Source organism: Rhizobium oryzicola (assembly GCF_030504645.1).
Classification (GTDB): domain Bacteria; phylum Pseudomonadota; class Alphaproteobacteria; order Rhizobiales; family Rhizobiaceae; genus Neorhizobium; species Neorhizobium oryzicola.
The window spans coordinates 1122138-1179808 of the sequence record NZ_JAUKWQ010000001.1 but is presented as its reverse complement, the minus strand read 5'-3'; the positions used below and the strand labels follow the sequence as shown (position 1 = coordinate 1179808).

At 59.1% G+C, this 57671-nt stretch carries 47 protein-coding genes and 1 tRNA gene (2 of these 48 cut by a window edge); 20 read left to right on the top strand and 28 right to left on the bottom strand.

Features of this window, described 5'->3' with window-relative positions:
• Nucleotides 1-789, top strand: the 3' end of a protein-coding gene (locus Q2T52_RS05855; protein WP_302075717.1) for a lytic transglycosylase domain-containing protein. Its footprint begins 1284 nt before the window's first position; only the last 789 of its 2073 coding nucleotides appear in the window; its start codon lies beyond the left edge, outside the window; its stop codon occupies nucleotides 787-789.
• A 39-nt stretch (nucleotides 790-828) separates the two neighbouring features.
• Nucleotides 829-1707 (top strand): alpha/beta fold hydrolase, encoded by an 879-nt coding sequence (locus Q2T52_RS05850; RefSeq protein ID WP_302075716.1) that lies wholly within the window; start codon nucleotides 829-831, stop codon nucleotides 1705-1707.
• A 221-nt stretch (nucleotides 1708-1928) separates the two neighbouring features.
• Here Q2T52_RS05850 and Q2T52_RS05845 read toward each other — a convergent pair whose 3' ends face one another.
• From Q2T52_RS05845 to Q2T52_RS05830, 4 genes are all read right to left on the bottom strand, one after another.
• Nucleotides 1929-2960: a porin gene (locus tag Q2T52_RS05845; RefSeq protein ID WP_302075715.1), complete on the bottom strand. Its 1032-nt coding sequence runs from the start codon at nucleotides 2958-2960 to the stop codon at nucleotides 1929-1931.
• Between the two features lie 79 nt (nucleotides 2961-3039).
• Nucleotides 3040-4110 carry a porin gene (locus Q2T52_RS05840; RefSeq protein WP_302075714.1) on the bottom strand — a complete coding sequence of 357 codons (1071 nt, stop codon included), beginning with the start codon at nucleotides 4108-4110 and terminating at the stop codon, nucleotides 3040-3042.
• 372 nt (nucleotides 4111-4482) lie between these two features.
• Nucleotides 4483-4573 (bottom strand) — tRNA-Ser (locus tag Q2T52_RS05835).
• A 129-nt stretch (nucleotides 4574-4702) separates the two neighbouring features.
• Nucleotides 4703-5923 (bottom strand): NAD(P)/FAD-dependent oxidoreductase, encoded by a 1221-nt coding sequence (locus Q2T52_RS05830; protein WP_302075713.1) that lies wholly within the window; start codon nucleotides 5921-5923, stop codon nucleotides 4703-4705.
• A 191-nt stretch (nucleotides 5924-6114) separates the two neighbouring features.
• Here Q2T52_RS05830 and Q2T52_RS05825 point away from each other — a divergent pair, with 191 nt between their 5' ends.
• On the top strand, nucleotides 6115-6468 hold the full coding sequence (locus Q2T52_RS05825) for a hypothetical protein (RefSeq protein WP_302075712.1): 354 nt from the start codon (nucleotides 6115-6117) through the stop codon (nucleotides 6466-6468).
• Between the two features lie 114 nt (nucleotides 6469-6582).
• A complete protein-coding gene (locus Q2T52_RS05820; RefSeq protein WP_302075711.1) occupies nucleotides 6583-7692 on the top strand; it encodes a pyridoxal phosphate-dependent aminotransferase in 1110 nt (369 codons plus the stop codon).
• Nucleotides 7693-7788: 96 nt separating this feature from the next.
• Here the strand turns inward: Q2T52_RS05820 and Q2T52_RS05815 are convergent, their stop codons facing one another.
• The gene (locus Q2T52_RS05815) at nucleotides 7789-8055 is read right to left on the bottom strand and encodes an SEL1-like repeat protein (protein WP_302075710.1); all 267 of its coding nucleotides are present in this window, start codon (nucleotides 8053-8055) and stop codon (nucleotides 7789-7791) included.
• Nucleotides 8056-8533: 478 nt separating this feature from the next.
• Between Q2T52_RS05815 and Q2T52_RS05810 the strand changes: the two genes are divergently transcribed.
• Entirely contained in the window at nucleotides 8534-8875 is a 342-nt protein-coding gene (locus Q2T52_RS05810) for a DUF2147 domain-containing protein (protein WP_302075709.1), read from the top strand.
• 9 nt (nucleotides 8876-8884) lie between these two features.
• On the opposite strand, the gene Q2T52_RS05805 is transcribed toward Q2T52_RS05810, so the two are convergent.
• Nucleotides 8885-9265 carry a VOC family protein gene (locus tag Q2T52_RS05805; RefSeq protein WP_302075708.1) on the bottom strand — a complete coding sequence of 127 codons (381 nt, stop codon included), beginning with the start codon at nucleotides 9263-9265 and terminating at the stop codon, nucleotides 8885-8887.
• A 273-nt stretch (nucleotides 9266-9538) separates the two neighbouring features.
• On the opposite strand from Q2T52_RS05805, the gene Q2T52_RS05800 reads away from it, so the two are divergent.
• Complete coding sequence (locus Q2T52_RS05800) at nucleotides 9539-11035, top strand: AMP nucleosidase (RefSeq protein ID WP_302075707.1); 1497 nt, start codon at nucleotides 9539-9541, stop codon at nucleotides 11033-11035.
• 37 nt (nucleotides 11036-11072) lie between these two features.
• Here Q2T52_RS05800 and Q2T52_RS05795 read toward each other — a convergent pair whose 3' ends face one another.
• Entirely contained in the window at nucleotides 11073-12038 is a 966-nt protein-coding gene (locus tag Q2T52_RS05795; protein ID WP_302075706.1) for a lysylphosphatidylglycerol synthase domain-containing protein, read from the bottom strand.
• A 192-nt stretch (nucleotides 12039-12230) separates the two neighbouring features.
• Between Q2T52_RS05795 and Q2T52_RS05790 the strand changes: the two genes are divergently transcribed.
• From Q2T52_RS05790 to Q2T52_RS05780, 3 genes are all read left to right on the top strand, one after another.
• Nucleotides 12231-13877: a glycosyltransferase family 39 protein gene (locus Q2T52_RS05790; RefSeq protein WP_302075705.1), complete on the top strand. Its 1647-nt coding sequence runs from the start codon at nucleotides 12231-12233 to the stop codon at nucleotides 13875-13877.
• A gap of 115 nt (nucleotides 13878-13992) precedes the next feature.
• Nucleotides 13993-15012 (top strand): glycosyltransferase family 2 protein, encoded by a 1020-nt coding sequence (locus Q2T52_RS05785; protein WP_302075704.1) that lies wholly within the window; start codon nucleotides 13993-13995, stop codon nucleotides 15010-15012.
• Nucleotides 14993-16501, top strand: a complete 1509-nt coding sequence (locus tag Q2T52_RS05780) for an ArnT family glycosyltransferase (RefSeq protein ID WP_302075703.1) — start codon at nucleotides 14993-14995, stop codon at nucleotides 16499-16501. The genes Q2T52_RS05785 and Q2T52_RS05780 overlap by 20 nt, the downstream gene beginning before the upstream one ends.
• A gap of 4 nt (nucleotides 16502-16505) precedes the next feature.
• On the opposite strand, the gene Q2T52_RS05775 is transcribed toward Q2T52_RS05780, so the two are convergent.
• A complete protein-coding gene (locus Q2T52_RS05775; protein WP_302075702.1) occupies nucleotides 16506-17873 on the bottom strand; it encodes an aspartate aminotransferase family protein in 1368 nt (455 codons plus the stop codon).
• A gap of 147 nt (nucleotides 17874-18020) precedes the next feature.
• Here Q2T52_RS05775 and Q2T52_RS05770 point away from each other — a divergent pair, with 147 nt between their 5' ends.
• Nucleotides 18021-19364 (top strand): glutamine synthetase family protein, encoded by a 1344-nt coding sequence (locus tag Q2T52_RS05770; RefSeq protein ID WP_302075701.1) that lies wholly within the window; start codon nucleotides 18021-18023, stop codon nucleotides 19362-19364.
• Nucleotides 19365-19377: 13 nt separating this feature from the next.
• Here Q2T52_RS05770 and Q2T52_RS05765 read toward each other — a convergent pair whose 3' ends face one another.
• Complete coding sequence (locus Q2T52_RS05765) at nucleotides 19378-20337, bottom strand: diacylglycerol/lipid kinase family protein (RefSeq protein ID WP_302075700.1); 960 nt, start codon at nucleotides 20335-20337, stop codon at nucleotides 19378-19380.
• A 242-nt stretch (nucleotides 20338-20579) separates the two neighbouring features.
• On the opposite strand from Q2T52_RS05765, the gene Q2T52_RS05760 reads away from it, so the two are divergent.
• Together Q2T52_RS05760 and Q2T52_RS05755 are read left to right on the top strand one after the other, a co-directional pair.
• Entirely contained in the window at nucleotides 20580-21806 is a 1227-nt protein-coding gene (locus Q2T52_RS05760) for an MFS transporter (protein ID WP_302075699.1), read from the top strand.
• 325 nt (nucleotides 21807-22131) lie between these two features.
• Entirely contained in the window at nucleotides 22132-23316 is a 1185-nt protein-coding gene (locus tag Q2T52_RS05755; protein ID WP_302075698.1) for a metallophosphoesterase family protein, read from the top strand.
• A 140-nt stretch (nucleotides 23317-23456) separates the two neighbouring features.
• On the opposite strand, the gene Q2T52_RS05750 is transcribed toward Q2T52_RS05755, so the two are convergent.
• The 3 genes from Q2T52_RS05750 to Q2T52_RS05740 all read right to left on the bottom strand — a co-directional run bounded on the left by Q2T52_RS05750 (nucleotide 23457) and on the right by Q2T52_RS05740 (nucleotide 26756).
• Complete coding sequence (locus Q2T52_RS05750; RefSeq protein ID WP_302075697.1) at nucleotides 23457-24080, bottom strand: L,D-transpeptidase; 624 nt, start codon at nucleotides 24078-24080, stop codon at nucleotides 23457-23459.
• 130 nt (nucleotides 24081-24210) lie between these two features.
• Nucleotides 24211-24951, bottom strand: a complete 741-nt coding sequence (locus Q2T52_RS05745) for a pentapeptide repeat-containing protein (RefSeq protein ID WP_302075696.1) — start codon at nucleotides 24949-24951, stop codon at nucleotides 24211-24213.
• A 143-nt stretch (nucleotides 24952-25094) separates the two neighbouring features.
• The gene (locus Q2T52_RS05740) at nucleotides 25095-26756 is read right to left on the bottom strand and encodes an electron transfer flavoprotein-ubiquinone oxidoreductase (RefSeq protein WP_302075695.1); all 1662 of its coding nucleotides are present in this window, start codon (nucleotides 26754-26756) and stop codon (nucleotides 25095-25097) included.
• A 249-nt stretch (nucleotides 26757-27005) separates the two neighbouring features.
• Here Q2T52_RS05740 and Q2T52_RS05735 point away from each other — a divergent pair, with 249 nt between their 5' ends.
• The 3 genes from Q2T52_RS05735 (at nucleotide 27006) to Q2T52_RS05725 (ending at nucleotide 32427) form a co-directional block, all read left to right on the top strand.
• A complete protein-coding gene (locus tag Q2T52_RS05735; protein ID WP_302075694.1) occupies nucleotides 27006-27794 on the top strand; it encodes an SDR family oxidoreductase in 789 nt (262 codons plus the stop codon).
• A gap of 179 nt (nucleotides 27795-27973) precedes the next feature.
• Nucleotides 27974-29299, top strand: a complete 1326-nt coding sequence (locus Q2T52_RS05730) for an efflux RND transporter periplasmic adaptor subunit (protein ID WP_302075693.1) — start codon at nucleotides 27974-27976, stop codon at nucleotides 29297-29299.
• A complete protein-coding gene (locus Q2T52_RS05725) occupies nucleotides 29296-32427 on the top strand; it encodes an efflux RND transporter permease subunit (RefSeq protein WP_302075692.1) in 3132 nt (1043 codons plus the stop codon). Before Q2T52_RS05730 ends, Q2T52_RS05725 begins: the two co-directional genes overlap by 4 nt.
• A gap of 73 nt (nucleotides 32428-32500) precedes the next feature.
• On the opposite strand, the gene Q2T52_RS05720 is transcribed toward Q2T52_RS05725, so the two are convergent.
• A complete protein-coding gene (locus Q2T52_RS05720) occupies nucleotides 32501-33529 on the bottom strand; it encodes an alginate lyase family protein (RefSeq protein WP_302075691.1) in 1029 nt (342 codons plus the stop codon).
• A gap of 218 nt (nucleotides 33530-33747) precedes the next feature.
• Between Q2T52_RS05720 and Q2T52_RS05715 the strand changes: the two genes are divergently transcribed.
• The 3 genes from Q2T52_RS05715 (at nucleotide 33748) to Q2T52_RS05705 (ending at nucleotide 36289) form a co-directional block, all read left to right on the top strand.
• Nucleotides 33748-35043, top strand: a complete 1296-nt coding sequence (locus tag Q2T52_RS05715) for an Hsp70 family protein (protein ID WP_302075690.1) — start codon at nucleotides 33748-33750, stop codon at nucleotides 35041-35043.
• A 49-nt stretch (nucleotides 35044-35092) separates the two neighbouring features.
• On the top strand, nucleotides 35093-35959 hold the full coding sequence (locus tag Q2T52_RS05710) for a uracil-DNA glycosylase (protein WP_302075689.1): 867 nt from the start codon (nucleotides 35093-35095) through the stop codon (nucleotides 35957-35959).
• Between the two features lie 135 nt (nucleotides 35960-36094).
• Nucleotides 36095-36289, top strand: a complete 195-nt coding sequence (locus Q2T52_RS05705; RefSeq protein WP_302075688.1) for a hypothetical protein — start codon at nucleotides 36095-36097, stop codon at nucleotides 36287-36289.
• A 184-nt stretch (nucleotides 36290-36473) separates the two neighbouring features.
• Here the strand turns inward: Q2T52_RS05705 and Q2T52_RS05700 are convergent, their stop codons facing one another.
• Nucleotides 36474-37409, bottom strand: a complete 936-nt coding sequence (locus Q2T52_RS05700) for a DMT family transporter (protein WP_302075687.1) — start codon at nucleotides 37407-37409, stop codon at nucleotides 36474-36476.
• A gap of 291 nt (nucleotides 37410-37700) precedes the next feature.
• Between Q2T52_RS05700 and pepN the strand changes: the two genes are divergently transcribed.
• The gene (gene pepN, locus Q2T52_RS05695; RefSeq protein WP_302075686.1) at nucleotides 37701-40349 is read left to right on the top strand and encodes an aminopeptidase N; all 2649 of its coding nucleotides are present in this window, start codon (nucleotides 37701-37703) and stop codon (nucleotides 40347-40349) included.
• Nucleotides 40350-40519: 170 nt separating this feature from the next.
• Nucleotides 40520-42865 carry a PAS domain-containing sensor histidine kinase gene (locus Q2T52_RS05690; RefSeq protein ID WP_302075685.1) on the top strand — a complete coding sequence of 782 codons (2346 nt, stop codon included), beginning with the start codon at nucleotides 40520-40522 and terminating at the stop codon, nucleotides 42863-42865.
• 6 nt (nucleotides 42866-42871) lie between these two features.
• On the opposite strand, the gene Q2T52_RS05685 is transcribed toward Q2T52_RS05690, so the two are convergent.
• From Q2T52_RS05685 to Q2T52_RS05620, 14 genes are all read right to left on the bottom strand, one after another.
• On the bottom strand, nucleotides 42872-45817 hold the full coding sequence (locus Q2T52_RS05685) for a bifunctional [glutamine synthetase] adenylyltransferase/[glutamine synthetase]-adenylyl-L-tyrosine phosphorylase (protein ID WP_302075684.1): 2946 nt from the start codon (nucleotides 45815-45817) through the stop codon (nucleotides 42872-42874).
• A gap of 35 nt (nucleotides 45818-45852) precedes the next feature.
• Nucleotides 45853-47262 carry a sensor histidine kinase gene (locus tag Q2T52_RS05680; protein WP_302075683.1) on the bottom strand — a complete coding sequence of 470 codons (1410 nt, stop codon included), beginning with the start codon at nucleotides 47260-47262 and terminating at the stop codon, nucleotides 45853-45855.
• 10 nt (nucleotides 47263-47272) lie between these two features.
• Entirely contained in the window at nucleotides 47273-48031 is a 759-nt protein-coding gene (locus Q2T52_RS05675) for a response regulator transcription factor (RefSeq protein ID WP_367187283.1), read from the bottom strand.
• Nucleotides 48032-48117: 86 nt separating this feature from the next.
• Nucleotides 48118-49686 carry a Do family serine endopeptidase gene (locus Q2T52_RS05670; protein ID WP_302075682.1) on the bottom strand — a complete coding sequence of 523 codons (1569 nt, stop codon included), beginning with the start codon at nucleotides 49684-49686 and terminating at the stop codon, nucleotides 48118-48120.
• Between the two features lie 137 nt (nucleotides 49687-49823).
• Complete coding sequence (locus Q2T52_RS05665; RefSeq protein WP_436799490.1) at nucleotides 49824-50207, bottom strand: cytochrome c-type biogenesis protein; 384 nt, start codon at nucleotides 50205-50207, stop codon at nucleotides 49824-49826.
• Nucleotides 50208-50428: 221 nt separating this feature from the next.
• Nucleotides 50429-52417 (bottom strand): heme lyase CcmF/NrfE family subunit, encoded by a 1989-nt coding sequence (locus Q2T52_RS05660; RefSeq protein ID WP_302075681.1) that lies wholly within the window; start codon nucleotides 52415-52417, stop codon nucleotides 50429-50431.
• Entirely contained in the window at nucleotides 52414-52863 is a 450-nt protein-coding gene (gene ccmE, locus Q2T52_RS05655) for a cytochrome c maturation protein CcmE (protein WP_302075680.1), read from the bottom strand. Before ccmE ends, Q2T52_RS05660 begins: the two co-directional genes overlap by 4 nt.
• A complete protein-coding gene (gene ccmI / locus Q2T52_RS05650) occupies nucleotides 52860-53993 on the bottom strand; it encodes a c-type cytochrome biogenesis protein CcmI (RefSeq protein WP_302076045.1) in 1134 nt (377 codons plus the stop codon). Before ccmI ends, ccmE begins: the two co-directional genes overlap by 4 nt.
• 145 nt (nucleotides 53994-54138) lie before the next feature.
• On the bottom strand, nucleotides 54139-54564 hold the full coding sequence (locus Q2T52_RS05645) for an RT0821/Lpp0805 family surface protein (RefSeq protein WP_302075679.1): 426 nt from the start codon (nucleotides 54562-54564) through the stop codon (nucleotides 54139-54141).
• 149 nt (nucleotides 54565-54713) lie between these two features.
• Nucleotides 54714-56111: an ATP-binding protein gene (locus Q2T52_RS05640; protein WP_302075678.1), complete on the bottom strand. Its 1398-nt coding sequence runs from the start codon at nucleotides 56109-56111 to the stop codon at nucleotides 54714-54716.
• Nucleotides 56101-56772 carry a response regulator transcription factor gene (locus tag Q2T52_RS05635; protein WP_302075677.1) on the bottom strand — a complete coding sequence of 224 codons (672 nt, stop codon included), beginning with the start codon at nucleotides 56770-56772 and terminating at the stop codon, nucleotides 56101-56103. Before Q2T52_RS05635 ends, Q2T52_RS05640 begins: the two co-directional genes overlap by 11 nt.
• A 38-nt stretch (nucleotides 56773-56810) precedes the next feature.
• Nucleotides 56811-57065 (bottom strand): hypothetical protein, encoded by a 255-nt coding sequence (locus tag Q2T52_RS05630; protein ID WP_302075676.1) that lies wholly within the window; start codon nucleotides 57063-57065, stop codon nucleotides 56811-56813.
• Between the two features lie 141 nt (nucleotides 57066-57206).
• Complete coding sequence (locus tag Q2T52_RS05625; RefSeq protein WP_302075675.1) at nucleotides 57207-57413, bottom strand: hypothetical protein; 207 nt, start codon at nucleotides 57411-57413, stop codon at nucleotides 57207-57209.
• On the bottom strand, nucleotides 57413-57671 hold the end of the coding sequence (locus Q2T52_RS05620) for a baseplate multidomain protein megatron (protein ID WP_302075674.1). The gene runs 3551 nt beyond the window's last position; only the last 259 of its 3810 coding nucleotides appear in the window; its start codon lies off the right edge, out of view; its stop codon occupies nucleotides 57413-57415. The genes Q2T52_RS05625 and Q2T52_RS05620 overlap by 1 nt, the downstream gene beginning before the upstream one ends.

The window sequence follows — 57671 nt, the reverse complement described above, 5'->3', positions numbered from 1 at the left end:
GATATCAAAGCACTGGATGTCTCCTATCCGACGCCAACGGCAGCCGACCGGGAAACATTTGAGCGGCGCGAGGCGGTACGCGCAATCGATCGCCTTGATGCGGCTGGCCACCCGGAGCGCGCTGATGCGATCTATCGTGCTCTGGCCGAAGATTTGAACAGCCCGGGGGAATTGGCTATCCTTGCGGCACGTGCAGAGCGAAACCGCAATCACGCGCTTTCACTGCAAATCGGCAAAGCGGCCTTTGGGCGCGGCATTGACGTTGCGGCTCTCGCCTTCCCTGTGGGCGTCATTCCGGCCGGCGCCAATATTGAAGGCTCCGGGAAGGCCCTCGCCTACGCCATCGCCCGTCAGGAAAGTGCCTTCAACCCGGCAGCCGTTTCGGCCGCCAATGCACGCGGCTTGCTGCAGCTCTTGCCGGGAACGGCAAAGGGTGTCGCCAGCCGCCACGGCCTCGCATTTACGCCTGCCAAACTCACCAGCGATCCCGCCTATAATGCGACGCTCGGAGCCCATTACTTGGGGGAGCAGATCGACAGCTTCAACGGATCCTACATACTCACTTTCATCGCCTATAATGCGGGACCCAAACGCGTGCCTGAATGGATTTCCCGTTACGGAGACCCGCGTGGCAAGTCTATCAACGAGGTGGTCGACTGGATCGAGCGCATCCCGTTCCCGGAAACCCGGAACTATGTTCAGCGCGTGATGGAAAACTATCAGGTCTACAAGACCCGTCTCGGCCAGCGCGCCGACATCGAAAACGATCTACGGTTCGGGCGCCGCTAGCTTCCGCATTCAGAACTCGGTCTTGCAAGGGGAGCCGGTGTGACGTTTGAGCAGCATTTCATCACAACCGCAGACGGCTTGAAGCTCGGTTTTCGGGACTACCAGACCGCCGATGCCGGCGATTTACGATGCATGCCGGTAGTATGCCTGCCGGGTTTGACGCGCAACGCAAAGGACTTTCATCAGCTGGCATTGCGGCTGGCTGCGGACAAGGAACGTCCGCGTCGAGTCATTGCAGTTGACTATCGTGGCCGTGGCACATCCGATTGGGCCGAGGACAAGACAAGCTACAATGTGGTTCAAGAATGCCTGGATCTCCTGCTGATTTTGAATCAGCTGAGTATCGCGCGTGCCGCGTTTATCGGCACCTCGCGAGGTGGTTTGATTCTCCATATCTTGGCCGGTCTGCGGCCCGATATCATCGGCAGCGTGATTTTCAACGATGTCGGCCCAGAACTGGGACTGGAAGGGTTGAAGCAAATCCAGCGATATCTGGGAGCTAGGCCGGACATTGGAAGCTTCGAGGATACGGTCCGCCATGTGAAGTTCATACACGGCGACATGTTTACCCTCTTAGAGGACACCGATTGGCGCGATTATGCAACCGCTACCTATCGCGAGTCAGATGGTAGCTGGGGCGCAGACTGCGATCCGGCCATCGCCGAAAGCTTTGCATCTATGGCGCTCGATGGCCCCCTGCCCGATTTGTGGGAGAAGTTTGACACCTTTCCGGACGTTCCCCTGATGGTCATCCGGGGTGAGAATTCAGAACTGCTGACGCCCGCCATTGTCGACGAAATGCATCGACGCCGGCCCGGTCTTTTGACGGTGGAAGCCCGCGGCCAAGGCCACGCTCCTGTTCTACATCTGGATGATTTGCCGCAGCGCATTGCCGCATTCCTCCTCCCAGTAGAATAAGTACCTTCTTCACATTGACCACACTGTCTCTGGAGCATTTCTCCACGCTCTGGAGATAGAGGCTTCACATCGCAATCGACCTGCGAAAGTGGCGTTGAAATGTTCCAGCTCGCTTCAGGCCCTGGCATGCCCACCTGATGCGCAGGTAACGACCAACGAGTAGGCTAAACGAAAAAGGCCCGGCATTGCCGGGCCTTAACAAACAATCTGGAGAGATTGAATTAGAACGTACGCTGCAGGCGGAAGAAGCCGCTCCACGTATCAGCCTGGCCATCGCCTTCCTGATACTGAACGCTAACCTTGGACGTCAGGCCAGACGTGATCTTGTAATCAACCGTCATACCAGCCTTCCAGGCATCACCATTGGTGAAATCGCCATTGCCGTTCACGCCAGTGTTCCACCAGTACTGGAAGCCAGGCGTTACGGAGAGCTTGTCGTTGACCTTTACAGCATATTCAGCAGCAACGGTCCATTCCGACAGGTCGTAATAGGCGTTTGCGCCAGACGAATAGATGCCAGCGATGCCGAACGTGCCGGGACCAACATCAGCAGTTGCAAGCAGGCGAACTGCGCCGTTTTCAGCTGCGACGTCGTAAGAACCAAGCAGGAATGCTTCAACCGGACCGAACTTACCAGAAATCTGGCCTTCGAACCCGACATTGTCGTTGCCGGTGTACCAAGCCGGGAACAGGTTGCTGTAGGTCTTCGTCAGTTCGTCAACGAAGAAACCAGCGGAGAACGAGTCGTTCTTATACTCGTAGCCGATCTGGTTGATACGGTTCGAACCAAGGTCGTCCGTCTCGCCGGAGAGGTCGTTATCCCAGTAGTTGTAGCCGTAACCAGCGCGGAAGCCGCCGAGGGTCAGGTATGCTTCGTCGAGGTCGAGGCTGTTCTGGGTGCCGTCGCCATTCGCCCAGGTACGGAGCGTGATCGTCGAGGCCAGAGCGCCGAGCTCGGTGTCAGACTTTGCGTTGAACGTTACGAGACCGCGCGTACGTGCATCCCAGTCGAAGTCCTTGATGCCAGGACCGCGGTTGAAGCTCGACCAATCAGCCTGGAAACGGACGTAACCGTTGATCTTCAGGCAGGTCTCAGTGCCGGGAATATAGAAATAGCCAGTACCAAATGCATCGCAGACGCGCACATATTCGACAGGCTCAGGTGCAGCAGCGACGATCGCGTCAGCAGCGTGAGCGGAAGATACGGCAGCGAAAGCTGCGGCAGAAGTGACGAGAAGAGTTTTTATATTCATTTTATTCCCCACCGATTAGCAGAGGTTATCAGAAGCGTCTCGGCCCGGGGATGACCCGGGCCGAGATAATCAGATCAGATTAGAACGTGCGCTGAAGGCGGAAGTAGCCTTCCCACTTGTCAGCTACGCCAGCAGCGTCAGATTCGCTGTACTGTACAGAAACCTTGCCGGTCAGGCCGGAGGTGATTGCGTAGTCTACAGTCAGACCAGCCTTCCAAGCGTCGCCGTTGGTGTAGTCGCCAGCAGCGTTGACATTCACGTTCCACCAGTACTGGAAGCCAGGCGTCAGGGTCAGCTTGTCGGTAACCTTGACAGCGTATTCAACTGCCGTGGTCCACTCAGCCTTGTCGTAGTAAGCGTTTACGCCAGAGGAGTAAACAACTGCTGCGCCGAGCGTGCCCGGACCGATAGCAGCCGTACCCATGAGGCGAACAGCGCCTTCTTCAGCAGCGATGTCGTAACCGCCGAGAAGAGCAACGTTAACCGGGCCAAATACGCCAGAGATCTGACCTTCGATACCAACGTTCTTGGAAACGTTGTCGCCCATGCCGCCGGTGCCGTAGGTGCCAGCGTTGAAGACAGCAGCCGAACGGCTGTAAGCCTTGGTCAGCTCATCAACAAACAGGCCAGCCTTGATCGAACCAGCGGTGTACTCGTAGCCGATCTGGTTGATGCGGTTCGAGCCGAGGTCGTCGGTTTCGCCAGAGAGACCAGCGTCCCAGTAGTTGTAGCCGTAGCCAGCGCGGAAGCCGCCGAGCGTCAGGAACGCTTCGTCGAGGTCGAGGCTGTTCTGGGTGCCGTCGCCGTTAGCCCAGGTGCGGATCGTGATCGTGGAACCCAGAGCGCCGAGTTCGGTGTCCGACTTAGCGTTGAAGGTTACGAGACCGCGCGTACGAGCATCCCAGTCGAAGTCCTTGATGCCAGGACCACGGTTGAAGCTCGACCAGTCAGCCTGGAAACGAACGTAGCCGCTGATCTTGAGGCAGGTTTCGGTACCCGGGATGTAGAAGTAGCCCTTACCGAAAGCGTCGCAAACGCGAACGTATTCTACCGGCTCCGGAGCAGCTGCGACGATTGCGTCGGCAGCCTGTGCGCCGGATACTGCTGCGAGAGCAGCAGCCGAGCCGAGAAGAAGGCTCTTGATGTTCATATTGACCTCCAGTCAAGTTTCATATGGGTCTGGGTTCTTTGGCTGAAGGACAGCATTCCCTGCCCCATCCCCGTCGGTTTCAGAAGACAGACGATCCACCGCCTCGCTTCTGACGCTGAACATACAAGAGACCTTTTGGCTTGCAATCGCGAACTTGAGCCATTCGAGAGCTCTACAGCTGCTTCACAAACGTCTGTTGCTGAAAGGACACAAACCCGTGAGGCAGATCGTTCAATTTTTACCGATCGTTAAGAAAGCCTTGTTTTGCAGGAGGTTAGACGCGCAATCGCGGCGACCGGACACAGATGCGCCTGGCTGCTGAGTCTCTGTCAATGTTGAGGCTTGGGAAATCGCCAGCTGCCTGATGCAGCATGGCGGAGAGGAAGGGATTCGAACCCTCGATACGCTTTTGACGTATACTCCCTTAGCAGGGGAGCGCCTTCGACCACTCGGCCACCTCTCCGGTGCGGTCGTGATTATTGCGGTCGGCTTTTGAATGCAAGGCCAATTTGCAGCCTTGCCTCGATATTTCGCGGAATTCCCGACAATTGGCTACGTTTGTGCGGCTTTGCCGAGCGATTCCGACCGGCATTTATAAGGAGAGCAGCTGCTTAAGATCGCTGGAAGGATCGGCAAGGAGACCGCGATCCGGCTCGATTCCAGAATCAAGCAGCTTCTTTCCGGTGACATAGGCCTTTGCGTCGTTGATCGCATCCACCGCCGCAAACCGCCCACCACGGAAATACCAGACTGATATTGCGCCCTGGCGGGCACCGGGGCGAACCAAAACCTCGTCATAGCCCCTGTTGAAACCGGCGATCTGCAGTTTGACGTCGTACTGATCTGACCAGAACCATGGCTTCGGTTGATATGTGAGACTCTGGCCTGAGAGATTCGCTGCGACCACTTCGGCCTGATCAACGGCATTTTGAACCGATTCGAGTCGCACCAGCTCGCCACGCCAAGGCAGCATGACGCAATCACCAACGGCAAAGATGCGTGAATCGGATGTGCGCGCGAATTCGTCAACCACAATGCCGTTGGCAACGTTCAGTCCAGCGCGTCGCGCCAGTTCGTCATTGGGTGCGACACCGATTCCCACGATCGCAAGATCGACGTGAAGATTCGTCCCATCGGAGAGCTCCGCACCGCTCAGCACACCGTTTTCGCCTGTCAGACGTACGAGACCTGTCGATTGCTTAATAACCACACCATGTTGGAGATGAACCGTGCGGATGATTTCCGCTGTCTCAGGCGCCGCGACTCGCTGGAGAATGCGGTCTGCCATTTCGATCAGCGTCACTTCCATGCCCTTGTGGCGGGCAACCGCTGCCGCTTCGAGTCCAATATACCCACCACCGATCACCAGCAGCCGCCGGCCCGCATTCATTTTGTCCATCAAGAGGTCCGCGTCCCGCTTGTCGCGCATGACATGCACGCCGCGCAGATCTCCTCCAATGGCGGACGGCAAACGGCGGGGTGTCGAGCCTGTGGCAAGTACCAGATAATCATAGGCGATGTTCGATCCGTCCTGCAGGCGGACGAACTGACCCGCAGGATCGATCTCTTCCACAAAAGTCGAAAGACGCAGTTCGATATTGTTCTGGACGTACCAGTCGACCGGACGCAGCAGCAGGCGCTCGAATTCCATTCCGCCCAGGAGGTACTTCTTGGAGAGCGGCGGACGCTGGTAGGGCGCGACATCTTCCACACTGAGAATGGTGATCGAACGGGAATCGCCCAGAGCGCGAAGTTTAGAAACAAGTGAGAAGGCAGCCTGCCCTCCTCCCACAACGACCAGCCTCTCCGCCATGAAAACCTCTCCTTATATTCATCGTCCTGAGCACAGCGGTAGCGAGCGGATCCTTACAGGTCAACGCGACATGCCGTGTGGCAAATATCCGGAAGGAAAATCTACCTATTCAACCAATTTTATTTTTCGCCTTCAGGATGCATCAGCGAACGTTTGATAGCCTGTCTTCGTAACTGCCACAGGAGGGTGTGATGCCCTTGAACTTGCTGAACGACACGCACAAAGACATTCCGCGCGACCAGATCTTTGAAAAGTTCCTGATCGACCGTCCGGGGCGGATTATTTTCGTCGGCCATCATCTCAGCACGAAGACCAGCGTCCGTTGTTTGGTCCGTAAGATTTCGTTGTACGGAGCAGAGCTGGATGTGAATCCGAGCCTTGATGTTCCCAAAAACTTCTTCCTGGAAATTTTGGGCATCCGCGACGAAATCGGCTGCACCATCATTCGTCGCGAGGAGGAGAAACTCTCGGTCGGCTTTAACATGCTGATCGATCCAGCATTCCTGATGCATGTGATCAAGCTCAGTTTCGTCACCAGTCATTGAAAGCATTTGTGGTTTGTCCCTGGCGGCAACAGGACGGTAACGGCGGGGGCTGGCTTGTCTGTTGGACAAAGCCTCTTATGGTGAGGCAGGTTCACCTTACCGGATGTCTTTGTCATGCCAGCCTTCTCCCGCTTTACACCTCTCTTTGAAAGCCTGCCCTCAACCGTACCTTTTGTCGGGCCGGAAGCGCTTGAACGACGACGCCAACAAACGGTCCTCGCTCGCATCGGCGCCAACGAGAATGGATTTGGCCCCGCCCCTTCCGTTCTCGCCGCCATGGCCGCGGCAGCTGAGGATACCTGGAAATATGCCGACCCCGAAAATTTCGATCTGAAATCAGGGCTGGCCGCGCACCTGGGTTGTAAGCCGGAGAATATTGCGGTTGGCGAAGGAATTGATTCCCTTCTCGGACAGATCGTGCGCATGGTGATTGAGCCCGGCATGGGGGTCGTCACGTCGCTCGGGGCCTATCCGACGTTCAATTTTCATGTAGTGGGCCATGGCGGACGCCTGCTGACCACTCCCTATCTCAATGACAAAGAGGACCTGCAGGGCTTGTTGGACCTTGTTCGCAAGGAAAACGCACCGCTGGTCTATTTCGCCAATCCGGATAATCCAATGGGAAGCTGGTGGGATGCTGAGAGTGTCCTGCGTTTCGCTCGCGCACTGCCGGAAACCACGCTGCTCATTCTCGATGAAGCCTATTGCGAGACAGCACCTCAAGGCACGCAGCCGGACATCGGTTCGCTAATCGACCAGCCGAATGTCATGCGCACTCGGACATTCTCGAAGGCATATGGGCTGGCCGGCGCGCGCGTGGGATATGTCATCACCAGCGCCGAGAATGCGCGAGGCTTTGACAAGATTCGCAATCACTTCGGAATGTCGCGCGTCAGCGTCGCTGCGGCCCTCGCCGCTCTGACGGATCAAGTCTATCTTCAGCAGGTGATTGAACGCATCGCCGATTCCCGTGAGCGAATCAGTGCCATTGGCCGCACCAATGGGCTTCTCCCCTTGGCGTCAGCCACGAATTTCGTGGCGATCGACTGCGGAAGCGATGGTGATCATGCGCGAAGGATCGTGGACGGACTGCTGGAGCATGGCGTCTTCATTCGTATGCCGGGTGTCGCACCGTTAAACAGATGCATCCGCATCAGTGCCGGTACCGCCGAAGACATGGCCCTGCTGGAATCAGCCCTGCCTCAAGTTCTCAAAACGCTCTGAACATCACGAATCGGAAAAACCGCGCCGGCCTTGTTTCTGCCGGTCGCGGCCTTGGGTGCTATCGGACAACTTCGAAATCGCTGCCCGTCCTCCGTCTTAGTGCTTGGTCATCCACTCACGCGCTTCGCGCAGGGCCTGTGCAAGCTGCATCTTGGTCATCGTATGGGCCAGATCAGCCCGCAGTTCCGCGGCGCGGTCGGAGCCCCGGATGGCTGCGATATTCAGCCATTTGTGTGCGGCAATCAGATCAATGTCGCAACCACGGCCGGTCGCATACATCAGTCCCATATCGCAAAAGGTTTCGGCGCGGGCCTCGCCACCCATGGTGGCCATTTCGGAATGAAGCATTTCAAAGCGTGCCATCGGTTTGATCCCTGTTTTAAGCCTGTTGTTTATCCGTATCCCTGTTCATCGCCCTTTCGGGCCTCCGAAGGCACCGGCCATCTTGAAGCGGCTTTCAGTCCTGCGGAGCGGCGGGTTTTCCCTGCTCGTTTGATGAGTTCACTATGCACCAAGCCATTCAAAATTCGCCTAAAATGCATGATTAATTTGCGGAAAATAAAGTCCAAACGCTTGGTAAACTTGGGTTTTTATTAAACATCACAAGGCCTGGAAATTAAGGAATCCGGCCATTTGAAAACCTTCCCTTAACCATGGCGTCTTCACCCTTTGGAAAGCATGACTCACGGAGCCGTCACACGTTATTGGACTATGCGAACTGCTTCGAACGGAGGAAAGGATTTACCTTTACGTTCGCGTAAGATAGCATTTTGTCGGGCTTGGGTTATAGACAATCGGGTCTGACGAGACTGCTCAAGCAAGCTTTGTGGAGGAGAAACAGATGATTCGTACCATGTCCCTCACCTTCAGTGTTCTTCTTTCGCTTAGCGGGGTTGCCATGGCGGCAGAGCCCATTGAAGGCAATTGGAAGACAGAGAGCGGCGCAACGGCTGCCATCACAAGCTGTGGCGGCGCATTCTGCGTGACGCTGAAAACCGGGGAATATGCCGGCAAGCAGATCGGCAAGCTCAGCGGCAAGGGCAAGGAATATACAGGCGAGATTACTGACCCGGAAGACGACAAGACCTACGAGGGTTCCGGTTCCGTGAACGGAAACTCGCTGAAGATGAAGGGCTGCGTCCTGAAAATCTTCTGCAAGTCGCAGACCTGGACAAGACTCTAAACGAGCGCTTCAGGCTGATCTACCGATATCGATCCGGTTGCCTTCGGAGTCCTCGATGACGAAGGCTTCCAGTCGACCGTCTTCATCTTTAACTTGTTGAAGCAGCCGAACGCCACGGGCTTTGCAAGCATTAAAGAAACGGTCAGGATCGTCGACCATGAGATGCGCGACGGGAAAACCGGAAGCTATCGTCATGTTGGGCTGGAAGCTCAAATGCAACTCTCCGCGGTCACGCTCCATGATGATGAACCGAACGGGATCTCCTGCCTGGTAGGTTTTCCGAAATCCCAGCACGCGACTGTAGAACCGCTCTGCCCTTTGCATGTCGATCACCGGCAGGACGGCAGCAATGCGTCCAAAGCGGACGCCGTGATCTGCCAGGTTATCCATCCTCGGTGCTCTCCCTGTTCGTAGCGGATGCAGCAACCCATGCTGCACTCCAGCATCGATCTACACTTAATCACATTCTGATATTGTGTCGATCATCACATACTCCCAAAATCAACGGGTATTGATGATATGAACGATCAGCGGCAAAGAAGTGGCTGGCATGCGGCGAAATGTCTTTTCAAAGACGGGCAAAGATTGCGCCCGCACATCACCCCTGGAACAGTTTCCATGCCTCGTAATTTGCATGTTACGAAGGCTGCTTTATAATAGGCCATGAGCACAAAGATATCTTCGCATCCATCACACGATTTCATCAATCCCGCTCCATTTGAGCCCAAGGTCTTCACGGATCCGGCGCAGGCTGTCGATGCCCTGACAGCGCTTTACGAGCGCAACACGTCCTTCCTGATCGATGCCTTCAAGGGGCTCGCGCAAGGCGGAGAACTTGCCGGCCGCTATAGGGCCTGCTACCCGCAGGTCTCGATCGAGACCAACAGCTTCGGGCACGTCGATTCGCGACTCTCCTACGGCCACGTGACGGCACCGGGGGTCTACACGACGACGGTGACCCGCCCCAAGCTGTTCCGTCATTACCTGAAGGAACAGCTGGAACTCCTGATGCGAAATCATGGAGTGCCCGTCACGGTCTCCGAATCGACGACACCCATTCCGCTGCATTTTGCTTTCCCTGAGGGCGCCCATATCGAGGCATCAGCCGCGACGGTGCTGACGGACATGCCGCTGCGTGATGTCTTCGATACGCCGGATCTCAACACGACCGACGACCTGATTGCCAACGGAGAATATGATCAGGTCCCCGGGCAACCGGCCCCGCTTGCGCCGTTCACCGCTCAACGTATCGATTACTCGTTGGCGCGCTTAAGCCACTACACCGCGACAAGCGCCGAGCATTTCCAAAACTTCGTGCTATTCACGAACTACCAGTTCTATATCGACGAGTTCGCCGCGTGGGCGCGTGAACTGATGGCTAACGGTGGAGATGGCTATACGGCTTTCGTAGAGCCTGGAAATATCATCACGCATGCGGGAAGCTCGTCAAACGAAGCGCCAGTTCGCCTACCGCAGATGCCAGCCTATCATCTCAAGAAGAAGGGCCATGCTGGTATCACGCTGGTCAATATTGGCGTCGGTCCATCCAACGCCAAGACCATCACCGACCACATCGCCGTGTTGCGCCCGCATGCCTGGCTGATGGTGGGGCACTGCGCGGGCCTGCGCAACAGCCAGCGGCTCGGGGATTACGTTCTCGCCCACGCCTACATGCGCGAAGACCATGTTCTGGACGACGATCTGCCCGTCTGGGTGCCCATTCCCGCCCTGGCGGAAGTGCAGCAGGCGCTTGAGGATGCTGTGGAAGAGATCACCGGCCTGGAAGGCTTCGAGCTGAAGCGCATCATGCGCACCGGAACTGTAGCAACAATCGACAATCGGAACTGGGAGTTGCGCGATCAGCGCGGACCGGTAAAGCGCCTGTCCCAGGCACGTGCCATTGCCCTCGACATGGAATCAGCAACGATTGCCGCCAATGGCTTCCGCTTCCGCGTTCCCTACGGCACGCTGCTATGCGTTTCGGACAAGCCGCTGCATGGGGAACTGAAATTGCCGGGCATGGCGACGGAGTTTTATCGGACACAGGTGCGCCAGCATTTGAAGATCGGCATTCGTGCTGTTCAGAAGATGGCGGCCATGCCGAAGGAAACCCTGCATTCGCGCAAACTGCGTAGTTTCTACGAAACGGCATTCCAGTAAGCGGTTTTGAATTCGGCATGATGGGGTAACCACCGCATCATGCCTTGCCAGGCCTGCTCATCGCAACGAGCATGGACACAACCGTCCCGATCACCGATGTGACGATGATCATCAGGTGCGCATTGACCGCCGCCTGTCCCAGGGATGTCAGGGCCGCAGAATCACGCGCCGCTCCAAAGGCTAAGGCGCCAGCGGTGATTCCCGCCGGATAAGTGCCCGCACCGCCAGGCGCATGAACCGGTAGGACAGAGGACAACTCGCCTCCGAGCGCGCCGCCAAAGGCTGCCGACACAGGCAGATTATCCAGAAGCAGAATCACCCAGGCCAGCACCACCACCTTGACCAGCCAGTTGACGAGGGTCACCAGCCATGCGCGCAGAAATGCAGCGGCATCCTTCGGCAGGCCTGCTTCCAACTCTTCCAGCACAGAACTGAGTCTTGGCGGAGCAAAGCGATGTGTAAAGCGGAATGCCTGTTTTCGGATGGCAAAGCCGAGGGCCGGCAACCCCACGAAGCAAACCCAGACGCCCCACGCCCAGGATGCCTGCCTCTCCAGCGCCAGACCAATTCCGGCGGCTGCCAACAGCGCATGCAAATCCAGAAGTCGCATCACCAAGAGAGCAGATGTTCCACGTGCCATAGCCAAGCCGAACTCACGCTTCATCAGCACGGGAAAACTGACCTCACCGGTGCGAAATGGCAGCATGACGTTCAGCAGGTTATGGACCTGCACAAGCCGCAGCAGACGGGGAAACTGACCCCGCGTCTCCTGCGGAAAATAGTCATGGATGCGCCAGGTCCGCAGTACATAGGTCAACAGAAGCAGCAGAATGGCAGCAAGGACCTGAACAACGCCGACGTCCTGCCAAAGCGCGAGAACCTTCGCCCAACCCCAGGCCCATTGAACAAATAGCGCGTAAAGACCGACAGCAACGGTCGCAACGATCGTGGTTGCATTTCGCACGATCCATGATCGTCGAGCTGGAATTACATCGTCTGTCATCACGCCCAATCCAAAGCCTAGGCACTCACGCTGAGCAGCTTTCAAGACGCTTTTCGACCGCAACGGTCAACCCCACAGATGTGGCATCTTTGCCAATTTCGCCCGATTTCATGTAAGCATCGGAAGCTAACAACAACTCACGTCTTGTTTCCGATCACGTATCCCTTACGTATGCGAGCAGACAGGTCGTGCATGCATAAGGGGTTTGTACACTTCCATGAAGCCGTGTTTTCACATGAACTGCGTTATCAAGCCTTGGTGATGCGGGCAGAGCACGTTGCGGCAAGCTATCATCTTTCGGCAGATGAACCTTGTCAGGCTGAAAGCAGGTTATGGCGCACTTCCGTCGTCCTCTCGCTGCTTGCGGCCTACTTTCTCCTGAACTTCTTAATCCGTCTGCAGGCACCGGATTCGCTGGAACTGGACGAAGCAGAGCAGGTGGTAACCTTTCAATGGCTCGCCTTCGGCTATGGTTCACAGCCGCCTTTTTATAATTGGCTGCAATATGCGGTCAGTTCCGTCTTCGGCATGTCAATTGCTTCAATGGCCGGTCTTAAGAACCTGATGCTTTTTGGGCTTTATGCCCTCAACTGGTTTACGGCCAAACGACTGATGGGCAGTGGGCGGTTTGCAGCGATCGCGACCTTCGGTACCCTTACAATTCCACAAATTGCCTTCGAGGCGCAGAGGGACCTGACCCATACGGTTGGTGCTGCCTTTTGTGCAGCCTTGTTTGCCTACGCATTTTTCTCGACACTCGCGAAACCGAGCTTGAAGCATTATGCTCTGACGGGACTGGCGATCGGCCTTGGCATGATCGCGAAATACAATTTCGTGGTCCTGCCTGCCTCCGCGCTCATTGCTGTTCTATGGTTGAAAGAGTGGCGCTCGCGGCTGTTCGACGTGCGGATGCTGGCAACCATCGGCCTTGCCCTCCTAGTCATTACGCCACATGCTGCCTGGATCATTGCCAATTTTACCCAGGCCTCCCACACCACCCTGGAAAAGCTCAGGGGCATGCAATCGCCGTCAATGCCCGACACCCCTGATCTTCTCGACAATGGTCTTATATCCCTATCCGTCGCCGCGATCGGTTTTTCCGGACTCACTATCCTGGTTTTTTGGATTGCCTTCGGTCGAACCTTTGTTGCCAGTCTAGCAGCCGAGAGCCGCTGGACGCGTCTCATCGAGCGCCTTTTGCTGGCCATGGCGGTATGCCTAGCGACCGTTATCCTCGTGACAGATGCAGAACATATCAAAGACCGCTGGCTGACGCCGCTGCTGCTGATATTGCCGCTTTACCTTGCCCTTAAGCTTTCAGCCATGGGAACGGTCACGACAGCCGCGATGAAGCGATTCCTTTCGATCATCGCCATCATCATGATCACAGTCCCGGCGGTACTGGCGCTACGGATTCCGGTTTCAGGCTTGCTTGGGCGCTATGAGAAGCTGAATATTCCCCACCGGGCCGTGGTGGAACAACTCCTTAATAAGCTCGGCAAGCCACCAGGGCTTATTATCGCGAGTGATACGCCTTTGGCCGGCAATCTTCATATCCATCTTCTGGATGTCCCGGCGTTTTCGCCGTTCTATCCACAATTCAAACCGCAGTTTGAATGGACCCCTGAAAGACCAATCGTCGCAATCTGGCGCAAGGATGACAGTCTCTTGGGTAACGTCCCAGACGATATCGAAGAGTGGGTCGATACCTTTGCCGGACATGACGTAAGCCTTAAGGTTGAGACTATTGCCCTACCCTATATTTATGGTAGGCCAAACGATAACTATGAATTCCGTTACGCGGTGATCTATCCAACAATGCCTCGTGCCCGCCCCTAAGTTGCCGCAGTTGGCTCTAAAAGGTGGCGGCGCTGCAATAATGCGTGCAAATTGTGAATGATCATCATATTTAGCCTGGGTCACCAGCAAATAGATAACCGTTAGGAGAACGTCCATGCTGACAGCAGCAAAGTCCCTGGGCGCCTATGCCGAAAACACGCTCACGGTAGAACTTTCGCTGGTCGTACCGATCTTCAACGAAGAAGAAAGCGTTGGACCGCTGATCGATCGCGTACAGGAAGCGATGAGCGGCTATGCAGATCGTTGGGAACTGATCCTCGTCGACGACGGCAGTACGGATGCGACGCTTGCCAATGCGCGCGCCGCCATCGGACGCCCAGGGCTTGATCTGCAGATTGTGGCGCTTCAACGCAATTTCGGGCAGACGGCCGCCATGCAGGCCGGCATCACCCAAGCACGCGGCCGATTGATCGCGACCCTCGACGGCGACCTGCAGAACGATCCGCGTGATATTCCAGGCATGGTGGCCGAACTCGAAAGGCGGGAACTGGATCTGCTCGTCGGCTGGCGGAAAAATCGCCAGGATGGTCTGCTGCTGCGTAAGGTACCGTCATGGATCGCCAATCGGCTGATCGGCCGCATCACCGGGGTTCGTCTGCATGATTATGGCTGCAGCCTGAAGATCTATCGCGGCTCCATCATCAAGCAGGTCAAGCTGATGGGTGAGATGCACCGCTTCATCCCGGCATGGGTCGCAGGCGTCGTGCCCAGTTCGCGCATTGGTGAGATGCCGGTAACCCATCACGCACGCCAGCACGGCGTATCGAAATACGGAATTTCGCGTACGTTCCGCGTGATCCTGGATCTATTGTCAGTGATGTTCTTTATGCGCTTCAAGGCGCGTCCAGGCCATTTCTTCGGCTCGCTCGGGCTTGGACTTGGAGCCCTTTCAAGCCTGATCCTGGCCTATCTGTTCGTTGAGAAATTCATCATCGGTAACAGCATCGGCACGCGGCCTCTGTTCCTCATCGGCATCATGCTGTTCCTCTCGGCCATGCAACTGATCACAACCGGCATTCTGGCCGAAATGATCGCGCGGACCTATTACCGCGACGAGAGCACCGTCAACTACATCATCAGAGACGTGTACAACGGTGATCACCCGAACCCGTAATCTCCTTGCCCGACGGCCGGATATTCTTGTCTGGCTGATTCTGGGCTACTTCGTGCTGTCCGTGATATTGCGGGTTTTGCGTTCCGAAAGTCTGCAGAACGACGAGGCGGAACAAGCCTTCCAGTCACAGTTCCTTCTGCTGGGTTACGGACGGCAGCCGCCGTTCTACAACTGGCTTCAATACGGTTTCATCCATGTGTTCGGGCTGTCGGTTGCAACGCTTTCGGCGCTGAAAAACCTGCTGCTCTTCCTTACATGTATCACTTTTGGCTGGGCGGCGCGGATCGTGTTGGAAGATCGGCGTCTGGCGCTCGTCACCATGCTCGGCGTGTTGGCAGTCCCGTCCGTAACGGTGCTGGCCCAGAGAGACCTCACTCATGCGATCGCCACATTCTGGCTGGTCGCGCTGTTTCTGTGCGCGCTTTTGACAACCCTCAAGCGACCAAGTCTGCAGGGTTATATCCTGACGGGGATCGCTGTCGGCTTCGGAATCATCACCAAGTACAACTTCGTTATTCTGCCGATTGCGGCACTTCTTGCGATGATCGCGGACCGCGAATTCAGGCAACGCCTGATGGACTGGCGCGTTATTCCGGCCGTCATCGTGGCACTGGTCATTTGTCTTCCGCATCTCCTCTGGGCGCTTACCCATTTTGAAACGGCGACAGAGGGCACCATCCACGCCATGCGCGAAGGCGCCTCCGGTCACGCCGCGTCGGATGCGGTGCGCGGTCTCCTGTCCATTGCCACGTCCACGCTCGATATTATCGTACCCGTCGCGGGGCTTTTCCTGTTTGGGTTCTGGCGCGACTGTCGCACCATTCTACGCGCTCAAAGCCGCTGGACGCATATGGTCGGCTTGACGCTTGTGATTTGTCTGTTGATCGTCGCGCTCATCGGCGTGGCGCTGGGTGCCTCCAGCATCCGGGAAAAGTGGCTTTCTCCCTTCCTGCTCCTGCTACCTCTTTATCTGAGCCTGAAGGTCGATGCTGCCCGCATCAGTCCGCAGGAAGCGATCGGGCGAATGGCGCCCCCGGTCTTCGTCGTCATTGTCGGCTTTATCGTCTATCTGGCAATCGGCAACGCCGTGGCACCATTGATCGGCAAATACGGTAAGGAACACATTCCCTACGACCAGTTTCTCAACACTGTCATTCAGGAACGTGGCGTGAAGCCGGCCTATGTCGTGACCGACGAGCAGATGCTTGCGGGAAATTCGCGTCTCGAATTGCAGGACGTGCCAATTGTCTACACCGATTTCCAAGCCCCGCTACCTCTTGCGCGGCTTGCAATCAGTGGCCCAGGGCTTGTGATCTGGCCGATTGAGACGGGAGAAGTTGGGATACCGGAGGATATCCGGGCCCTGTTTGCCAAAAACGGCATATCGGTCAACGACACGGCACCGGCTATTCTGGATGTGCCCTATCTGTTTTCCGGAGGCAAGGCATTCGATCATTTCGGATATGCTTGGATCAATCCGCGCACCTGATCCATCAGGGAAGCCTTTGTTCGCGCAGATGATCGAGCCCTCCACGTACCGTCTCGATCATCTGATCGACCTCAGAACGGGTGATGATCAGCGCCGGTGACGCCAGCATGCGGTCTGCGGTGGCACGCATCACTAGTCCGTTTTCGAGACAATGGTTGCGAACGGCAACACCGGCATCATCGGGCTTCGCGAAACGCTGGCGCGTTGACTTGTCGGCTGCGAGCTGAAGCCCGCCGATAAGGCCAATGCTTTCGGCCTGCCCGACAACCTCATGATCTTCGAGGCTTTTCCAGGCGGCGGCGAAATAGGGGCCGATATCGTCCCGCACTCGTTCCACCAGCGCCTCCTCCTCGATTATGCGCAGATTCTCAAGCGCTGCCGCCGCACAGACCGGATGACCGGAATAAGTGTAGCCGTGATTGAAGTCTCCAACCTCTTCGATCATCACCCTCGCCACACGATCACTCACCAGCACGCCGCCGATCGGCAGGTAGCCGGAGGAAAGCCCCTTGGCCACGGGTGCAAGATCCGCTTCGAAGCCGAAATGCTGGTGACCGAACCAGGTGCCAAGACGCCCGAACCCACAGATCACCTCGTCGGCGACCAGGAGGATGTTCCGCTCCCGGCAGATCCGCGCGATCTCCGGCCAGTAGGTGTCCGGCGGAATGATCACTCCACCGGCACCCTGGACGGGTTCGGCCACGAATGCGGCGACATTGTCCTCGCCCAGCTCATCGATCTTCGTTTCCAGCTCGCGCGCGGCTTTCAGGCCGAAGTCGGCCGGAGAAAGATCACCGCCCTCTGCGTACCAATAGGGCTGGCCGATATGGGAAATGCCCTCGATCGGCAGGTTCCCCTGTTCGTGCATATGCTTCATGCCACCCAGCGAGGCACCGGCGACAGTTGATCCGTGATAGCCGTTACGGCGGGCGATCACGTGCGTCTTGGTCGGCTTGCCAAGTGCTGCCCAATAGACTCGTGCCATGCGGAACCAGGTGTCGGTCGCTTCTGAGCCAGAATTGGTGAAGAAGACATGATTCATCCGACCGCCGGTATGGGCGGTGATTTTCTGGGCCAGCAGGGCTGTTGGCGGCGTCGTGGTGCCGAAGAAGCTGTTGTAATACGGCAGTTCGTTCATCTGCCGGGAAACCGCATCGGCAATTTCGCGGCGGCCATAGCCGATATTCACGCACCAGAGCCCAGCAAAGCCATCCAGATATTTCTTGCCCTGCGAATCGTAAATGTAGACCCCTTCGCCGCGCGCAATGACACGCACCCCCTTTTCGCCCAGTTGCTTCATGTCGCCGAACGGGTGCAGGTGATGGGCAAGGTCGATGGCCGCGAGGTTGGAGGGGTTGTGGATCTGGTTCATGAAAGCCTCCGCTGCCGTGCCCGCCTCGTCGCGCAGCCTGAGCGCGCGCTGATTGTAAGGCCGATTTCGATCGGCTACGAACATGGCGCAAGGGGCAAGGGTTTGGCAAGGCGGCTATACCCGTCGTCCAGGCCGGGAAGGACATGCATGAGCGGCGTTGAACAGAAAAACCAAGGCGAGGCCCGGATCGAGGTGCTGCTCGTCGGCATGAATGGCGATCTACGTGGCAAGCAGATCCCCCTGTCGGCGGAGAAGAAGGTGTGGGAGGGCAGCGTGCGCCTGCCGACCTCGACGCAATCGCTCGACATTTGGGGCGACGACAATGACGACATCACGGGGCTCTCGCTGACGATCGGCGATCCCGATGGCTGCTGCATTCCCGACCGCCGCAGCCTTGCGCCCATGCCCTGGGCACCGGAAGGCTCCGTTCAGGTCCTCTCCACCATGCATGAGCTGAACGGGCGCCCGAGCTTCATGGACCCGCGCGCGATTCTCGCGAGGGTTCTTGGGCGCTATGCCGAGCGCGGCCTGACGCCCGTTGTGGCGACGGAACTGGAATTTTACGTGGTGGAAAATGACTTCCGCGAGACCGGTCGCCCCCGCCCTCCCCGCGCACTCACCTATCGCGACGAGCCGAACGGCTTTCAGCTCTATGACATGAGCGTGGTCGATGCGCTGCAGGATTATCTCGACACGCTGCGCAGCTGGGCCAAGGCGATGGGGCTCCCAGCGGATGCGACGACAGCGGAATTCGGACCCGGACAGTTCGAGGTGAACCTTCTGCACCGGGCGGATGCGCTCGCCGCCGCCGATGAATGCCTCTACCTGAAGCGGGTGGCGGAGCAGGCCGCCAAGCGGCATGGGCTCAAATCCACCTGCATGGCAAAGCCCTATGGCGAGCATGCCGGGTCCGGCCTGCATGTGCATGCCAGCATCATCGATGCTAAAGGCAATAACATCCTCGACGCCAAGGGCGGCAATCCGGTCCTGCTGAAATCCATCACCGCCGGCATGCTGAACACGATGCGCGATGCACAGCTGATCTTTGCGCCCTTTGCCAATTCCTATCGCCGCTTTCAGCCGGGCTCCTTTGCCCCCGTCGATATTGACTGGGGTTTCGGTCATCGCGGTACGGCGATCCGTATTCCCGACAAGGACGGACCAGGGGCGCGCATCGAACACCGCGTGGCGGGAGCCGACGCCAATCCATACCTGCTGCTGACCGCGATTCTCGGCGGCATGCTACTCGGCCTCGAACAGACGCTCGATCCCGGCCCGGCGACGGAACCCGGACAGCCCGCCCCCGGCAATCGGCGCCTCACCCACGACTTCCTGACGGCAGTGGAGGATTTCGCAGCGTCATCCTTCATCGAGGATGTGTTCGGCGAACGCTATCAGAAGCTCTACGGAGATACCAAGCGCAAGGAGGCGATCACCTATCTGCGGACCGTCTCCGACTTCGATTACCGGACCTATCTCACCCGCATCTGATCCCGAGATCCTCTCAAAGGGCTGCGGGCTGGTTCTCGATGCCGTCCTGGGCCTGTACCTGCTCGATAGGCTGCTGCGGCTCGCGCACGATCACCTTCAGTTCGCCCGCATGGATCTTCAGCTTCACGTCGCGCTCCATCGGCAGAAGCTCGCCATCGATCACGCAGCGGATGTCATGGCGTGCCTTGGGGAAGTGCAACTCGACCTCCGTTACCTTCATCGCGGTGACCGCCTCGCTTTCCTTCAGGCGACCGCGCAGGATGTCGAAGGTCAACTTGGCGACACCGGCGGGGCTCAAGGGCTCCGCGGTGTAAAAACCCAGATGTCCACCGGTCAGACTGTCGGCATACATCAGAGGCTCGTTGCCGAACTCGTTGTTGGACACCGAGATCGCGGAAACCTTGCGGTATCCCGTCTTGCCTTCCGCATTAAACTCCATTTCGAAGACAGGCGGATTGAACATCACGCCGAGAGCAGCGCGCGTGCTGGCGCGCATCTTGCCAAGTCTGGAGGCGAAGTTCATCGAATTGCGATAGCGCACCATGCGCGCGTGAAGACCCGCCGAAAACTGGTGCACGAAGCTGCGTCCGTTGGCGCTGGCAATATCGACATTTTGCACCTGACCACCGGCCAGCACATCCAGCACCTGCCAGATATCGAGGGGCAGTTTCAGGGTGCGTGAAAACAGGTTCATCGTGCCGGCCGGAATAACCCCGAGCGCAAGTCCGCTTTTCCAGGCGATACCGGCTGCGGCCGAAATCGTGCCATCGCCTCCGCCGGCAACCAGGCCCTCGACACCATTCTCATCCGCAACCCGGCGCATGGCATCGACCACCTCGCGCCCTCCTACGACCCGGCATTCAAAATCATGCCCGGCTGCGCGAAAGATCTCGACCGCGCGCGCGCAATAGGCGTCCATGTCGGTCGTCTTGAAGGTACCGCCGTCTCGATTGAGAATTGCCACCAGCTTCATTCGAACCCTGCCTTGAATGTGCGCGCCCACAACGGCGTTGGCAGGGAAATGGTTGCCGAAATGCGGCAAGACAAGGTGCAAGATGTCGATTGCGCGGTGGCAGAAGCGATGGTCATGATGCAACGCAGAGATTTACCGCTTCCTGCGGCGCACAATAATATGATAGCCTTAGCATATGTCAGGTTTCACCCGAGACCTTATTCTTCTTCCGGCTTCCCAACCGGTAACCTCCGACTGATGACATGACCGATTCGACTGCTCACTTCGCCTCCGCGCATGCGCCGGAGTCTCAAGACCGTTCCACCCTTTCGCCGACCACCATCGCCTTGATCGAACTGGCGCTCGCCGTCGGCGGCTTCGGCATCGGCACCGGCGAATTCGCGATCATGGGCCTGCTGCCGGATGTGGCGCAAACCTATGGCGTCAGCATCCCGCAGGCGGGCCATGTCATCAGCGCCTACGCGCTCGGCGTGGTGATCGGCGCGCCTGTGATTGCCGCGCTGTCCGCACGCCTTCCCCGCCGTACCCTGTTGCTTGGGCTGATGTCGCTGTTTGCGCTTGGCAACATCCTTAGCGCACTGGCGCCGGAATTCCTCAGCTTTACCGTCCTGCGCTTCATCACCGGACTGCCGCATGGTGCCTATTTCGGTGTGGCAGCCCTTGTCGCCGCCTCGATGGTGCCGCCCAATCGTCGGGCGCGCGCCGTTGGACGCGTGATGCTGGGGCTCACCATCGCAACACTGGCGGGAACGCCCATCGCCACCTTCTTCGGCCAGCTGATGAGCTGGCGCGCCGCCTTCCTGCTGGTGGGCTGCATCGGCTTGCTGACTGTGCTGCTGCTATGGCGCTTCCAGCCGCATGACACAGTGGCTGAAGGGGCCAGCATTATACGGGAACTCGGCGCGCTCCGACGCATTCAGGTCTGGCTGGCGCTCGGCGTTGCGGCAACCGGCTTCGGCGGCATGTTCGCCATCTTCAGCTATATCGCCTCCACCACCACCGACACCGCCCATATGCCTGTGACGATGGTTTCCATCGTACTCGCCCTGTTCGGCATCGGCATGAATGTCGGCAATATCGTCGGCTCGCGTCTGGCGGATCTTTCGCTCAAAGGGACGATCGCCGGCGTGATGATCTTCAACATCATCGTCATGACGGTGTTCAGTCTGACGGCCGCCAACCCCTTCATGCTCTGCGCCTGCGTCTTCCTGATCGGCTGCGGCTTTGCCGCCTGCCCTGCCGTCCAGACGCGCCTGATGGACGTGGCAGCCGATGCCCAGACGCTCGCAGCCGCGTCCACCCATTCCGCGTTCAACATTGCCAATGCGCTAGGCGCCTGGCTTGGTGGCCTGGTCATATCATGGGGTTACGGCTATGGCGCCACCGGCTATGTCGGCGCCATCCTGTCCGTCATCGGGCTTGCTGTGTTTACCATCTCTGTTGCTTTGGAAAGGCTCAAGCGCCGTTAATAGCAGTTGTCCGTTCGCTCAGGGCTCATGGGTATGCCGATAAAAGAGCACCGGAAAAGACTACCATTTGCCTCCGGGCGAAGGATAAGATGAGTTTGTCCAACGCAAATGTTCGCCACAGATCGATGGCGACCGAAATGCTCCTCGACCTGCCTTGGACGCAACGACTGAAGCTCTGAAAAAGTGCATTTTTTCCAGAAAATTACCACAGGTTGCCATCCGTAAAATAACTGTTACGTTAGTGGTGCTATTCTATTGGTGTGAGTTTACGCGCGGCCACTTGGATTAAGATCCAAACGAACCTTCCGCGCCATGGAGGACGCCGATGAAGTCCATTTCCAAGTCTCGCCAGCCAGGCGCGTCGCTTGCCCATAAACAACCACCGCGCATCATTGAATTTGAGCCCATCCCGGAAGATTTCAAACCCCGAGGAAAAGCCCCCTATCATATGGACCTCAAGGACGTCATTCCGGCGGCGGCCTATAAAGCCATTGGCGAGACGGGGCGACTGGCGTTTCATTGCGTTGGTGATACGGGCGGGGTCAAGCGGCCGGAGGCGCAGGCGATGGTCGCAAGCGGTATGGAGCATTCGCTTGAAACGGACCGCATGCATCCCGTCTTCTGCTATCATCTTGGTGACGTCGTCTACTACACCGGCGAAGTGGCGGAGTATTGGCCGCAGTTCTATGAGCCCTACGAGCATTATCCGTTACCGATTGTCGCCATTCCAGGCAATCACGATGGTGAACTCACGACACGGGAATCAATCTCGCTGCTCGGCTTTTATGAGAACTTTCTCGCGGAAGCGCCCGATACATTCACGCATGAATCTCACGACAGTGGTCGCCCTGCCATGCATCAGCCCTGGTTCTACTGGACGCTGATCACACCGTTCGCAACGATCATCGGGCTTTATACGAATGTGCCCGAACACGGTAAGATTTCCCCGGAGCAGCGTGCGTGGTTCCACAACGAGATGAAGGCGGCAGATAAATCAAAGGCGGTGATCGTCGCGCTGCATCATCCGGTCTATTCGTTCGACAAATACCACAGTGGGAGCTCTACGATGGCCACCGAGTTGCAAGATGCCATCAACACATCCCGCCGCGTCCCGAACATGGTTCTGACGGCGCATGTGCATAACTACCAGCGCATTGAAAAGACCATCGGCGGCCACTCGATCCCGTTTTTCGTGATTGGAAACGGTGGTTATTGGAACTTGCACTACCTCGCCTCCCAGCCGGGTTATACAGACCCGGAAACCGGTGCCAAACTGATTCAGGCAATCGATTCGCGGCACGGCTTCATGACGTTTGAACTCAGCCAAAAGGTCATTAACGGCCATTTCACCACGGTGCCGAGGCCGCAGGAATCCTGGTCAGATCCCAATGGTTACAACGATAAGTTTGACGTCTTCAGCTATTCGGCACTGCCGATGTTCTTGAAGGACGGAGAGACGGCTGAACTGCTGCCGAGCGATGGCTCGCACGTGGAACCGAATATCGGCTGACCCCGTGGCCGCATCATGCGAAGCGGATCGCTCTCCCGCCGGATAAAAGCGTCTGCGGGGATTTTGAGGCTGCTCTCTTGCAACGGAGAGAGGTGTGGCAAGCGATCGCGGGGAACGCGTGCCCTCTCCCGAACTTTGGATCAGGCCCTGTTTTCCTGGATGACGAAGACGCGGTCGCCGACCTTTACACGGGAATAGAGATCGATGACGTCGTGGTTCATCATGCGGATGCAACCGCTCGACATTGCATAACCGATCGATTCCGGCTGGTTGGTCCCGTGAATGCGGAAATGCGTGTCGCCGCCGTCGCGGAAAAGATACATGGCGCGCGCACCCAGCGGGTTGTTCGGGCCTCCGGGCATGCCGCCGGCAAGTTTCTTGTATCGCGCTTCACGGCGCTGCATGTTTTCGGTGGGGGTCCAGGTGGGCCATTCCGCCTTGCGGCCGACATAAGCATTGCCGGCAAAGGCGAGACCCTGACGACCAACGCCGACGCCGTAGCGCATAGCCTGACCGTTATCCAGCACGTAATACAGACGACGCGCCGGCGTGTCGACCACGATGGTGCCGGGCTTGTGCACGGTTGAATAAGCCACCTGCGTGCGGCGCAGTTCCGGCTTAATCTTCTCGACCGGCACTTCCTTCAGCGGAAATTTTTCCGCAGGCAGTGCGGCGTAACTTCCCTGCTGGTTGACAACCGTCGAGGTGCATCCGGCGAGGAAAAGCGGCATGCCAATCAGGAAGCCACGGCGCGAGACTGTCATGAATATGTCCTTTTTGCGGTCGATTCTGGTTGACCGAAAATTACGGACATTATGGTTAATGAAGCACTAACGGGCCTTAAGGATGCGGTCGATGCGTTAAGGATCATAGTCGGCCAAACGTTGGCGCAACCTATTCCTCACCGCACTCCCAGTCTTCGGGGCGGTTCAAACCGGGCGGCAAGACCGTATTTTTGTCACCACACGCAAGATCCACTTGGGTCTGCGACAGACCCTTCACTTGCTTTAAATCCATGCCGTCAATGCGGGTTCGGAACATGACTGCCCCCGACAGGTCAATGGAGCCCTGTATCCGGATGTCGCGAAGATCGGCACGCGAGAGATTGGCCAATCGAAAACTGGTGTTGCCCATGATCGACTTGCGAAAATCGGCACGGCCCAATTCTGCTTTGGAAAAATCCGCACCGACGAGGCTGGCACCGACAAAGCTGACGCGCTGCAGTTCAGCGGCCACGAAAGTTGCTTTGTCGGCCTTTGCTTCGGTAAAATCGCTGCGATAACCTTCCACCTTGTTGAAGTTGGCACCCACCATACTCGCACCTGCGATATAAGCCCGGATGGTGGTTGCCTTTTCCAGCACCGCACCTGTCATATCGGTGCGGCTGAGATCCGTCATACTGAAATCGGTTTCCGCGAGATTGGCGCCTTTGAAGTCACTACCGCCCAGCATCAGAAGACGCTTCTTGCAACTGCTCCAATCGACACCGGAACTTGCCTCGCGCCGGCAATCGCCCGCTTCTACGGAAAAACCCGTGAGCGCGTAGCTCAAGGTTATGGCTGTAGCCAATGCCATCGCACCCGTGCTGTTCGCACGCAGTTTGCCGCTCCACCGGTCGCCTGACAAAGTCTTCATCACTCATCCATCGGGCCTGTCCGCCTCGTTCCTTTGCTATTAAACCCAAGGAGACCTTCCGCAAAGGAATTTCCACCAGGCCTACCGTAACTTTTGGAACGACAATCATGTTTCAAGGCGCCGGCATGCACCGGCACCTTTGATTACATGCTCGGATAGACCGGACCTTCACCGCCCTGGGGTGGCACCCAGTTGATATTCTGGTTCGGGTCCTTGATGTCACAGGTCTTGCAGTGAACGCAGTTCTGCGCGTTGATCACGTAGACCTGCTCGCCATCCTTCTCCACCCATTCGTAGACGCCGGCGGGACAGTAGCGCGTGGACGGTCCGGCAAAGATTCCCAGTTCCGAACGCTTCTGCAACTCCATGTCCTTCACCTGAAGATGAACCGGTTGGTCCTCTTCATGGTTGGTGTTGGAGAGAAAGACGGAGGACAGACGATCAAAGGTCAGCACGCCATCCGGCTTCGGATAGGCAATCGGCTTATGCTTCGATGCCGGCTCAAGGCTTTGCGCATCGGTCTTGCCGTGCTTTTGCGTGCCGAAAAAGGAGAAACCGAACAACTGGTTCGTCCACATATCAAGGCCGCCAAGCATGATGCCGATTGCGGTACCGAACTTGGACCACAGTGGCTTGACGTTGCGGACACGCTTGAGATCCTTGCCGATATCGCTTTCGCGCCAAGCGTTCTCGATCTCGACCGGTTCGTCATTGGCCCGTCCGGCAGCGATGGCATCGGCAATCTTTTCGGCTGCCATGATACCGGAAAGAACCGCGTTATGGCTGCCTTTGATGCGCGGCACATTGACGAAGCCCGCCGAACAGCCAATCAGCGCGCCGCCAGGGAAGGACAGCTTCGGCACGGACTGATAGCCGCCTTCCGTAATCGCACGGGCGCCGTAAGAAATGCGCTTGGCGCCTTCGAACGTATCGCGGATAGCCGGATGCGTCTTGAACCTCTGGAACTCCTCGAAGGGGAAGAGATACGGGTTCTTGTAGTTGAGATGGACGACAAAGCCGACGGCGACGAGGTTGTCATGTAGGTGGTAGAGGAATGAACCACCGCCGGTTTTCATGTCGAGCGGCCAACCGAAGGAGTGCTGCACAAGGCCAGGCTTGTGCTTCTCCGGCTTTACTTCCCACAGTTCCTTGAGACCAATCCCGAACTTTTGCGGCTCGCGGCCATCCGACAGCTGGTATTTGGCGATCAGCTGCTTTGCAAGCGAACCGCGCACGCCTTCGCCGATCAGCACATACTTGCCGAGAAGCGCCATACCGCGCGTATAGTTCGGCCCAGGTTCGCCGTTCTTCTCGATCCCCATGTCGCCGGTGGCGACACCGATGACGGCACCCTCGTCATTGTAGAGCACCTCCGTTGCCGCAAAGCCCGGATAGATATCGACGCCCAGCGCTTCCGCCTTCTCCGCCAGCCAACGACAGACGAGGCCAAGCGAGACGACGTAATTGCCGTGATTGTTCATCAGAGGCGGCATGAACGCGTTCGGCAGGCGGACCGAGCCAGCTGGACCGAGGAACAGAAACTGATCATCGACCACGGGAGTTGTGAAGGGATGCCCCTGCTCTTCGCGCCAACCCGGGAGCAACCGGTCAATGCCGATAGGATCTACCACCGCGCCCGACAGCACGTGCGCGCCCACTTCCGCACCCTTTTCCAAAACGACGACCGAGAGTTCCGGATTGACCTGCTTGAGACGGATCGCGGCTGCGAGACCGGCCGGTCCGGCGCCAACGATCACCACGTCAAACTCCATGCTCTCGCGTTCGGGCAGCTCCATTACGCTCATCCTTATGCTCCGCTCGCTCTGTCCCCAATTCCCCTTCTCCTTGACAAAAGGAAACCGGCTTGTCGAGCCAGCATGCGACAGGGATTGGGGCAGGTTGACAGGCTCCTCCTCATTTCGAAGAAAAAGTTATATGACGTTTACGTGCACGTCAACTTTAAATCAAAGTAAGCTGCCCTTCGCACTTCCCGCGCCCAAACGTGCTTGCTAGTTTGCCGCCACCTTATTGCATTTATTGGAAAGGGACTATTCATGGATCTCGGTATCACCGGCAAGCGTGCGCTCGTGCTTGCCTCTTCGCGCGGCCTCGGCCTTGGCATCGCAACAGCGCTGGCCCGCGAGGGCGTCCATGTGTTGCTGTGCGGCAGAAATGGCGAAAGGCTGGCGGAGAATTGCAAGGCGATCAACGCAGAAGGTCGCGGCAAGGCAGACTGGGTCTGGGCAGATCTTTCGGATGACGACTTCATCGAGAACATTACCAAGGCTGTGCGCGAGAAGCTGGGCGGTCTCGACATTCTTGTGAACAACACGGGTGGCCCGACACCCGGTACGTCCGAAGATATGAGCGCCGACAAGCTGGAGACCTTCTTCCAGACAATGGTGCTGCGCGTCATCACGCTCACCAACACCTTCCTGCCGGAACTCAAGACGCAAGGCTGGGGACGCATTCTGACAGTTGCATCGTCCGGCGTTATCGAACCGATTGCCAATCTTGCTCTTTCCAACACGCTGCGCGGGGCGCTCGTCGGCTGGAACAAGACACTCGCGACGGAAGTAGCGGGCAACGGTATTACGGCTAACCTTATCCTTCCGGGTCGCATCCATACCGACCGAATCGACGAACTGGACGGCGCCAATGCAAAGCGTCAGGGCAAGAGCGTGGACGAGGTTCGAGCGGCTTCGATCAAGTCCATCCCGGCCGGCCGCCTTGGCACCGTGGAAGAATTCGGTGCAGTCGGCGCCTTCCTTTGCTCGACTCAAGCAGCCTATGTGACGGGCAGCATGATCCGCGTCGACGGCGGTGCAGCAAAGTCACTCTGACAACCTATAGAGGCTTTCCACCAAGGAAAGCCTCTTATTTTCTTAAGCATGGCCCTACATTACAAGAAATTAAGGTGATTTCACCCGCAGTTGATCGTTTTTATGCTGAGCCGTCATTTTCGCACCAGCGTAATTGTCGGATGATAGGTCATACCATCACTCAGCATCGGGCGTTATCAATGAAGACCTTCTGGACTGCAGCCAGCATCCTCGCGATCGCCGCCGCCGGCGGCTGGTATTATCGCGACAAGATTCCTTACCTGGATCAAGTTCCGTATGTGAAGGATTACATCCACGCAGACGGCAAGGCTGTTGCACAGACTGACGGTGCACCCGCAGGCGAGCGGCGGAAAGGCGGCAATCAGGGTGCTGGCCAGGCGCAAACCGCTGAAAATGGGCAGCAGCGTCAGGGCCAGGGTGGTGCACAGGGCCAGGGTGGTGCGCGCCGCGGCGGCGGTCCGGCAACGGTGAAGACGATCCCAGCAAGCCTTGCAACGCTTCCCATGGACGTGACGGCGACGGGCTGGGCGCAGGCCGCCGATACGACGACGATTGCCGCACTGCAGCAGGGCCTTGTGATGGAGGTCATTGCCCGGGATGGCCAGGAGATCAAGATCGGCGATTTGATCGCAAAGCTAGATGATCGCGCAGCCCTAGCTGCTGTCAACAAAGACAAGGCCAATATCGCTGCCGACGAGGCAAGCCTTGCTCAATATGAAGCCTCTTTCCAGCGCGCTGAAACTCTGGTGAAGCAGAACGCGCAATCTCAACAGACCTACGAGCAGACGAAGGCCGCGCGGGACTCTGCTGCCGCCAAGGTGGATGCCGACAAGGCAACGCTCGCCTCTGACATGGTCGCTCTGGAGCACATGGAAATTCGCGCGCCGTATAACGGTCGCCTGGGTGATATCATGGTGAGCCCCGGCGCTTATGTGAGTGCTGGCGCCACGATCGTTACCATTACCAAGTATGATCCGATCTACGTTCAATTCCGCTTGTCGCAGCGTTATCTGCCGCAGCTGCATGAAGGTCTGCGCAGCAAGGCACCGGTCGACGCGGATCCATCTGCAACAGGTGGCGTTGCCGATCGCGGTACGCTGACCTTCTTCGACAATGCGGTCGACCAGAATTCCGGTACTGTCTCGGCCAAAGCCGAATTCAAGAACGACAAGGGCACCCTCTGGCCCGGCCAGAGCGTCAACGTGACGGCTCATTTCACAACCAATGACCGCAACATCGTGGTACCAACCGTTGCAGTACGTCCGGGCAATGACGGCTTCTTCGTCTATACGGTCGATGCCGACAAGAAGGTCCATGCGACGAAGGTCAAGGTTGCCCGCGCCAATGGCGACATGACAGCGATTGCAAGTGGTCTGAACGAGGGCGATCACATCGTCGTCGAGGGTCAGGTGCAGCTCGCCAACGGCCAGTCGGTCATCGAGCAGTTTGCAGGCGCTGAGAAGGTGGCAGCCAATCTGCCGATTGAGGGAGCTGCCAAGCCATGATCCCTGCATTTTGCATCAATCGCCCCGTCGCGACGACGCTTCTTGCCATCGGACTTGTGCTGGCCGGTCTTGCCGGTTACCGCCTTCTGCCGGTCTCAGCTCTTCCGAAGGTCGATTTTCCGACCATCAACGTTTCCGCAGCACTTTCAGGCGCTTCGCCGGAAACCATGGCAACCTCGGTTGCTACACCGCTCATCAAGCAGTTTCAGACCATTCCTGGTGTTTCCGAAATCAGCTCCAGCAATTCGCTCGGCAACACGTCGATCGTGCTGCAGTTCGATCTGAACCGCGATATCGACGCGGCCGCGGCGGACGTGCAGGCGGCAATCTCGCGCGCAACCCGTCAGTTGCCCAGCAACATGACGACGACGCCGAGCTATCGAAAGACGAACCCGGCCGATGCGCCCATCCTGCTGCTTGCTATCAACAGCGACGAGCTGCCGCGCAGCAAGGTTGACGAAATCGCGGAAGACGTCGTCTCGCCGCTTCTCTCGACCCTGTCTGGCGTTGCGGAAGTCTCCGTCTATGGTGCGCAGACCTATGCTGTGCGTGTGGAAGTCGATCCCTCCCAGCTTGAAGCCCGCGGCATCGGTGTCGACACGCTGACAAATGCGATTGCGAGCGCCAATAGCCAGGTGCCGGTTGGCGCTTTGCAGAACCAGTCGCAGCGTCTGACCATCGATGCCAAGACACAGCGCACCAATGCCGATCAGTTCAAGACCCTGGTGATTACCACCAAGAATGACGCACCGATCCATCTGGGCGATGTTGCCAATGTTCAAGACAGCGTTGAAAACCTGGATGCAGGCAGCTGGTATGACGGCAAGCAGGCGATCGTTCTGGCCGTTCAGCGCCAGCCGGATGCCAATACGGTCGAGGTCGTCAATCTCATCAAGGACAAGCTGCCAGCCCTGAAAGCGCAGCTGCCGCCTTCGGTGAAGATCAACGTCATGAATGACGCTTCCACGGCGATCAAGGAGTCCATTAACGACGTCCAGTTCACGCTGATCCTCACGATCGTGCTGGTGGTGCTGGTGATCTATCTCTTCACCGGCCACCTGATGGCAACCGTTATCCCGGGGCTTGCGGTACCTTTATCGCTCATCGCCACCTTTGGCGCGATGTATGTGATGGGATATAGTATCGACAACATTTCGTTGCTCGGGCTGACCCTATCCGTCGGCCTTGTGGTGGACGATGCCATCGTCATGCTGGAAAACATCCTTCGTCTGCACGAAGAGGGTCTTCCGATGCGGGAGGCCGCTCTCAAGGGCGCTGCGGAAGTCAGCTACACCATCATGTCCATGTCGATCTCGCTGGTCGCCGTGTTCATTCCCATCCTGCTGATGGGTGGCGTCGTCGGTCGCCTGCTGAACGAGTTCGGCATGGTCGTCACGCTTGCCATCCTATCGTCTGCGGTTGTTTCGCTGACGGTGACGCCGATGCTCGGCTCTCGCCTGTCGTCGCATTCCGGCCGCCCGCCGATGATCATCCGCTGGTTCAATGCCGGGTTCGATTGGACACTTCGTGGGTACGACCGTTCGGTCCGTTGGTGCTTACGCCACCGATTCATCGTTTTGATGAGCTTTCTCGGTTCGGTCGCTGCTTCGGGCTGGCTGTTCCACTCCCTGCCCGCCAGCTTCTTCCCGCAGGAAGATATCGGTCGCCTGTCGATCTCGACCCGTGCACGCGAAGACATCTCTTACGAGGCCATGCGCGACCTTCAGGCCCAGGTGGCTGCCATCATCGGCAAGAACGAGGCGGTCAAGCATGTGACCTCGACGGTCGGCGGCAATGCCCGAAACCCGCTGAACAACGGCACAATGTTTGTGGAGCTGAAGGATAAGGACGAGCGGCCACCGCTTGCCCAAACGATCGACGAACTGCGCCGCGCCACGGCGCGTGTTGCCGGCATCAAGACCTTCATTACGCCGCAGCAGAGCCTTCGTTTCGGTGGCCGCAACACTGCCAGCCAATATCAGCTGGTCGTTCAGGCCCTCAGCAGCGACATGACCAACGAATGGTCAAACAAGCTGCTCGCCGCCATGCGCAGCGACGGCCTTTTCACCGACGTGACGACCGACGCGCAGAACAACGCGATCGCCGCAACCATCGTTCTGGATACGGAAAAGGCAGCCGCCTACGGCATCACGAACGACCAACTGCGCAAGACGCTGGAAATGGCGTTCGGCGGTTATACGGCGGCGCAGATCCAGTCGACGGGCGACAGCTATGACGTCATTGTCGAATTCGACAAGAGCAAGCCATGGAACGACGAGTTCCTGCGCGATATCAACGTTCTCTCTTCCAAGAGCAACACGCTGGTTCCGCTATCGAACTTCGCCAAGGTCGAACGCCGCAATTCTCCGGTCACTGTGAACCAGACGGGTCAGCTCGTGTCGACCACGGTGTCGTTCAACCTGCCGGAAGGTGTGTCGCTCAGCCAGGCAACAGCCCGCGTCGACGAGATCAAGCGTGATATCGGCGTTCCCAGCGACGTCTTCACGACCTATGGCGGTACGGCTGCCATCTTCCAGCAGAGCCAGGGCAATACCGGCATCCTGATCCTCGCTGCCGTTCTCACCATCTATGTGGTGCTGGGCGTGCTGTATGAGAGCTTCGTGCATCCGCTTACCATTCTGTCCGGTCTTCCGGCGGCAGCCTTTGGTGCGCTGGCAGCTCTCTGGATCATGAAGTTCGACATGTCGATCATCGCGCTCATCGGCCTGCTGATGCTGATCGGTATCGTCAAGAAGAATGCCATCATGATGATTGACGTCGCGGTCGAACTGATCCGCGACCATGGTGAAACCACGGCAGCGGCCATTCACGAAGCCTGCGTGCGCCGTTTCCGGCCGATCATGATGACCACCTTCTGCGCGCTGCTCGGTGCTCTTCCGATCGCGCTCGGCTCAGGCGCAAGCTCGGAGCTTCGCCAGCCGCTCGGTATCGCCGTCGTTGGCGGTCTGCTCGTGTCGCAGCTGCTGACGCTGTTCATCACGCCGGTCATCTTCGTGGAGATGGACCGCCTCGGCAAAGGCATCGCCCGCCTGTTCCGCCGGAAGGACAGCCACGAAGCAGCCAACGTGCAGTCCGGGCCGCATGCACCGGCAGCCGCTGCGGAATAACGGCGGCGCCCTTCTCTAAAAACAACCTCTCGGACCGTTGCTCCGAGGGGTTTTTGTTTTGGCATAGAAAGCTTCACCCACCGAAGCAGAGTGAGGTCCAGCCCTTGGACGGCCCAAGGGAATCCGCGACCGGTCGATAACGCGGATCAAGTTGCGCAGCCATGCCGAACAAGGCAGCAGCACCCTTGCGATCCCAGGGGCCACCGAACCCGGACATGCCGGCATTACGGCGCGCAGCGTCGAATTTCACCTTCGAATTCACGAATTCCTCATGCGCCTGCTGCCCCGTTGCATAGGGAACCAGCCAGTCGAGAGCATGCGCAATACTGACGCCCTGCTTGTTGAGATGCAGCCAATCCTCGCCCCTGCCCTTGGCCACCATAGCGGCGGTCGTCAGTGGCTCCAGATCATAGACGACATAATGCAACGCATCGCGCTCATGGAAATCCATGACACTGCCGTCCTTCTGGATATTGTGGCCCAGTTGCGCGATGAATTGCTGGCGCGCACGATCCCAGAGATGTCCGTCCTGCAGCACGGCCGCCCCCATGGTGACGAGCTTCACCCGGTGGGAGTTCCAGTTGTTCACCCAGGTTCCTTTGTCGGCGCGGAAATCCCTTTCCATGCGCTGAAGGTAGCCCGTGGTCAGCGCTTGAATGAAATCACCTGCACTCTTCCGCACCTGCGGGTCGAGATCGTCACGGATGAGATCAAAGGCTGCGATGTAACGATCAAGTCCGGTTTCATCGATCGGGTTGAAGCTTGGCCGGTAAACCTTCGCCCAGTCCGCCAGCAGGCGGGATGCGAGCGTCAGGTCCTCCGGCTTATGCTCACCGCGCCAAAGCATGGCGGCATTGAAGACGACGACCCAGTCCTTCTGCGCCTCCCGGCTCTGGTCGTAGATACCCTGATGCGGAAGCGTTCCTTCCGCATGCACGATAGGCATGGCACGCGATTGCGCAGCCGCATCCTTCTTGATGGCAGCGTTCAATCCTTTCAGGGCCGAGGGCGGAGGTGCCTGACAGAGAGCTGCCGCAGAGGCGGACGTGGAAAGCGTTACGAGGAACAAGGAGAAGAGAACGGAGCGATAGCGTGACGTCATGAGCTTCCTCTGGCGAAATCCTGCTTCTTCGTCCCGTGCAATCGTGGCGGAAATCAGCCTCCTTCCACTCTGCCCCGCCTTTCGCTTGCCATTCGGCGCCGAGTATGCGAACGGAGCGCTCCCCATCATTCGGGCTTCGCAAGAAGCTTTCGTATTTCATGCCGGAGACATTGCGTCTCTGCCAGCATCAGCACGATATTGATTTAAAGGAGCATGCCATGAGCCGCGCGCTTGGGCTTGATTTTGGCACGACCAACACTGTTCTGGCACTTACCTACCCGGGCCAACAGACCACACATTCCATGCAGTTCGAAAGCAGTGCCGGCGTCAGCGACAGCATGCGCACCGCCTTGTCCTTCATGAAGGATGCAACGCTCGGCGCGCAGGCGCTGAAGGTGGAAGCCGGACAGGCGGCCATCCGCATGTTCATCGATAACCCTGGCGATTGCCGCTTCCTGCAGTCGATCAAGACATTTGCGGCGAGTGCGGCTTTCCAGGCAACCGTGGTCTTCGCGCGCAAGCAGCAGTTCGAGGATCTGATGGAGATCTTCCTGAGAAGGCTGAAGGCTTATGCGGGTGATCACTGGCCGTCGGACATTTCGCGTCTGGTGGTCGGCCGTCCCGTGCATTTCGCCGGCAGTAATCCGGATGAGAAGCTGGCCCTGGAGCGCTATCAGGCAGCGCTGACGCGCTTCGAGCTGCCGGAAATCCATTATGTCTACGAACCCGTCGCGGCGGCCTATTACTTCGCCCAGACGCTGGAAAGAGATGCCAATGTATTGGTCGCCGATTTCGGCGGCGGCACCACCGACTATTCGCTCATCCGTTTCGAGCGCAGCGCCGGTCAGCTGAAGGCAATCCCGATCGGCCATTCCGGCGTCGGGATCGCAGGCGACCATTTCGACTTCCGCATGATCGACAATCTGGTCTCTCCGGAAATCGGCAAGGGCAGCCACTTCAAGAGTTTCGGCAAGTTGCTGGAAGTTCCGTCCGGCTACTACGCGAATTTCGGCCGCTGGAACCAGCTGTCGATCTTCAAGACGACCCGTGAATTCGCGGACCTGCAGTCTCTCGTGCGCTCTGCGACGGAGCCGGACAAGCTGGAACTCTTCATCGAGCTGATCGAACACGATGAAGGCTATCCCCTCTACCAGGCCATTTCTGCGACCAAGATGGCGCTATCCATGCAGGAAGAGGCGGAGTTCAACTTCTCGCCTCTCGGCAAGGCGGGCCGTAAGATCGTCAAGCGCGCCGACTTCGAAGGCTGGATTGCCGACGATTTGGCGCGCATCGAGGGCGCGCTCGATGAGGTTCTGACGAAGACGAACACGCCACCGCAGGATGTGGACAAAGTCTTCCTCACCGGCGGCACCTCCTTCGTACCAGCCGTCCGTCGGATTTTCGAGCGACGCTTCGATGCTGGACGCATCGAGAGCGGCGGCGAGCTTCTTTCCATCGCGCATGGCTTGGCGCTGATCGGAGACAGTGGAGATGTCGCGCGTTGGGCCGCCTGACGGCGGCTCCGCAGTTGCCCTGACGATGCGGAGAACTTAAGGTGAAAGCATGATCTCCGCACCCGACCTCTCCGCGCAGGAATTGTCTGCCCTTCTGCATTTCTATGCAGATGCAGGCGTGGAGTGGCTTCTGGAGGACGAACCAGTCGACCGCATAGCTGCCTTTGCTGCGGCGCAGGCAGAGAGACGGATTGCCCAGCCGCAGCGGCAGGCGGAACAGTCTCCGCAAGCTGCCGGCTCGACAAGGCAATCTACATCTCGCACAGCCCCTGCCCCTCGCCCGGCGGCATCGACGGGAACTGCCGTGGTACCGGATGCGGAAGCTGCCGCCGCCGCGCGTCAGGCAGCGGAAGGTGCAGCGACGCTGGAGGAACTGAAAGGCGTGCTGCAGGCCTTTACCGGCTGCAATCTCAAGAACGGTGCGCGCTCCACCGTCTTTGCCTCAGGCAATGCAACGAGCGGCGTGATGGTGATCGGGTCTCTGCCCTCTGCCGAAGATGACCGCGACGGAACGCCCTTTTCCGGGCGGCAAGGGCAACTCCTGGACAAGATGTTGGCCGCCATCGGCCTCTCGCGCGACAATACACTGCTGACCAATGCCGTTCCCTGGCGGCCGCCGGGCAACCGCACTCCCTCGCCTGCCGAGATCGACATATGTCGTCCGTTCATAGAGCGGCAGATCGTTCTGGCGCAGCCGAAACTCCTGCTGTTACTTGGGAATTTTGCTGCCCGCTTCTTCATGGGCGAGGACGGCACGATCTTTTCGCTACGCGGAGAATGGCGTGAGGTTGTGATTGGAGGGAATAGCCTGCCCGCACTGGCGAGCTTTCATCCGCAAGATCTGCTGACAGCACCTGCGAACAAGCCGCTGGCGTGGCGGGACCTGCTGCTTTTTCGCCAACGCCTGCCCATTTGAGCGTCATCATTAAAGTTTTATGAATCGAGCCATGCTGTTAGCGCATAGCAGCGGCGCGCTATACCGCATTGCGAACGGAATGTTGCGATGCAATATTAGATGTGTCTTGGGAGGAATCAATAAGGAACCAAGGCAATGACCACGGCCCGCATTCGTCCCATTCATTCCGGCTTCGAGACACTTCGTCTTGCAGGCCTTTCTCCGCGTTCGACGCAAGGCTATCACGGCTTTGGATCCGTCACCAACGAGCAGCTTTCCGCACGCTCCTTCGGTCGCCGCGGCCTCTCGACACGTCCGACAATGGTTTTTGCCGACCTGCGCGAGCGTTGATTAACAGCGACGGAGAGTATGCGCCGATGTTCCATCCCATCCGCATGATCAAGACAGACTTCTGGCACATCCGCTCCGCCATCCGTGCGAGCCGCGAGTTTGCGCGCTCGGCCTCGGCCAGAGCCAGCAACGGTGAGTCTTCAAACTCCGCGATCCCGCTCTGATCCTTCAGTTGCGATGGATTTCAGGTTGGCGATGAAGCCTTGCGTGCCGCCTTCCGTTCAAGCCCAAGCTGGTGCTCGCGGTAGATGATGAAGATTCCCGCGGATACTGTAATGGCTGTTCCGACCAGCATAGGGGCCGTTGGGACCTCTCCGAACAAGACATAGGCAATCGCGATCCCGAGGATGATCGAGGAATACTCGAAGGGAGCAACCGTCGATACGTCCGCGTGCCGATAGCTTTCCGTCAAGAAAATCTGCCCCAGCCCGCCAAAGAAGCCTGAGCAGATGAGGAAGGCCTTCGTTTCCCACGCAAGGGCCGCCCAGCCGAAAGGCAGGCTCAGCGTTGAGAATAGAGCGGCAGTGATCGAAAAATATAAAACGATCGTCGCGGTCTTTTCGGTGCGCACCAGTTGCCGCGTCTGGATCATGGCCATGCCGCCGATCACAGCGGAGAGCAGCACGGCGATCGCTCCAACCGCCTCTTCAGAACCAAGACCACCCTCGTTGAACATTGTCAGCTTCGGCCAGGAGATGATTAGCACGCCCGCAATGCCCAGCGCCACGGCTGTCCAGCGATAAAGGCGCACCTTCTCTTTCAGAAAAAGTGCTGCGAAGACGACCGCCATCAGCGGCGAAGCGTAACCAATGGCAATGGCATCCGGCAGCGGCAGATGGGTCAGTCCGAAAAATCCGCAGGCCATGGCGATGATGCCAAGACAGCCACGCTTCAAATGCCCGAACGGGCTGCTGGTGCGGAAGGCCGAGATCAGATCGCCACGAAAGGCGAGGTAGCCCATGATGGGCACGAGTGCGAAAGCTGAGCGATAGAAGGTGATCTGCCCAGCGGGAAGGCCATCACCGGCAGATTTGATGCAAGTCTGCATGCCCACGAAGACGAGAACGGAAAGAACTTTCATCGAGATCCCTCGCAGGGGATCGTTCGGTTGGGAATGCATGGCAGACTCTGAATCAGGGGCTTTGGGGAGCGGAAATCAAAAAATCCACACGCCCCACAGTAGGCGAAACTGAGGCAATGAATCATCAAGTATTATCATGCACCCATCAGAAACAACCTGAGCGACTATCAAGTTTCGATAAAATAGCTTGCTATTAAGCATAAGGACGCCAAGTCGTCTCTTTCCGGGACGGTTTTAGTAATCGTTCAGTTTTCGATGCAATATTCCAGACGGCAACGCTTGCCAACAACGAGCGGTTGCCACGTCGAGCAGTCCAAACTAGGGTAAATCATGCGCACAGACACGGGTCAGATCATCCATCTGGCAGACTACCGTCCCACTGATTTCGTGTTGGAACGCGTAGATCTTACCTTCGAACTCGATCCGACGGCAACGAAGATCGAGGCACGCCTGATTTTTCATCGACGCGAAGGTACCGATCCAACCGCCCCGCTTATCCTGGACGGCGACGAACTGAGCCTTTCCGGTCTGCTGATCGACCAGAACGAAATTCCGGCCGAGCGCTATGATGTGACGGCTGAAAAGCTCGTGATTCGCGACCTCCCGGAAAGCACGCCTTTCGAGGTGACGGTGATCACGATCATCAATCCCGAAGCCAATACGCAGTTGATGGGTCTCTATCGGACCAATGGCGTCTACTGCACGCAGTGCGAGGCCGAGGGCTTCCGTCGCATTACCTATTTCCCGGACCGCCCGGATGTGCTGGCGCCCTACACGATCACCATCATCGCCGACAAGGCTGCCAATCCGCTACTGCTCTCCAACGGCAACTTCCTTGGCGGCGGCAATTACGATGAGGGCCGCCACTTCGCGGCCTGGTTCGATCCGCATCCGAAACCGTCCTACCTCTTCGCGCTCGTCGCAGGTGACCTTGGTGTCGTCGAAGATACGTTCGAGACGATGTCTGGCAATGAGGTGGCGCTGAAGATCTATGTCGAGCACGGCAAGGAGCCGCGTGCGGCCTACGCCATGGATGCCTTGAAGCGATCCATGAAGTGGGACGAGGAACGCTTTGGCCGCGAATACGATCTCAACATCTTCCAGATCGTTGCGGTGTCGGATTTCAACATGGGGGCCATGGAAAACAAGGGCCTCAACGTCTTCAACGACAAGTATGTTCTGGCAGATCCCGAGACCGCCACGGACCAGGATTACGCCAATATCGAAGCGATCATCGCGCACGAATATTTTCACAACTGGACCGGCAACCGGATTACCTGCCGCGACTGGTTCCAGCTGTGCCTGAAGGAAGGGCTGACGGTTTTCCGAGATCATGAATTTTCCGCCGACCAGCGCTCGCGTGCGGTGAAGCGCATCGCCGAGGTACGCCACCTGAAGGCGGAGCAGTTCCCGGAAGATGCCGGCCCGCTGGCACATCCGGTGCGCCCGACCGCCTATCGCGAGATCAACAACTTCTACACGACCACCGTCTACGAAAAAGGTTCGGAAGTGACCCGAATGATCCAGACGGTTCTGGGTCGCGACACCTTCAAGAAGGGCATGGACGTCTATTTCGAGCGCCACGATGGCGACGCGGCAACGGTCGAAGACTTTGTGAAGTGTTTCGAGGATGCAAGCGGCAAGGATCTGAAACAGTTCTCGCTTTGGTATCATCAGGCAGGCACGCCGCTGGTCAGCGTCTCCACCGCTTACGACAGCGCCTCCCAGACCTTTTCCGTCTCCCTTGAGCAAACGGTGCAGGCAACGCCTGGACAACCGAACAAAGAGCCGATGCATATTCCGCTCGGCTTTGCACTCTTGTTGGATAACGGGTCGCTTGCCAGTGCGTCCTCCGTCAAGGGCGGTGACGTGACGGGCGAGGTGTTGCATCTCACCGAACGGGCGCAAACCTTCACCTTCGGCGGCATCGGCTCGCGGCCCGTTCTATCGCTCAATCGCGGCTTCTCCGCGCCCATCAACCTGCACTTCGAGCAATCGAGCACGGACCTCCTGCACATCGTCCGCCACGAGCCAGATCTCTTCGCCCGTTGGCAGGCTCTGACCGATCTGGCGCTGCCGGTTCTGATGAAGGCAACCCGCGATGTTCGCGACGGTCGTCAGCCGGAGCCGCAGGCAGAACTCATCGCCACGCTATTGGAAGTCGCAGCCGACGACACGCTGGAGCCTGCCTTCCGCGCTCAGGTGCTTGCATTGCCGAGCGAGGCAGACATTGCCCGCGAGTTCGGTAGCAACAACGATCCGGATGCCATTCATGCGGCGCGCCAGGGTATCCTTGCAGATATCGCTAAGGCTGGCCAGGCAACTTTCGAGACATTGTTCACAAGTCTCGTCAACGAAGGCGACTTCACGCCGGATGCAGCCAGCGCTGGCCGCAGGGCGCTGCGCAATGCGGCGCTCAGCTACCTCTCCTATCTGGATGGCGGCGCCACCCGGGCAGCGGAGGCCTTCGCTTCCACGAACAACATGACGGATACGATCCAGGCGCTGACGGTGCTTGCCCACCGCTTCCCTGGACAGTCTGAAACCGCCAATGCCCTCGGCGCTTTCCTGAAGCGCTTCCAGGACAATGCGCTGGTTCTCGACAAGTGGTTCGCGATCCAGGCGACCATTCCGGGCGCCTCTACGCTGGCACGCGTGAAAGCCCTGATGGAAGATCCCCATTTCGTGGCCAGCAACCCGAACCGCGTTCGCTCGCTGATCGGCTCGTTTACCTTTTCAAACCCGACCGGCTTCAGCCGCGCGGATGGCGAAGGCTATCGCTTCCTGGCACAGCAGATCCTGGCCATCGACCCGAAAAACCCGCAGCTCGCCGCACGCCTGCTGACCTCCATGCGCTCCTGGCGTTCGCTGGAGCCAAGCCGGGCGGCGCATGCGGAAGCAGCCCTCTCGGAGATCGACAAGGCGTTAAGCCTTTCGACCGATGTCCGCGACATCGTCGAGCGCATCCTGAAGGGCTGATCGCCCCATTCATCGCGCGCGCCCCGCAAGGATGGGGCCGCGCTGAATCACCGAGGCAATTGGTTAAAATTTTCTCTACACCACCTCTGGACAAGGCGAATCAGCAATGATTCACTCGTGTCAGATCGCAAGCGGCATTGCGAATCACTCACGAGGGATCAAGCTGAACAATGGCGGACGTGCAGCGGGCAACCGCGGCCGAAGAACGGCTGCGTTTGAAATTTGCGGAAAGGGCGGCCTTGGCGTCCGTTTCCTTCCAGCAAATGCTGGGCGGGCTGCGCGACAGGATTAATACGCTGCCAAGCGTCGAGCTGTGGCTGAAGCGCGCTATTCCGATTCTCATCATTGCCTTCCTGGCTGTCGTTGCGGCTTCGCGCCTTCTGAGCCTGATGTCGGAACGCGCTCGCACCGAAGAAGCCGCACGCCATTCCATTTCGCTCGTCGCGACTGCCAGTGCCGCCGCTTTTAGCGGTTTCGAAGCCTCCGTGGTGTCCGGGGATCGCAAGGTGTCCGAACAGCGTCTGCAGACGTTTTTGCCGCCTTCCAAGCTGACGGACGGAAGTTTTGTGATGCTGGTGGATGGTGCAGGCCGCATTTTTGGCGGTAGCGCGGGTGCGTCGGGTTACATTGGTTCCACCCTTGGCAGTCTGCTGCCGGAAATGGCAACGGTGCGCCGCTTCAGCGACGCGGACGGCGTCATTGAAACATCGCTGAACGGCATTCCCCATTATGCTGCCATTCATGCCATCAGCAATGATGGCGGTCTTGTCGTGGCCGGCTATCCTCTTGATTCGACGGACCAGTTCTGGCGCCAGCAGGTGTCATTGAACGTTACCCTGTTCACGGGCATATCCTCCGTGCTGCTGGTGATCCTCTATGCCTATTATGCGCAGGTGAAGCGGGCCCGCGACGCAGACGAAATCTTTCTCGAATCCAACATGCGCGTCGAAACCGCTCTCTCCCGAGGACGCTGTGGCCTGTGGGATTTTGATCTGACCAATCGCCGCCTGTTCTGGTCACGCTCCATGTATGAAATGCTGGGCCTGCCGCCCGGTGATAATGTGCTGTCCTTCAGCGAGGCAGCACGCATGATGCATCCGTCCGATGGCAACCTGTTTGCGCTGGCACGTGCTGTTGGCCGTGGCAATGCCAAGCAGATCGATCAGGTCTTCCGCATGCGCCATGCCGCCGGCCACTACGTCTGGATGCGGGCCCGTGCGCAGGTTGTGCGCACGGCTGCCGGGCGCACGCATGTCATCGGCATTGCCATGGACGTGACCGAGCAACACCGGTTGGCCGAACGCTATGCGGAAGCTGATCAGCGCCTCGCCGACGCCATCGAATGTACGTCCGAAGCTTTCGTGCTGTGGGACAAGAACGACCGGCTGGTGATGTGCAACACGCACTTCCAGCAGGCCTATGGTTTGCCGGATAGCGTGCTGGTGCCTGGAACCGAACGCGGCGTGGTGACGGCAGCCGCCGCGCGGCCCGTGATTGAACGGCGCATTGCCGACCCGGACCAGACCGGCTTCTCGCGCACGACCGAAGTGCAGCTGGCGGATGAACGCTGGCTGCAGATCAACGAGCGTCGCACCCGCGACGGCGGCATGGTGTCGGTCGGCACCGACATCTCGCTCTTGAAGCGCCACCAGGAGCGCCTGCGTGAATCCGAACGGCGCCTGATGGCGACCATCGGCGACCTCTCCGCCTCCCAGAAGAAGCTGGAGCGTCAGAAGGCAGAGCTTTCCGTCGCCAACTCAAATTATCTGGCGGAGAAGGAGCGTGCACAGGCCGCCAACCGCGCCAAATCAGAATTTCTGGCCAATATGAGCCATGAGTTACGCACGCCTCTCAACGCCATTCTCGGCTTCTCCGAGATCCTGCTGAACGGCATGTTCGGCCCTGTCGGCTCGCCGAAATATAGCGAGTATGCCCGCGACATCCACGAAAGCGGCAAGCACCTGCTGAATGTCATCAACGACATTCTCGACATGTCGAAGATCGAAGCCGGCCATATGAAGATCAACAGCGAGATGATCGATCTCGCGCCATTGATCGAGGAAAGCACGCGTCTTACCGCGATCCCCGCACAGGAGAAGCATATCACTGTTCGACAGAAGGTGGATACGGGTCTCAAGATGCTGGGCGACCGCCGGGCGATGAAGCAGATCCTGCTGAACCTGTTGTCGAACGCGGTGAAGTTCACCAATGAGGGCGGGCATATCGAGTTGCGCGCCCGCCAGTCCGAAAAGGGTCTCTTCCTGACGATTGCCGATACCGGCATCGGCATACCAAAATCGGCACTTGGCAAGATCGGTCAGCCCTTCGAACAGGTGCAGAGCCAATATGCCAAGAGCAAGGGCGGCTCAGGCCTTGGCCTCGCCATCTCCCGATCGCTCGTCAATCTGCATGGCGGCACGATGCGCATTCGCTCACGGGAGGGCAAGGGCACCGTGGTATCGCTCTATATCCCCGTGCGGGCATCGGCCCCGCAACCGCAGGCCCTGTCAGCCTGAACCGGTTCAGGACGTCACGATCACCTTGAAGATCTCGCGCATCCGCTTGGTGCGCGCCTTCACCTCAGCCTCCACCCGCCCGATATCCGGCAGATCGACCGCCGCGCACAGCCGCTCCACCAGCCCGACAGGCGCCTCCCTCGGATCAAAGGGCTGGTCCACGCAAAGCCGGATGATTTGTGATAGCTCCGTGAGGAAGCTCAAGGTCTGCAGGCTGTGCTCAATGTCGTCAGCGGTCATCAACGACGGACCAAGGGTCGCGATGGCGCGCGCCGTGCCATTGCCCGTTTCAGATCCGGTTGCCGTACTCGCCGAACCATCTAAAACCAAAGCCAGGAACTGCGCCAGGAACTCGATGTCGATCAACCCGCCCGGGATCAGCTTGAAATCCCAGATATCCCGCGCCGGCTTTTCCTGTTCGATGAGGTCTCTCATCTCCCGCACGTCACGAGCAATCTTTGCACGGTCACGGGAAAGGGCGACCATCTCGCGGACAACTGTTTCTGCCTCCTCGACAAGGCTCGCTTCGCCGCAGATCACTCGCGCCCGGGTCAGTGCCATATGCTCCCAGGTCCAGGCTTCCTCCTGCTGGTATTTGCGGAAGGCATTGATACGGGTCGCGACCGGCCCCTTGTTGCCGGAGGGCCGCAGACGCAGATCCACCTCGAAGATCACGCCCTCCGCCGTCGGCGCGGAAAGGGCCGCGATTAGGCGCTGCGTCAGGCGGGTGAAATAGCGGGAGGAATCGAGAGGTTTCGGTCCGGACGATTCCAGCGCGTTGCTGTCGTAATCATAGAGGAGGATCAGATCGACATCCGAGCCTGCAGTCAGCTCGAAACTGCCGAGCTTGCCCATGCCGAGGATGGCCACACGCCCACCTGGATAATCGCCGTGCGCAAGGTGCATCTCCGCCTGCACGGCGTTCAGCGCCTGTTCGATGATGAGATCAGCCAGATCGGTAAAGGCGCGACCGGCGCGCTCGCCGGAAATGGCACCCGTCAACAGCCGAATGCCGATCAGGAAGCGTTGTTCGGCGGCAAAGATGCGCAGGCGATCCAGCACCTCCTCATAATGACGCGCACCGCCGACAAAGGTGGTGAGACGCTCCGCCAGATAATCACGGGTGGGGATCTCCGCCATCAGGCTCGGGTCCAGCATGCCGTCGAAGACATGCGGGCGTGCGGCAATGATATCGGCAAGGCGGGGCGCTGCCGCCATGATGGTGACGAGCAGCGTCAGCAGGGCAGGATTGTTGCCGAGCAGGGAAAAGAGCTGGATGCCGGCAGGCAGAGCCTTGATAAATCCATCGAAGCGCAGCAGCGCATCATCGGCACGGCTGCTTCTGCCGAAGGCATTCAGAAGATCCGGCATCAGTTCCGTCAGCCGCTCCCGCGCCTCAACCGATTGGGTGGCGCGATAGCGCCCATAATGCCAGGTGCGGATGACGCGGGAGATATCGGAAGGACGTTCAAACCCCAGCCGCGCCAGGGTTTTCAGCGTTTCCGGATCATCATTCTGACCGGTAAAGACGAGATTGCCCTCGCTGGCGGAGAGCCTGGTTTCCTGCTCGAACAGCTGCGCATAGCGTTTCTCGACGGTGCGCAGCACTGCTTCCAATGCCTTTGAAAAACCTGCTATATCAGCAAACCCAGCCATATAGGCGATGCGCTTCAGCTCGGTTTCCGTTTCCGGCAGGCGGTGCGTCTGCTCATCCCGCACCATCTGGATGCGATGCTCGACATCGCGCAGAAACCAATAGGCTTCCGTCAGCTCCTTGGCGACCTCCGGGCCAATCCACTTCGCTTCGGCGAGGGCCGCCAACGCCTGTTCGGTCACCCGTGTCCTCAAGGGCGGCATGCGGCCGCCTGCGATCAATTGCTGGGTCTGGGCAAAGAATTCGATTTCGCGAATGCCGCCGCGCCCCAGTTTTACGTCGTGACCTTTGACGGCAATCGCGCCATGACCCTTGTGCTCATGGATCTGGCGCTTGATCGAATGGATATCGGCGATCGCCGCGTAATCCAGATATTTGCGGAACACGAAAGGCACCAGCTGACGCAGGAACCACTCGCCAGCGGAAATATCGCCGGCGATGGGCCGCGCCTTGATATAGGCAGCCCGCTCCCAGTTCTGCCCCCTGCCCTCGTAATAGATCAGCGCGGCTTCAACAGGCACGGCGAGCGGCGTCGACCCCGGATCGGGCCGCAGGCGCAGATCCGTGCGGAAGACGTAACCATCCGCCGTGCGCTCCTGCATGATGCGGATGAGGCGTCGCATCAGGCGCCCGAACAATTCCGTCGCATCGTCAGGGTCGGCCACGATGCCGGATTCGGGGTCGAAGAACACAACGATGTCGATGTCGGAGGAATAGTTCAGTTCGAAGGCCCCGAGCTTGCCCATGCCCAGAACCACGACACCGGAACCGGCACTGGGGTTTTCGGGATCGGACAGTTTCAGCTTGCCGCTGGCATGCGCACTCAGCAGCAGATGGTCGATCGCGCTTGCGACAGCGGCATCAGCCATCCGCGAAAGCCAGCCGGTCGTTTCGCGCGTCTCAAATATGCCTGCCAGATCAGCCAGCGCCACCAGAAAGCTGACCTCGCGCTTGGCCTTGCGCAAGGCCGTCATCAGTTCCGCTTCGCTGGCACCGTTCTTCCAACTTTGGCGCGCCTGGGAAACAACTGCCTCCAGATGCGACTGCAGAGGCACATCGATCGCGGTCGCAACTAAACTTGGGGCAATGGTCGCCGTTTCACGCAGGTAAGGCGAGAGCGAGAGGGCCGCGACAAGAAAATCCTTCAGCGGCGCCTCGGACTTCAGAAGCTCCGCCACAGTGGGCTGCGAGGCTGCGATCTCCTTCAGAACGGAGAATGCCGCCTTCGCTTCCGTCTGATTGAAAGGTTTCAGGCTATCGGCCTGCACATCAGCCAGCCGCGTTGTCTTCTCCGTCACGACTCAAGACCCTCCCTCGCTCCACAACGAGAGATTTAGGGCTTTTGGACAGGGAAGACCATGGTGACCGTCAAACCGGGATGGGGTGCTGCATCCCCGTTGGTGGAAGAGAGTTCCAACGTTCCGCCATGCAGTTCCAGAACGGCCTCCACCAGCGACAGGCCAAGACCCGTGCCTGGCTTGGAGCGGCTCTCGTCCAGCCGAACGAAGCGCTTCGTCACTTCCGCGCGCATGTCCGGGGGAACGCCGGGTCCATGATCGGCAACGGAGAGACGCACCATGTCAGCATCACGGCTCAGCGAGACCTTGATGGTGGGATCCACCGGATTGTCGCAAGCATATTTGATGGCATTGTCGAGCAGGTTGAAGATGGCCTGGCCGATCAGTTCGCGATTGCCCTGAACGGTAATGTCGGGATCAATGGCGGTAACGAGGGTCAGTCCCGCCTCCTCCGCTACGGGCTCATAGAGCTCGGCGCTATCAGCGGAAATGGCAGAGAGATCGACCGGCGACATTTCCGCCGCGATCGAACCTGCCTCGACACGGGAGATCATCAGAAGCGCATTGAAGGTGCGAATAAGCTGGTCCGACTCACCAATAATACCTTCAAGCGCGACCTTCCGAGCATCCTCACGATCCATGGCGAGCGCATCGGCCGCCTTGTTGCGCAGGCGCGTCAACGGCGTCTTCAGGTCATGTGCAATATTATCGGAAACCTGTTTCAGCCCCTCGTTCAGCTTCTCGATGCGCTCCAGCATGGCATTCAGCGACTCGGATAGGCGGTCGAATTCATCGCCTGAGAGGCCAACGGGCAGGCGTTGCGACAGATCACCCGCCATGATCTTGGTGGTGGCCGCCGACATGCGATCGATACGCTTCAGCGCGTTGCGGCCAATGCCGAACCAGATGACGAGCGCGCCTGCCCCCATGATCGCCAGTGCCACCATGAGTGCCTGGCGCACGATGTATCGGAAACGACCGGGTTCACCGAGGTCGCGGCCCACCATCACGCGCAGGCCATTGTCGAGAAGCAGCACGTTGGCAGTCGCGAAATGTGGTCTTGGCGGTCCGTTTTCAGAATAGGGCTCGTAGCGGAAGGGCAGCGATGTCCAGCCTTCGCGATCCAGCACACCGGGTTCCACAGAGGCGACATTGCCTGCGAGAAGCTCGCCCGTTGGTCCCGCAATAACGTAGAGATTGGCGCCGGGCTGACGCGCACGTCGCTCCAACATGCGCAAGAGCCCCGCTGCACCACCGCGATCGTAGACGTTGTTGATGTCAACAATTTCGCGGGTAAGACTGTCCCGCACCTGCTGCGCCAGAATACGCTCCGACATGGCCGTGACGTAGACGACCAGGAACGCGGCGCAGAGTGCGAACAACAGGATATAAAGGGCCGACAGCCGAACGGCGGTCGAGCGGAACATCAGGCGAAAGCGGCTCATCGAAATGGCTTCAGCCCTCGTCCTTGATCATGTAACCGGCTCCGCGGATCGTCTTCAACAGCGGCTTGTCGAAATCCTTCTCGATCTTGGAGCGCAGCCGCGAGACGTGCACGTCGATGACATTGGTTTGCGGATCGAAGTGATAATCCCAGACGTGCTCTAGCAGCATGGTACGCGTCACCACCTGACCGGCATTCTTCATGAGATATTCGAGCAGGCGGAATTCGCGCGGCTGCAGGATGATTTCCTTGCCGCTGCGGCGCACCTCATGCGACAGGCGATCAAGTTCCAGATCGCCGACGCGGTACATCATCTCCTGCTCCGGTGCACCCTTGCGGCGACCGAGAACCTCGACGCGGGCGAGAAGCTCACTGAAGGCATAGGGTTTGGGCAGGTAATCGTCACCGCCGGCGCGAAGGCCCGTCACACGGTCATCAACTTGGCCGAGGGCAGAGAGGATCAAAACAGGCGTATTGACGGAACGTTTGCGCAGTTCGCTGATGACGGACAAGCCATCGCGGCGCGGCAACATGCGGTCGATCACCATCACGTCGTAAGCGTTCTCGCTGGCCATGAACAGGCCGCTTTCGCCATCGCTCGCATGGTCGGCCACGATGCCTGCCTCACGAAAAGCCTTGGTCATATAGGCCGCGGCCTCGAGATCGTCTTCAATCACAAGAATCTTCATGTGCGGGACAATAGACTCACGTCCGCTCTCCGCGAAAGCGGGATTCCGAGGCGCCCCACCCGAATATGCTTCGGTCCCCATGTATCAGCCTCCTGTAGATGAATGAAAAGGGGCGCCGGACCTGACCGGCCCGACGCCCCATTGATCAATGGTCGACGGCGTTCCGATCAGCCCTGATTGATGGGCAGGGCGATGAAGCGGCTGCCATTGCCGGATTCGACCTGGAAGAGTGCGCGGCTGCGACCGTCCTTCTTGGCCTTTTCCAGCACCTTGCTGATGTCGGATGCCGACTTTACATCCTGGTTGTTGACGGCAACGATCTTCTCGCCCTGACGCAGGCCGCGCGAAGCGGCATCGGAGTCCGGATCGATATCCGTCACCTTCACACCGCGGCCATCATCAGATGGCGCAACCGTGATGCCAAGCGCCGTCAGCGCCTTTTCGGAAGACGGCTGCTGCTGGGACTGCTGGTTGTCAGACTGATCGTCGTCAGACTCCTTGGCTTCATTGCTGGCGAGGTTGCCAAGCGTCACGGTCACGGTCTGCGATTTGCCACCGCGCCATAGCGTGATTTCCGCCTTGGAGTTGGGGCCGAGTGCCGCAACCTTCTTGGCGAGATCGCGGGCATCCTTGACGGGCGTGCCGTTGACGGCGGTGATCACGTCACCCTGCTTGATGCCAGCCTTGGCGCCCGGGGAGTTCTCCTGCGGAGAGACGACCAGTGCCCCCTTAGGCTCGGAAAGGCCAAGCGATTCGGCGATGTCCTGGTTGACCGGCTGGATCTGCACGCCGAGCCAACCGCGCTCGATCTTGCCACCCTTCATCAGCGACGCCACGACATCCTTGGCGGTGGAAGCCGGAATTGCAAAGGCAATACCGACGCTGCCGCCCGAGGGAGAGAAGATCGCCGTGTTGATGCCAACCACTTCGCCATTGAGATTGAAGGTCGGGCCACCGGAATTACCACGGTTCACCGGCGCATCGATCTGGATGTAATCGTCATAGGAGCCGATGTCGCGGCTGCGGGCAGAGACGATACCGGAGGTCACGGTACCGCCCAGGCCGAAGGGGTTACCGACCGCGACAACCCAGTCACCGACGCGAACCTTGCTGTCATCGGCCCATTTCACATAGGTGAACTTGCGGTTCGGCACATTGACCTTGAGGACGGCGAGGTCGGTGCGGGCATCCTTGCCGACCAGCTTGGCCTCGTATTCGGTGCCGTCATCCATGACGACCGTATAGGCGGAGCCATCGGCCACGACGTGGTTGTTGGTGACGAGATAGCCGTCTTCGGAAATGAAGAAGCCGGAGCCTTGCGCCGTCGGACGCAGGTGATGCGGACGATCCCTGTTACGCTGCGCCTGCTGGTCCTTGTTGTTGCGACCGCCCTGGTTCTGGCCGCCGAATTCACGGAAGAAGCGCTTCAGCGGATGATCATCCGGCAACTGATCAAAGCCGCGACCGCCGAAGTTGAAGGAATAGTTCCCACCATCCTCATCGGCAGCGGGTTGGGTGTCTGACTGGACGCGAACCGAAACGACGGCGGGCGACACGGCGGAGACGACATCCGCGAAGCTCGGGATCTGCGGTGCATTGACGGTGACCGGATCGGCGAAAGATTCGTAAACGCGCACCGGAATACCGGTGGAGAGCATGACTGCTGCGAGGCCCGCGACGGTGGATGCCTTCAGGGTGGTTTTCAGGCTGGGGCGTCCGATCTTGCTCTTGAACATGGTGGCTACCTTTTCTCTTCATTCAACTGGAGTGCCGGTTTGCCGGCGGCGGTGGATGACTGAAGATATAGGGAGCGGGACCTTAACTGCACGTGTCCGGCGCGTGAAATGTTGGTAATGTTTCCACAGCTTGGATATCAGTTTTCGCTGTCGATCAGCCGGGCAATACGCGCCTCTTCTTCGGCCGTCAGACGGGCGGCCGGGCTCAACGTCTTGCGCTTGCGGGTATAGACGAAAACCGCGACCCCGCCCACCAGCAGCAGGCCCACCGGGGCTGCCCAGAGCAGCAGCGTCTTTTCGCTGAAGCGAGGCTTCAGCAGCACGAATTCGCCATAGCGCGATACGAGGTAATCGATCACCTGCTGATCGCTATCGCCGGCCACGATCCGCTCGCGCACCAGGACACGCAGATCCTTGGCAAGCTCCGCATTGGAATCATCGATCGACTGGTTCTGGCAGACCATGCAGCGTAGTTGCGTGGACAGATGCCGCGCCCTGGCTTCGAGGCCTGCGTCCTTCAATACCTCATCCGGGTTGACGGCGAAGGCCGGCAGGGGCGTGAGGAGAAGGAGGAGCAGCAGCGCAAAGAACCCCCTTTGGCCTGCCGGCCTTCTCCCCCGCAAGGGGGGAGAAGACTCGCGGCTGCGTCTTCCCCAGATTTGAGCTGCGAGAGTGCGGCAAGTTAAGCCCCTCCCCCTTGTGGGGAGGGGTTGGGGAGGGGTTGACCAGCGAGACAGCTTGCTCATTCCGCCGGCTCCATCACCGTCTTCACCGGCTTGGCCTTGCGCGTCGGCGCACCGACCCTCAAACGCCGGTCGGACAGGGACACGAAGCCGCCGAACATCATGATGAAGGCACCGCCCCAGATGCAGGTGATGAAGGGCTTCCACCAGATGCGCACGACGATGCCGCCATCGGCCATGGGATCGCCGAGCGAGACGTAGAGCTGGCTCAGGCCGAAGGTGAGGATGCCGGCTTCCGTCGTCGGCATGCGCCGCGCCGTATAGAGCCGCTTGGATGACCAGACATCGGCGACTGCGACGCCGCCACGGCTGATGGTGAAATGGGCGCGCTGCTCCGTGTAATTCGGGCCCTTGCCGTCGCGCATACCGTCAAAGGCCAGCGTATAGCCGCCGACTTCGGTGGTCGATCCCTGCTTCATCTCCACCACACCTTCCGTCTGGAAGGTGGTGACGGCGACGATGCCCAGCACCGTCACGCCGAGGCCGAGATGCGCCAGCGCCGTGCCGAAGGCCGAACGCGGCAGGCCCGCCAGACGGCGCAATGCCACCGAGAACTTCGCCTTGCCGAAATTGCCGCGCTGCCAGAGATCCGCCAATGCGCCGAAAATCAGGAAGAAGGCGAGCGCCAGACCGAACAGCGCCATGACCGGCCCGCCATGGCGGAAGTAGAAGACCGCAACCGCCGCAAACAGCGAAAGACCGGCCGCCGCATAAAGCCGCTGCAGGGCACCCAGCAGATCGCCGCGCTTCCAGGCAAGCATCGGGCCGAAGGGCACGATGATCAGAAGCGGGATCATCAACAGGCCGAAGGTCAGGTTGAAAAAGGGTGCGCCGACGGAGATCTTCTCGCCCGTCAGCGTTTCCAGCACCAGCGGATAGAGCGTGCCGATCAGCACCGTGCCGGTGCAGACGGTGAGGATGAGATTGTTAAGAACCAGCGAGCCCTCGCGCGAGATCGGCGCAAAAATGCCGCCGCTTTTCAGGCGCGGTGCGCGCCAGGCAAACAGGGTGAAGGCCCCGCCGATGAAGAGCGTGAGGATGGCCAGGATGAAGATGCCGCGCGTCGGGTCGGTGGCGAAGGCATGCACCGATGTCAGCACGCCGGAGCGCACCAGGAAGGTGCCGAGCAGCGACAGCGAGAAGGTCATGATGGACAGAAGCACCGTCCAGATCTTCAGGGCGTCGCGCTTTTCCATGACCAGCGCCGAATGCAGAAGCGCTGTGCCCGCAAGCCAAGGCATGAAGGAGGCGTTTTCCACCGGATCCCAGAACCACCAGCCGCCCCAGCCGAGTTCGTAATAGGCCCAGTAGGAGCCAACCGCGATGCCTGCGGTCAGGAAGGTCCAGGCGGCGAGCGTCCAGGGCCGCACCCAGCGCGCCCAGGCGGCATCGATGCGCCCATCGATCAATGCTGCGACCGCAAAGGAGAAGCAGACGGAAAAGCCGACATAGCCGAGATAGAGAAGCGGCGGATGGATGGCGAGGCCGGGGTCCTGCAGGACCGGGTTCAGATCCTGCCCCTCGGCGGGCGCCGGGTTCATGCGGATGAACGGGTTGGAGGTGAGCAGGATGAACAGAAGGAATGCGGAGGCGATCCAGGCCTGCACGGAGAGCACATTGGCGCGCAGCGTTTCCGGCAGGTTGCGCCCAAAGATGGCGACCAGCGCGCTGAACAGCGACAGGATCAGCAGCCACAGCATCATGGAGCCTTCGTGGTTGCCCCAGACGCCGGCGAACTTGTAGACGATGGGCATCATCGAATGGGAATTTTCCCAGACGTTGGCGACCGAGAAATCCGAGACGACATAGGCCCAGGTCAAGACGCCGAAGGAGAAGGCCACCAGCGCGAACAGAGTCAGCGAGCCGATCGGCGCCACCGCCATCATGGCCGGATCGCGACGGCGTGCACCGATGACAGGCAGAGTAGAGAGGATTATGGCGGTTGCGAGCGCCAGTACCAGCGCGAAATGACCAAGCTCGATAATCATTTGGTCGCCGTTCCTTCCGGTTGCCAGACGCCGTCCTTCTTCAGGCGGTCGGCCACTTCCTTCGGCATGTATTTCTCATCATGCTTGGCCAGAACCGTATCCGCCACAAAGGCATGGGCGCTGTTGAAGACGCCTTCGGTCACCACGCCCTGCCCCTCACGGAAGAGGTCCGGCAGGATGCCGGTATAGCTGACCGGCACGCTTTGCTGCCCATCCGTCACCTTGAAGGAGACGGTCGAGCCATTGCCGCGCACGATCGAGCCCTGCTCCACCAGGCCACCCAGACGGATGCGCGTGCCGGGACCGACGGTCGTCTTGGTCAGATCGCTCGGCATGTAGAAATAGGCGACCGACTGGCCGAAGGCGAATAGCACCAAAAGCACGGCGCAGAGGATGAAGCTCATGCCGCCTGCAATGATGGCGAGACGTTTCTGCTTGCGCGTCATTGCGTCATTCCTTCCAGCGAAACGCCAATCTCACGTGCGAGCGCCAGAAGCCGCTGCGCTTCCGGCTGCGGGCCGGGAAAAGCCTTTAGGCCCGCCTTCAAGGCATCGCGCGCCTTCTCATCCTCACCCAGCACCTTGTAGGAGCGCACGAGCCTCAGCCAGCCTTCGATATTGCGGGGGTCATCCGCAAGCTTTGCCGAAAGACTTTCGACCATGCCGCGGATCATCGCCTGACGGTCGCCCTGCCCCATGTTCTGGGCGGCGGCCACATCTTCAGCGGTGGGATTGCCGAGCGGAGCCGCCTTTGGCGTGCCGCCATTCTTGGCGATGTGCTGTGCTACCAGCTGTTCCCAGGCGGCACCGGGAGGCGAATCCTTGGCAAGCGCCTCGAAGGCGCGCAAGGCATCAGCCGTCCTGCCAGCCTGTTCCAGACCGAGGCCCACATAAAAGCGCGCGCGCATATTGCCCTGATCAAGGGCAATAGCACGTTCGAACAGCCCACGCGCATCTTCCGTCACCAGGCCGTCGCTGGCCGCCACCAGAGTTTCACCAAGGCCCGCGAGACGCGCCGGGGTTTCTCCGAGGAAGCGCAGGGCATTGCGATAGGCAAGTTCCGAATCGCCGTAGCGCTGGAGGCGGAAGTAGATGGGCGCCAAGAGATCCCAGCCTTGGCCATCATTGGGATTTTCGGCGAGATGGCGCTCCGCCTTGGCCACCAGCAGCGCCATGTTGCTGCCGGGATTGGCAAGGCGCGCTTCCAGAGGCTGCGCCGGCAGGCCGGGACTGCCGAGAGTCAAGTAAAGACAGAGGCCGACGACGGGAAGACAGAGCACCACGAAGGCGGCCGGCAGCCCATGCCTGCGGAAAGTTGCCGCATCACCACCAGACTTTGACGCAGCATCGGCGGCAGAGAGAAGCCTGCGGCCAATCTCGGCCCGGGCGTTTTCCGCCTCATCAGCGCCGATCAATCCGGATTGCCGGTCGCGCTCCAGTTCACGCAGCTGGTCGCGATAGACGGCAACCTCCCCCTCGCGGTCATCCTCGAGACGCCGCGACGCCTTCATCATCGGCGCGATCAGGATCGCCGCCACACCAGCCGTCAGAAATGCGAAGAGAATCCACAACACCATAGAAGCCAATTACTTTAACCGGCCGCGCATTCCAATCGCGCATTGGTCAATGACACGAAATTGAGGCGTTTCGCCGCGAAGTCTTGGCGATTTCTATGACGTCCGAAGGATGCTCCAGCCTTGATCTACGTCAAGTTGGCAGGGATCAGGTGAGCGGGGTCCAGGTTCCGTCGGCGTTGCGGCAGGCAGCACCGCGCGTCTTCACCTCACGGCCTTGCGTGTTCAGCGTGTGGGTGTACTGACGGCAATTCTGTGAGCCGACCTGATAGGGGGCCGCTGCCACGACTTCGCCGCTGACTCCCTTGCCTTCCCACTCCACCGTCTGGCCAACGGTCGCGACTTCAAGCGCGCGATATTCCGCTTCCAGCGCCTTGCGACGATCGCCGCTATCCAGCTGTACGCCGCTTCGCCCGACAATGCCGCCCTCAAGAGACGAGATGTACAGCGTGGACTGGCTGCTGCCGGACGAAAACAGCCCGCCGCCGGAACCTTTGCCCGTGGTGGTGCAGCCGGCCAGCAATCCTGTGGAAAGCAACAGAGACATCGCGAGACGTGCAAAGCGGATGTGCATTCTTCTCCAACCGTTCCTAGAGCGCCTGAGACCGGAATCAACCGGGCGGCTTTGTTCCCACCCGGTTCGAACCTGATCATTTAGCTTTTTCTGGCGCTTGGTCGAGCCTCAAAAATCACTCCACAGGATTTTTGCGTCGCAAGAGCGGGTCAGGCGACATCCCAGGTGAGGCCGGGAAGGATCAGCTTGGCTTTCAAGCCGCCCCTTGCGCCGCGGGAAAGCTCCAGCTGGCCCTGATATTCGCGGGTGATTTCGCCGACAATGGAAAGGCCAAGACCCGTACCGGGCTTGCTCTCGTCCAACCTGCGGCCGCGCTTCAAGGCTTCCTTGATCTCATGCGGGTCGAGACCCGGGCCGTCATCCTCGACGATGATCTCGACCCAGTTGCGGCGGCCGGCATCTGCGCCTTCAGGGACGACAGCGGGGGTGGCCGTCAGCCACACGCCGGTATTGGAGTGGCGCGCTGCGTTTTCGAGAAGATTGCCGACTGTTTCCTCGACATCCTGCTGCTCCATGGCGAGCGCCAGACCGGGCGGCGCGGCGGAAAGATCGAAGGTCTTGTCCGGGTTCAGGCGGCGCATGACGCGGACCAGCCGTTCCAGAATGGGTTCCGCTTCCGTCCGGGCCAGCATGGATTCGCGCTGGGCGGCAATGCGCGCCCGGTTGAGATAGGATTGCACCTGGCTTTGCATGGCCTCGGCCTGGCTGCGCACCACCTCCGCCTGGGACTTATCGAGCAGCCGCGCTTCGTTCAGCAGGACCGCGATCGGTGTCTTCAGCGAATGCGCGAGATTGCCGACCTGCATGCGGGCCCTCTCGACGATGCGGCGGTTGCTGTCGATGAGCGCATTCATTTCGCCGGTCAGCGAATGGACCTCGCGGGGAAACTCGCCTTCCAGCCGCTCCGCCTCGCCGCGACGCACCTTTTCCAAAGCGCGGCGGGCATCATCCAGCGGACGAAGGCCGAAGAGAATGGCAAAACCGTTGACGATGAGGCTCGCGACGCCAAACAGCACCAGCGCGATGTAAAGGCTGCGGGTGAAGGCCTGGATATCTTCATCCACCACGGAGAGATTGCCCGAGACGCGGAAGCGCGCGGCGCGGCCATCGCTATCCAGCACGACTTCCGTTTCGGCCACCAGCACATGGTTTCCGTAGGCGTCCGTGGCCGGATAGAAGCGCTCATAGCGGTTGTTGAAGGGCACGTTGAGGATCGACGGCACGGCAATGTTGGAGCGGCCGAGCGAGGAGGATGACAGCGGCGTTGCGGCAAAGGTGCCAAGCGGCTCGACGATCCAGTACCAGCCGGTTTCCGGCTGCGAGAAGCGCAGGTCACCCAGCTGCGGATTGCCCGCCAGGCTGTTGTCCTCGCCGATGGTGATGGAATTGACGACGTTGTAGAGCTGGGCGCGCAAAAGGTCTGTAAAGGCGCGTTCGGCGGATTTCGCATAGAGCGCAGAGATGACGATGGCGATCACCACCAGCGCCAGCGCCGACCAGGCCGTCGCCAGCATGAGAACGCGGGCGGTGACCGACCTAACGTACATTGTCGGGCGCTTGCATGCGATAGCCGAGCCCGCGAACGGTTTCGATGAGGTCGACGCCGATCTTCTTGCGAAGACGTCCGACAAAGACCTCAATGGTGTTGGAATCGCGATCGAAATCCTGGTCATACATGTGCTCGATCAGTTCGGTCCGCGATACGACCTCGCCCATGTGATGCATGAGATAGGACAGAAGGCGGAACTCGTGCGACGTGAGCTTCATTGCCACGCCATTGACCGTTGCTTTCGACGCCTTGGTATCGAGGCGCACAGGCCCGCAGATCAGCTCGGAGGATGAATGGCCCGCAGCGCGACGGATCAGCGCCCGCACGCGCGCCAGCACCTCCTCCATGTGGAAGGGCTTTGCAACGTAATCATCGGCACCGGCATCGATGCCGGCCACCTTGTCGCTCCAGCGGTCGCGCGCCGTCAGCATCAGGACAGGCATGCCCTTGCCGGTGCTGCGCCATTTCTCGACAACCGTGATGCCATCCATTTCCGGCAGGCCAATATCGAGAATCACCGCGTCATAGGGTTCGGTGTCGCCAAGGAAATGCCCCTCCTCCCCGTCAAACGCCTGATCCACCACATAGCCTGCCTCCCTCAGAGCCTCGGAAAGCTGGCGATTGAGATTGACGTCGTCTTCGACCACGAGAATGCGCATGAACGACCCTTGGAAATAAACTGAGTGTGTGAGATGCCTTACATCGGCACTCTTACGGTAACCTTGCGTGGGCGTTCGCCCGAGCCCTGCACGAGAACCGTGACGATGCAGCTCTGGCCATCCTTGGAAGGCTGCGCCGAGAGGAGCTGGCCGCCGGTTTCCCGCACGACCTTTGTCGCCGCATCGCCACAATCGCCTGCTACCAGAAGCAGATAATCACGCGCTGAGGACTGCCCCGCCGAGATGGCCAGGAGCGCCGCAGCGGCGAATGCGATCATCTTTTTTGATGCCATGACGACTACTTCCGCTCATCGGGACGCACGGGATTCTGAACCGAACCAATGTGAAATTATGTAGCGAAAGACGGCTGAATGGCAAATGAATGCGCCATTCAGCCGGACCGGAATGGGACAAACCCACCATGCCGATCACGCTCAGGTGATGGTATGTTCGGCGCGAAGCCGCCCGTAGATGGCGATGAGACCGCCAACCGCGCCCGTGAAATTCACGGCGACATCGGTCAGTTCCCCCTGCATTTCGGGCGAAAGCGTGGTACCGGTGGCATGCAGCACGGAGGCCGCCACGGCGATCAGACCACCCCACACGGTCTTGGACTGGTACCAGGGTTTGACTTGTTCCATCACAGATCTCCTTCTGTCTTGGGTTGAATTTCAAAAACTGCTGAAATGCCAAGCGGAACGGCGCGTCCCATCTGGCAAAGGCGAAGCGTGAAGGCCGCCTGGACCGCACCGAAATCCGCCAGTTCCTGATCGCTCCCGTAGAGGCAGGCGGCTTCGCTCACCTCCATGCGGCGAACGACCGCGCCGCCCGACAGGATTTCCAGCCGGTAGCGTTCTTCGGGTTCGTCGAGGGGAATATCCGAGGCCGCCCAGTCATCC

Coding starts and splice junctions, on each gene's coding strand:
- ccmE (WP_302075680.1), bottom strand. CDS start 52,863: ATGACGCGCAAGCAGAAACGTCTCGCCATCATTGCAGGCGGCATGAGC.
- Q2T52_RS05840 (WP_302075714.1), bottom strand. CDS start 4,110: ATGAACATCAAGAGCCTTCTTCTCGGCTCGGCTGCTGCTCTCGCAGCA.
- Q2T52_RS05745 (WP_302075696.1), bottom strand. CDS start 24,951: ATGAAGACTTTGTCAGGCGACCGGTGGAGCGGCAAACTGCGTGCGAAC.
- Q2T52_RS05640 (WP_302075678.1), bottom strand. CDS start 56,111: ATGTACGTTAGGTCGGTCACCGCCCGCGTTCTCATGCTGGCGACGGCC.
- Q2T52_RS05725 (WP_302075692.1), top strand. CDS start 29,296: ATGATCCCTGCATTTTGCATCAATCGCCCCGTCGCGACGACGCTTCTT.
- Q2T52_RS05705 (WP_302075688.1), top strand. CDS start 36,095: ATGACCACGGCCCGCATTCGTCCCATTCATTCCGGCTTCGAGACACTT.
- Q2T52_RS05845 (WP_302075715.1), bottom strand. CDS start 2,960: ATGAATATAAAAACTCTTCTCGTCACTTCTGCCGCAGCTTTCGCTGCC.
- pepN (WP_302075686.1), top strand. CDS start 37,701: ATGCGCACAGACACGGGTCAGATCATCCATCTGGCAGACTACCGTCCC.
- Q2T52_RS05645 (WP_302075679.1), bottom strand. CDS start 54,564: ATGCACATCCGCTTTGCACGTCTCGCGATGTCTCTGTTGCTTTCCACA.
- Q2T52_RS05805 (WP_302075708.1), bottom strand. CDS start 9,265: ATGGATAACCTGGCAGATCACGGCGTCCGCTTTGGACGCATTGCTGCC.
- Q2T52_RS05730 (WP_302075693.1), top strand. CDS start 27,974: ATGAAGACCTTCTGGACTGCAGCCAGCATCCTCGCGATCGCCGCCGCC.
- Q2T52_RS05800 (WP_302075707.1), top strand. CDS start 9,539: ATGAGCACAAAGATATCTTCGCATCCATCACACGATTTCATCAATCCC.
- Q2T52_RS05675 (WP_367187283.1), bottom strand. CDS start 48,031: ATGGGGACCGAAGCATATTCGGGTGGGGCGCCTCGGAATCCCGCTTTC.
- Q2T52_RS05795 (WP_302075706.1), bottom strand. CDS start 12,038: ATGACAGACGATGTAATTCCAGCTCGACGATCATGGATCGTGCGAAAT.
- Q2T52_RS05770 (WP_302075701.1), top strand. CDS start 18,021: ATGAGCGGCGTTGAACAGAAAAACCAAGGCGAGGCCCGGATCGAGGTG.
- Q2T52_RS05710 (WP_302075689.1), top strand. CDS start 35,093: ATGATCTCCGCACCCGACCTCTCCGCGCAGGAATTGTCTGCCCTTCTG.
- Q2T52_RS05750 (WP_302075697.1), bottom strand. CDS start 24,080: ATGACAGTCTCGCGCCGTGGCTTCCTGATTGGCATGCCGCTTTTCCTC.
- Q2T52_RS05820 (WP_302075711.1), top strand. CDS start 6,583: ATGCCAGCCTTCTCCCGCTTTACACCTCTCTTTGAAAGCCTGCCCTCA.
- Q2T52_RS05625 (WP_302075675.1), bottom strand. CDS start 57,413: ATGGAACAAGTCAAACCCTGGTACCAGTCCAAGACCGTGTGGGGTGGT.
- Q2T52_RS05760 (WP_302075699.1), top strand. CDS start 20,580: ATGACCGATTCGACTGCTCACTTCGCCTCCGCGCATGCGCCGGAGTCT.
- Q2T52_RS05815 (WP_302075710.1), bottom strand. CDS start 8,055: ATGGCACGCTTTGAAATGCTTCATTCCGAAATGGCCACCATGGGTGGC.
- Q2T52_RS05775 (WP_302075702.1), bottom strand. CDS start 17,873: ATGAACCAGATCCACAACCCCTCCAACCTCGCGGCCATCGACCTTGCC.
- Q2T52_RS05635 (WP_302075677.1), bottom strand. CDS start 56,772: ATGCGCATTCTCGTGGTCGAAGACGACGTCAATCTCAATCGCCAGCTT.
- Q2T52_RS05660 (WP_302075681.1), bottom strand. CDS start 52,417: ATGATTATCGAGCTTGGTCATTTCGCGCTGGTACTGGCGCTCGCAACC.
- Q2T52_RS05690 (WP_302075685.1), top strand. CDS start 40,520: ATGGCGGACGTGCAGCGGGCAACCGCGGCCGAAGAACGGCTGCGTTTG.
- Q2T52_RS05810 (WP_302075709.1), top strand. CDS start 8,534: ATGATTCGTACCATGTCCCTCACCTTCAGTGTTCTTCTTTCGCTTAGC.
- Q2T52_RS05755 (WP_302075698.1), top strand. CDS start 22,132: ATGAAGTCCATTTCCAAGTCTCGCCAGCCAGGCGCGTCGCTTGCCCAT.
- Q2T52_RS05680 (WP_302075683.1), bottom strand. CDS start 47,262: ATGAGCCGCTTTCGCCTGATGTTCCGCTCGACCGCCGTTCGGCTGTCG.
- ccmI (WP_302076045.1), bottom strand. CDS start 53,993: ATGGTGTTGTGGATTCTCTTCGCATTTCTGACGGCTGGTGTGGCGGCG.
- Q2T52_RS05825 (WP_302075712.1), top strand. CDS start 6,115: ATGCCCTTGAACTTGCTGAACGACACGCACAAAGACATTCCGCGCGAC.
- Q2T52_RS05740 (WP_302075695.1), bottom strand. CDS start 26,756: ATGAGCGTAATGGAGCTGCCCGAACGCGAGAGCATGGAGTTTGACGTG.
- Q2T52_RS05785 (WP_302075704.1), top strand. CDS start 13,993: ATGCTGACAGCAGCAAAGTCCCTGGGCGCCTATGCCGAAAACACGCTC.
- Q2T52_RS05790 (WP_302075705.1), top strand. CDS start 12,231: ATGCATAAGGGGTTTGTACACTTCCATGAAGCCGTGTTTTCACATGAA.
- Q2T52_RS05765 (WP_302075700.1), bottom strand. CDS start 20,337: ATGAAGCTGGTGGCAATTCTCAATCGAGACGGCGGTACCTTCAAGACG.
- Q2T52_RS05670 (WP_302075682.1), bottom strand. CDS start 49,686: ATGTTCAAGAGCAAGATCGGACGCCCCAGCCTGAAAACCACCCTGAAG.
- Q2T52_RS05630 (WP_302075676.1), bottom strand. CDS start 57,065: ATGGCATCAAAAAAGATGATCGCATTCGCCGCTGCGGCGCTCCTGGCC.
- Q2T52_RS05700 (WP_302075687.1), bottom strand. CDS start 37,409: ATGCATTCCCAACCGAACGATCCCCTGCGAGGGATCTCGATGAAAGTT.
- Q2T52_RS05830 (WP_302075713.1), bottom strand. CDS start 5,923: ATGGCGGAGAGGCTGGTCGTTGTGGGAGGAGGGCAGGCTGCCTTCTCA.
- Q2T52_RS05715 (WP_302075690.1), top strand. CDS start 33,748: ATGAGCCGCGCGCTTGGGCTTGATTTTGGCACGACCAACACTGTTCTG.
- Q2T52_RS05735 (WP_302075694.1), top strand. CDS start 27,006: ATGGATCTCGGTATCACCGGCAAGCGTGCGCTCGTGCTTGCCTCTTCG.
- Q2T52_RS05720 (WP_302075691.1), bottom strand. CDS start 33,529: ATGACGTCACGCTATCGCTCCGTTCTCTTCTCCTTGTTCCTCGTAACG.